The following is a 57,671-nucleotide window of genomic DNA, read 5'->3' as shown; positions in this document are numbered from 1 at the left end:
GCTGTTCACCGCTTCGCAGCGTCTGGTGCAGTTGCAGAACCTCAAGCAGTACAGCCAGTACCGCATCAAGGCGGACATGGGCGTTCTGCTGAAAAGTCAGGGTGTTGTCGCGCCGATGGCATCGGTTGTGCAGAACGATTCGAAACCGACAGTGCAACTGCCGGGCATGAACTGATTTTTGACGCAATCAGGTTTTTAAACAGCTAGCAAAAAATAGAGAGTGTCAGCGTGGATTTGGAATTACCTTCGGTTCAACTGGGCCACGATCCTCGCGGCCAGCACGATGATCCGTTACTCGATGGCCTGCTGACACTCTGCGCCCTGCATCACAAGCCTGCCAGTCGGGCCATGCTGACCACCGGTCTGCCATTGCCCGATCAGCGCTTGAGCGCCGACTTACTGCCGCGTGCTGCGGCGCGAGCCGGTTTGCAGGGGCGTCTGCTGCAACGAAAACTCGAACACATTCCCTCGATTGCCCTGCCTGCGTTGTTGATGCTCAAGGACGGCCGAAGCGCCGTGCTGTTGGGCTGGGATAATGACAGCGCACGGTTGCTGCTGAGCGAAAGCGACGGCGGCGAAGTGGTGGTGGCCCGCGAAGTGCTGGCCAACGATTACAACGGACGGGTGTTCTTCGCCCAGCCGCAACATAAATTTGACGTGACCAAAGGCTCGCTGATTCCTCGCGCGAAGTCCTGGTTCAAAGACACCCTCAAACGCTCGCGCTGGCTGTACGCCGACGCGATCGCTGCAAGCCTGGTGATCAACCTGATTGCCCTGGCTGCGCCCCTGTTCGTCATGAACGTCTACGACCGCGTGGTACCCAATCAAGCCACTGCCACCTTGTGGGTGCTGGCGGCGGGCATCTGCGGCGCCTATTTGTTCGACCTCTTGCTCAAGGGCCTGCGCAGTCTGTGCCTGGACCTGGCGGGCAAGAAAACCGACCTGATCATTTCCGCGACCCTGTTTGAACGCATCGTCGGCATGGCCATGAAATACCGGCCGGCGCGGGTGGGCAGCTTCGCGCAGAACATCCACGAGTTTCAGGGCATGCGCGACTTTTTGACGTCGCTCACCCTGACCAGCCTGATCGATCTGCCGTTCACCCTGATCATTTTGCTGGTGATCGCGCTGTTGGGCGGCCACCTGGTGTGGATTCCGATCATTGCCTTCCCGCTGGCGCTGGGCATCGGCCACTTCCTGCAGAAACCCCTGACCGCCACCCTTGAGCGCACCATGGCCCTCGGCGCCGAGCGTCAGTCCAGCCTGATCGAAACCCTCGCCGGGCTCGATGCCGTGAAGGTCAACAACGCCGAGAGCGAGCGTCAGTACCAGTGGGAACAGACCATCGGTACGCTTAGCCGTCTGGAGCTGCGGGTCAAAATTCTGTCTGGCCTGGCGATGAACATCACGTTGCTCATCCAGCAACTGGCTGGCGTGGCGATGATCTGTTTCGGCGTTTACCAAATCATCGACGGCAACCTGAGCATGGGCGGCCTGGTCGCGTGTTACATGCTCAGCGGTCGTGCGTTGGGCCCGTTGGCTCAGCTGTCCGGTCTGCTGACCCGTTATCAGCAAGCCAAAGTGACCATGGTGTCCGTGGATCAGATGATGGAGCTGCCCCAGGAGCGCAATTTCGACGAGCGCCCCCTGAGCCGTCAGGTCCTGCAAGGCGCCATGGAATTTCGCGGCCTTGATTTCACCTATCCCAACCAGCAGACACTGGCGCTCAAGGGCATCAGCCTGGTGGTTCGTCCCGGCGAGAAGATCGGCATCATCGGTCGCAGTGGTTCGGGCAAGAGTTCGTTGGCCAAATTGCTGGTGGGTCTGTATCAGCCGGACGCCGGTTCGTTGCTGGTGGACGGCGTGGACATCCGCCAGATCGATGTGAGCGAGCTGCGCCATAACATTGGCTACGTCGCCCAGGACATTCAGTTGCTGGCCGGCACCTTGCGCGACAACCTGGTCTCCGGCGCGCGCTACGTGGACGATGAAATGGTCCTGCAAGCCGCCGAACTGGCGGGCGTCCACGAGTTCGCCCGGCTGCACCCCCAGGGCTACGAGCTGCAAGTGGGCGAGCGGGGGCAGAACCTGTCCGGCGGCCAGCGGCAGAACGTCGCCCTGGCGCGTGCATTGCTGCTCGATCCTCCCATTCTCCTGCTGGACGAACCGACCAGCGCCATGGACAACACCGGTGAAGAACGCCTCAAGCAGCGCCTGCAAGCGGTCATCGAGACCAAGACAGTGATCCTTGTCACTCACCGGGCATCGCTGCTCAGTCTGGTTGATCGTTTGATCGTGATCGACCGTGGTCAGATTCTCGCCGACGGCCCGAAAGCCGCCGTCATGGAAGCGTTGAAGAAGGGGCAGATCAGTGTTGCTTAAGTCAGGTCAAGGGCAGTCCGGCGGCGGGATTCTTCGCTACTTTCGCGGCACCTCGTCCCTCGAAGGGCCACCGATGCCCGAAGTCGAGAAGGCATTGGTGGATGACGCTCCGCGTATCGTGCGGCTGACCATCTGGGCCGTGATTCTGTTTTTTGCCTTTTTGATCATCTGGGCCAACTACGCCGTCATCGACGAAGTGACCAAGGGTGAGGGCAAGGCGATTCCGTCGACCAAGATCCAGAAAATCCAGAACCTTGAGGGCGGTATCGTCGCTGAGATCTACGTCCACGACGGGCAGATCGTCGAAGCCGGTGCGCCGCTGATTCGCCTGGATGACACGCGTTTTGCCTCCAACGTCGGTGAGACCGAGGCCGACCGGGTGTCGATGGAACTGCGCGTTGAGCGCCTGAGCGCCGAAGTGGATAACCGTCCGCTGAACATCTCGGCCGAAGCCCGCAAGAGCGCGCCGAACCAGGCGGCCAACGAAGAATCGCTGTATCAGAGCCGTCGTCAGCAACTGGCCGATGAACTGGGTGGTTTGCAGCAGCAACTGATCCAGCGTCAACAGGAACTGCGCGAGTTTGCCTCCAAGCAGGAGCAATACCGCAACAGCCTGGGCCTGCTGCGCCAGGAAATCGGCATGTCCGAGCCGCTGGTCAAGCAGGGCGCGGTGTCGCCGGTCGAAGTGCTGCGCCTGAAACGTTCGGAAGTGGAAACACGCGGTCAGCTCGACGGTACTACGTTGGCCATTCCGCGTGCCCAGGCCGCGATCAATGAAGTGCAACGCAAAGTCGACGAGACACGCGGCAAGTTCCGCAGTGACGCCCTTACTCAGCTGAACGAAGCCCGGACCAACCTGAGCAAGGCCCAGTCCACCGCCAAGGGTCTGGAAGACCGGGTCAACCGCACCATGGTGACCTCGCCGGTACGGGGTATCGTCAAGCAGATGCTGGTCAATACTGTCGGCGGCGTCATCCAGCCGGGCAGCGACATCGCGGAAATCGTGCCGCTGGACGACACGTTGCTGGTGGAAGCGCGCATTCGGCCGCAGGACATTGCGTTTCTGCACCCGGGCCAGGAGGCGATGATCAAATTCTCTGCCTACGACTACACCATCTACGGTGGCCTCAAAGGCAAGCTGGAACAGATCGGCGCTGACACCATCCAGGACGAAGAAAAGAAGAACACTTTCTACGTGATCAAACTGCGCACCGACCGCAGCCACCTGGGCACCGACGAGCACCCGCTGCTGATCATCCCCGGCATGGTCGCCACCGTCGACATCATCACCGGCAAGAAAAGCGTGTTGAGCTACTTGCTCAAACCCGTGCTCAAAGCCCGGGCCGAGGCGCTGCACGAGCGTTGATGGTTGTAGCTGTAAGGTTGACCGAATACTTGTGGCGGCCTGTTTCAGCTCAAGTTGGGGGCAAGCGCAAAATCCCATGGGAGCGGACCGGGCGGCGCTCCGTCTGTCCGCGAAGACTGAGTATTAGGTGACAGAGATGCATCCACTGTACCGACCTCTTCGCGGTCAGGTCCGCTCCCACAGGGTAGGCGTTAGCAAGCTCACACCCAAATGGCATCCCACAGTGAGTAATCACCGACCCGCCGCACCAAACCCGCCCGCACCGGGTTATTGACGGTGTACCTGGCGAGTTTCACTAAATCATCTTCTGCTCTGAGCGCCTTATCGTGATAGCCGGATTGCCACACCGGCTCAGTGATTGATCGGTGGCGGTTGATAGTTCTTGAACTGCAAGCTTTGACTCGCTGAATCAAGCCATCAAGTGTCCCTGCCTTTAACTCAAACAGCCAATGCAAGTGGTCCGGCATCACCACCCAAGCCAGCGAGTTCGCAAACCCCTGCTCCTCCGCGCGCCGCAATTCACGTACGAGCAATCGACCTGCTGTGAAGTCACGAAAAATCGGGGTCCGGTTTCGTGTGTTTGAAGTCACCAGATAGGTCTGCCCCAAACAGGAATACCGCCCGGTGCGCAATCGACATGATGCGGCGTAATCAGACATCCTTGTTCTCCGTGTCTACGTAAGCAATGACGCTAGCCACGCAAGGGCAACAGCGCATGCCAGAAAAGCCTCAACATATTTCCTGGCTCATAGACCTTCAGCGCAAACCCAAGACCATGGGAGCGGACCTGTCCGCGAAAACTGAGTCATGAGCGACAGGGATTGACTGGCTGCATCGGTCTCTTCGCGGACAGGTCCGCTCCCACCGGGGAAATATGTTTCAGCCAGGATTTGGGACTGAGCAGGAAGTATGCGGACTGTGTTTCAGCTTGAATTTTCAGGTCGGTCACATAACCCGTGGGAGCGGACCTGTCCGCGAAGGCTGAGTCATGGGCGACAGAGATGGACTGGCTGCATCGGCCTCTTCGCGGACAGGTCCGCTCCCACGGGGAAAGTGTTCCAGCTCTAGTTCCGGGTCCAGTAGCGAGGCTGTGGTGGCCGCCGCTCAGCCGAGTGTTTGGATCTGACACCGAACCTGTGGGAGCGGACCTGTCCGCGAAGGCTGAGTCATGGGCGATAGAGATGCATCGGCTGTACCAACCATTTCGCGGACAAACCCGCTGCCACAAAGGCGTGTCACCCGACAGTTCGGGTGTTCAGGCAGCGTGCGGTTTCGCTAGCTCGACACAGCGCGCAGGGCGGCTGGCTTGACGTGTGATTCAGCGGGCTCGAGGCGTCGATGCAGTGTTTCGGGAACGAATTCGTGCACTGGGCGCCCCATCAAGGCGTCGACGATTCGCGCACAGGCGCGGCCGTCGCCATAGGGGTTGGCCGCGCGGGAAGCGCTGCGGTACAGGTGTTCGTCGTCAAACAGGGCGCAGACCCCGCGCACGATTGCGTTCGAATCAGTACCGACCAGCCGCACCGTGCCCGCCGCCACAGCCTCAGGCCGCTCGGTGACATCACGCGTCACCAGCACCGGTTTGCCCAGCGATGGCGCTTGTTCCTGTACGCCGCCGGAGTCGGTGAGGATCACGTGGGCCCGCTGCATCAAGCGCACGAAGGACAGGTAATCCAGCGGTTTGATCAGGTGCACGTTGGGCAAATCACCCAGCAGTTCAGCGACGGGACTTGGCACATCGGGATTCACAGGCACCGGGTAGGCAATCTGCATGTCGTTACGCTGAGCCAGCAGGCGCAAGGCCTTGCAGATATTCAGGAAGCCATCGCCGATATGTTCCCGGCGATGCCCGGTGACCAGCAGCGTCTTGCGCTCAGGCACCAGAAAGCTGAACTGACGGTCCAGGGCCACACGCAGCGTTTGATTGCTGTCGATGCGTTGCGCCGTCATCTGCAGCGCATCGATCACGGTATTGCCGGTGACGAATGACACGCCCTGCAGGCGTTCGCCGAGCACGTTGCGTCGGGACTCGGCCGTGGGCGTGAACAGCTGGTCCGACACCAGATCGATGCTGCGGCGGTTCATTTCTTCCGGCCACGGCTGATGGATGTCACCGGTGCGCAGGCCCGCTTCCACATGCCCGATCGGGATTCGACGGTGAAACGCCGACATGGCCGCAACCATCGCCGAGGTGGTGTCGCCGTGGACCAGCACTTTGTCGGGTTGCATCTCTTCCAGGACCGGGTCGATGGCGGCGTACAACGCAGCCGTCAGCGAGTTCAGGGTTTGCCCTGGGCGCATGACATCCAGGCTGTAGTCCGCCTTCAGATCGAACATGTCCAGCACCTGTTGCAGCATGCTTTGCTGGGGGCCGGTTATGCAGATACGCGAGTCGATGCCCGGCTCCTGCGCCAGCGCTTTGACCAGCGGCGCCATCTTGATCGCTTCCGGTGCGGTACCAAAAATTGACAGGATCTTGATGCTGGCGTCGCGTTCGATCATTGATTTCCTCCCGCGCTAACAAGCGCCGCACAGCAGATCACATGAGGGCTCAATACCTTCAGATGACTAATGAGTTTGGTGTGTATATCGGGCGGGGAAAATCGGAATGGAGATTCGATGTTCACTTCACTGTGAGATGGCACTGTGCCCAAGCGTCCAAGTATTAACGCAATGAAGTTTCAATGCAAAAGGTTTTTACATGGCTTTTTGCTAGCGATGGCTGGCGAAACTTTAAAGTAGGAATGGGGTCGGTCACGTTAATGAGAATAACGTCACACTTTGCCGGTGCAGGAAAGTGTCGGGCAGGGGGTAAGGTCGATTTTATCCATTTAATTCAATGGCTTACCGCTCTCAGGCACGCAGAAAACGACCGCTGGGAATGGATAAAAGTTCTTTTATTGACGTTAATAAGTTGTCGTTTATGTCGGGACACTGACGCTGCTTAAATGACGAAATGGCCAACTAGAAGTGCTGCAGCCCTATTTCTTTTAACAACAGGTCAGGGGAATGGGGCAAACATACATTGTTCAGACTTTCGACAGTTCCTCGATTGATATGAATGACCGGGCGACGTTCACACCAGTCATTTATCGCCTCTTAACAGCGAGCTACGACAACTCCGCAAAGTCACTCAGCACGTCATCGCGCAGGGCGATGAAGCGCGCGTCGCTGCGGTTGCGGGGGCGGGGCAGGTTGATGTCGACGATACGGCGGATGCGTCCCGGGTTGGGTTGCATCACCACCACGCGATCACCCAGGTACACCGCCTCGTCGACGTCATGGGTCACGTGCACCATGGTGATCTTTTCGTGCTGCCAGATGTGCTGCAACTCGCGTTGCAACCGGGTGCGGGTCAGCGCATCGAGGGCGCCGAAAGGCTCATCGAGCAGCAACACGCTGGGCCGATTGACCAGACCGCGGGCGATGGCCACGCGTTGCGCCATGCCGCCGGAAATCTGATGCGGGTACGACGCGGTAAAGTCCTGCAACCCCACCAGCGTGATGTGCTCGGACACTGCCTCGCGTTTTTGCGCCGCGCTCAGGGGAGCGTTTTTCAGGCCGACGGCGATGTTCTGCTCCACCGTCAGCCAAGGGAACAAGCGGTGGTCCTGAAACACGATGCCGCGCTCAAGCCCGGTCCCGCGAATCGGTGTTTCGCCCAGCAGGATACGGCCGTCGTAGTCCTCGTCCAGGCCCAGAATCAACCGCAGCAAGGTGGATTTCCCGCAGCCGCTGGCGCCAACGATGGTGATGAATTCGCCGGGCTCGATGTCCAGCTGAACGTTGTCCAGCACCTGCAATTGCGTGTCGTCACCTGCGGCCGATTGAAAGCGCTTGCTGATGTTCTCCAGGCGCAAGCCGTTGGCATGGGGAGTATCTCCGGGCGAGTGATTGAGTGCGTTGACCATGGTTGTCGATCCTGTCTGTCAAACCTGAAAAGAGTTAGCGCGGCGTAATGCCGTAAAGGCGCTGAATGCGGCGTTCGACCCGGCGCGCCAGCGTGTTCAACGCCCAGCCCACCAGGCCGATGACCACCATCCCGAACAGCACCAGGTCCATCATGAAATGTTCGCTGCCATCGATCAGCGTGTTGCCGATGCCGTCGCCGGAGACCAACAGGTATTCAGCGCCAATGGTGGCCAGCCACGAATACACCAGCCCCAGGTAAATCCCGGTGAAGATCGAGGGCAGTGCGGCGGGCAGCATCACGCCGGTCACGGTCTGCCAGCGGCTGAAGCGGTAGACCCGGGCCACTTCCAGCAAATTGCGCGGCACGTTGCGGATGCCGTCGCAGGTGTTGACCACCACCGGCACCAGCGCCGCCAATGACAGAAACACCACCTTGGCCACGTCACCGAGGCCGAACCACACAGAGATCAGCGGAATCCAGGCGAACAGCGAAATCTGCTTGAAGGTATTGAAGCTCGGTCCGACCAGACGCTCGAACAGCTGCGAGAACCCCAGCAGGCAGCCCAGCATCAGGCCCAACCCGGTGCCAATGAAAAAACCGCTGAGATTACGCACCAGACTGGACGATATCGCCCGCCAGAACTGGCCCGACGTCACCTGCTCCCACGCCGTTTCAGCGACCTTCTGCGGCGAAACCAGCAGCCCCGAGGTGCTCCAGCCCTGATTCGCCGCCAGCCACCAGACAGCCACGGCGACCATCGGCAGCACCCAGCCGCGATAACGTTTGCTGCTTCTTTTATAGGGCACGGCCAGGGTGCTCATTGCAGCCTCCCCAGCGTCAGCGGACGGCCCTTGTGCAAGCGCCGTTCGACCGCGTCAAACCCGCGATCAATCAGCAAACCCACCGCCCCGACCACCACCACGGCGGCCATCACCAGATCCAGCTGGAACAGCTGACGCCCGTAGGCAATCAGGTAACCCAGGCCTTCGCTCGACGCCAGCAGCTCGACCACCACCAGCGACAACCAGGCCTTGGTGAAGCCCAGGCGCAAGCCGGTGAATATCGGCGCGATGGCGGACGGGATCACGATGTCGGTGACCACCTGGCGGCGGCTGAACCCGTACGCGCTGCCCACTTCGAGCAAGCCTTTTGGCGTCTGGCGGAAGGCTTGCAGCGTGCACAACGTGACCGGGATCAACGCTGAGTGGGCAATCAACACGTACTTCAGTGGTTCGCCGATACCAAACAGCAGCAGCGCAAACGGCAGCCAGCCCAGCACCGGAATCTGGACCAGCGCGTTGAACGTCGGCAGCACGTAGTCCTCGACGGTTTTCGACAGCCCCATCGCCAAGCCCAGGGTCATGCCCAGACCGGCACCGAGCACGAAACCGATCAGCACCCGTTGCAGGCTGGCCGAGGCGTTCAGCCACAGGTCGCCGCTGGTGATCAGGTCGGTCAGTGTCTGGTAGACGAATGCGGGCGGCGGCAGCACTTGTTCCGAGAGCCAGCCACGCTCGGTGCCCAGATACCACAAGCCGAGCAGCGTCAGTGGCAGCAGCCATGGCAGCGCGCGATTGCCCAGTCGCGCGGTCCAACCGCCAGCGGGTTTCGGCCTGGCGGTAACCCGGCGTGCAGGTCGGGCGGGGAAGGCCGGCAGGCGCTCGATTGATGCGCTGGGGGGCGTGGCATCCAACGGCTGTTGGCGTATGGCGGCATGGGCTCGGGCCATGAGGTCAGCCTCCGCTTTTAAGTGATGTCGCCGACGCGGTGGCCGTACTCGCTGGCTGCTTGCCGTCCGGGCCGTACGGGGTCCAGTAATGCTCCAGCCCTTTGGCTTTAAGCGCGGTTTCCAGATAGCGGGTCTCGAACCAGCCGTCCACCATCACCGGGCGACGGATCATTTTTTCTTCCTTGGCCTGATCGGCCACCGCCTGATACCGCGAGCGCAGGAACTCATCCACCAGCGGCGACGCACTGTCGCGCAGGGTCAGGTTGGCGAAGTCGGCTTTCAGTGAGGCCAGCGGTTCGTTGGTCTTGGCCCATTCGTTGAGCACGGCGTCGCGGTTGTGTTCATCGGACTCCCACTTCGCTGCATCGACCAGGGTATCGACCACCTTTTGCACGTTGTCCGGGTGTTCCTTCTCATACGGGCCGCGCACCACCAGCGCCAATTGCCGTGTGTAGCGCACGTCGTTGGTCGGGTTGTCGAAGATGATGTCGATCAGGCCTTGATCGCGCAGTTTGAACAACTCGCGGCCACCAAACGCTGCATCGACGCCCTTGGACGCCAGCGCCGCCTGACTGCTGCCGCTGTCCAGATTGATCACTTTCAGATCGCGCTCGGTCAGGCCGTGGTCGGCCAGCAGATTGATCGACACCAGATGCGCGTTGGTGCCCCGGAAGACCGCCACTTTCTTGCCCTTCAAATCCTCGATGCGTTTGATGTCCGAGCCCTTGGGCACGGCCAGGTAAACGTTGGCCCGCACGCCGATGGCGGCCAGCAGTTTGGTGTCCAGCCCATTGGCCCGGGCGACCACCTGTGGCAGGTCGCCTTCGTAGGCGAAGTCCAGTTGTTGATTGGACAGCGCCTCGTTGACCGCAGGCCCCGCGCCTTTGAAGAAGAACCACTGCACCTCGGTGCCGGTGCCGGCAAAAGCTTTTTCCAGCAGTTGCTGGTTGCGCACGATGCTCAGGGGCGAACCGCTGAACGTCACGGGATCACCGCCGCCCGCGTTTGCCACGCCGATGCGCAAGACGTCGGCCTCGGCCATGGGAATCATCAGCAGCGCCGCCAGTGCGGTAGCCACGCGTTGTGTGCTGAATAACGAGTTTCGCTTGGCCTGTGCCATGACGGTTCCATCCTGTGCGAGTTGAAAGAGGGTTCAGGCAGCCAAGTGTTTTTTGTCGGCCTCAGTCTTCGGCGAGAGGGTGTCCGGGGTGGGTTTGATGGCCTGACTCACATGCCCGTCGACGCCATACGGCACGTCACCGGCCACGGTGGTGCGGCGCACGATGCGTTCGGCATCGCCGTAGTCGTTGATCGCAATATGCTGGGTGGCGCGGTTGTCCCAGATCACCACGTCACCGGCCTGCCAGCGCCAGCGCACGGTGTTGTCCACGTGGGTGATGCGGTCGTGAAACAGGCGGATCAGCTGTTTCGAGTCATTGCTGCTCACGCCTTGAATCTGTTTGACGAAGTGCCCGAGCAACAGGCTGCGCTCGCTGGTTTCAGGGTGAACGCGCACCAGGGGATGTTCGGTTTCGTAGATTTCTGCGGTGAATTGCTCGCGGTATCGTTTCAGGCCTGCATCGCTGGTGTTGCGCGGGGCGGCGTAGTCATAAAGATTGGTGTGCAGGGCGCGCAGCGTGTCGGCCAGCCGTTTGAGCGGCTCCGGCAGATCAGCGTAAGCGGTGGCGGTGTTGGCCCAGACGGTGTCGCCACCGTAAGGCGGAATCACCACGCCGCGCAGGATGGACAGCTTGGGGTAATTGGCGACGAAGGTAACGTCCGTGTGCCACGAATTGGCGCGGGTTTCCTTGGCGTCCAGGTGCAGGATGGCGGTGCTTTGCTCGGCGGAACGCACCGTAGGGTGCGGCACTTGATCGCCGAATCGGCGAGAGAAGCTCTCGTGCTGCTCGTCACTGAGAAACTGCTCGCGGAAGAACAGCACTTTGTATTTCAGCAGCGCGGCGTTGATGACATCGAAGTCTTCACCGCAGATGTCGCCGGATAAAGAGACGCCACTCAGTTGAGCGCCAATTCTGCCGGCCACGGGATTGATCTGGATCGCCATGTCTGAACTCCTGTTTCAGATTGTTGTGGCTCAGATCATAAGGATATAAATCGGCACCCGGATAATCACTTTTTCTTCTAAATATAGAAGCGGATGTATGCGTGGATTTTATGAAGATAACTGCAGGATATAAGCTTATTCGCGCTCAATGATCCTGTAGGAACCAGCTTGTTGGCGAAAGGTATGATGCGACGCACCTGCCAGACCGCTTCGCGAATAAATTCGCTCCTACAGCGCCGCGGTTCTGTAGGAGCCAACTTGTTGGCGAAAACGGCTTCAGGGGTTGACCGCATCCACCGGCACCGATACCGGCTTGAGCCTGTTCACAGCGCTTCTGATCCGGTTGGCCAGCGAACTGCTGCCGTGCACGTTGTGATAATGGAACACCGCCGTGGCGCGCAAGGCGTCCTGGGCGACGGGCAGATTAGTGTGCAGCGATCGGTAGCCCCAGAAAAGATACAGGTTGCCGGGCAACATGCGGATCCGGGTGAACGTTTCGGCTTGCGTGGCATACCGCTTTGCCAGGCGACGCTGCATCCATCGGTTGTCCACCAGCAGTTTGTCCAGAAGATTCAGTGCGTAATGGCGACGCAGCGGGCGGCGGCTGGGCAACATCAACAGATCACCGCTTTCGCCATCGTCCGGCATGCACACCGGCATGATCGTCGTCAGCACAAACGAGTCGTAATGGAAAATCAGCGACTCCCGTCGTCCCCCATCTCCAGTGAGGCAACGCAGGGTCTGTTGCAAGCCAGGGTCCCTGGCCTCCTGGCCGGTCGCGCCGACCACGATCCGTCGGCATAAATCGATGAATGCCCGTGATGTGCCCCAATCCTGAAGGGGCGTGCCGGCGACGGCTTCGCTCCCGGTGAGGGCTACATAGTCATTGCCCGCTGCCGCCACGGCGCTGACGACAAGGGTCTTGAGCTGTTCCAGTTGTTCGCTGCTGGCCCAGTCGGGCAATACCGCATAACCCTGCTGGTTAATGGTTTGAATCAAGCGGGTGATCTGGGCATCGGAAAATGTCGTGTAAGGCATCGCGCCTCCTCGGTCAAAACCACTGGTAAAGCATCCGTGCGGTCACATGGGGTCAGCCCGGTACGACATTGCCCGCTGCGCCGCTTCCGTCGATGGATGCAGCGCACGCCAAATGCCGGGTGTAATCGTTGTCATCAAGACGGTTCAACGGGTCAATGGCTGTGATGTGGGCGCCCGTTATTCCAGGTATTCGCACAGTCGGTGATGGAAAATTACCGGACACCGGGTTACTGCTTTTTCGCAGCCATTCACAGGGTGTTGGTGATATTGGGTACGTTGATAACAGCCGGGAAACAGGGGTGTTACAGACTGTTTCAGCGGCGGCAAGGCCAGAGACTAGCAGCTAGCACAGGCTTCGCTTGCCGTTGAATGAAAATATTTCAAACTATTTCGTTTTCCGTTCAGAGATAAAGATTTCGTCCGTTTTTGCAACAGATCGCTGGTTTTTCGTGGCAAGTTGGCACCTGAAATATGTATCAAATCTGTGTCACATTTTGTTGCGCACGCATCTTCCGTTAACAAACGTGCGGACCGATCGATGGATTCGGCGCGAAAAAAAACCGCCCCGAAAGGCGGTTTGCATGACGAGCATTTTATCTTGGTTACAGCACCACGCTCGGCAACCAGAGCGAGATGGCCGGGATGTAGGTGACGGCCATCAACACGGCGAAAAGTGCGACATAAAACGGCAGCAGGGCTTTGACCGTGGCTTCGATCGACACCTTACCAACCGCCGCACCCACGAACAGCACAGCCCCCACCGGCGGCGTGATCAATCCGATGCCCAGGTTGACCAGCATGATCATGCCGAAGTGCACGGGATCGACGCCGATGCCGATGATCACTGGCAGCAGGATCGGCGTCAGGATCAGAATCAGCGGCGCCATGTCCATCACGGTCCCCAACAGCAGCAACATGACGTTGATGCACATCAGGATCACGTAGCGGTTGTCCGACAGGGTCAGGAACGCCGTAGTGATCTTCATCGGGATTTCCATCAGCGTCAGGATGTAGCCGAAGCTGGCGGCAAAACCGATCAGGATCATCACGATGGAAATAGTGCGCACGGCCCGGTGCATCAGTTTGGGCAGGTCGCGCCATTTGTAGTCGCGGTAGATGAACATCGTCACGAAGAACGACCACAGCACTGCAATGGCAGCCGACTCGGTGGCAGTGAAGATCCCCGACAGGATGCCCCCCAGGATGATGACCATCGCCATCAGGCCCCACAGCGCGTCGCCGGCAATCTTGAGCGCCTGACGCAGCGGGATGACTTCACCCTTGGGGTAGTTGCGGCGGCGGGCGAAGATCATGCACAGCCCCATCATCACCGCGCTGAGCAGCAGGCCGGGCAGGATGCCGGCCATGAACAGCGAGGCAATCGAGACGGTGCCGCCGGCAGCCAGCGAATAGAGCACTGAGTTGTGGCTGGGCGGTGTGAGCAACGCCTGCACCGAGCCGCTGACTGTGACGGCGGTGGAGAAGTCCCGGGGATAACCGTTGCGCTCCATTTCCGGAATCAGTACCGAACCCACCGACGCGGTGTCGGCCACCGATGACCCGGAGATGGCGCCAAAGAAGGTCGAGGCCACGATGTTCACCAGCGACAGCCCGCCGCGCACGAACCCCACCAGCACCCCGGCAAACGCCACCAGCCTGCGGGACATGCCGCCCTCGGCCATGATCGCGCCCGCCAGCACGAAGAAAGGAATCGCCAGCAGCGAGAACTTGTTCACGCCCCCTGCCACTTGAATCATCAGCGCGTCGAACGGGATTTCAATCCACCACGCGCCCACCAGCGCCGACAACCCCAAGGCGTAGGCCACCGGCATGCCTAGCAGGATCAGTGCGATAAAGCTGCCCAACAAGATAAATGCGTCCATTCATGCGGCTCCTTCGCTTTCTTCGATCACATCAAACCGCAGCACGCGGCGGTGGCTTTGATCGCCCAGAAACATTTTTTCCAGCACGAAAATCAGCGTCAGCACACCGCCGATGGGGATCGGCAGGTACGAGATGCCGACCCGCAGGCCGGGCATTTCACCGAGAAACTGATTCCAGGTGTTGGCGCTGAGTTTGAAACCCTTGGTGATCATGAACACGCACACCACCGCCATCAGCACCTGAACCAGGATTGCCGCTGCCTTGCGCGCCTGATCCGGCATGCGATCCACCGCCATCGCGACGGCCATGTGTGCGCCGGCCCGGTAGCTGGCGGCGGCACCGAAGAACGTGAACACCACCATCAGCAGAATGGCGGTAGGTTCCGGCCAGCTTGAGCCGCTGCCCAGTACGTAGCGGGCGAAGATGCCCCACGGGATGATCAGGGTCATGGTCAGCACGGACAGGCCCGCGATGCCGATGCACAGCTGATAGATCCGGTCGTTGATGCGCAGAACGGTGTTTTTCATGGGAATCACCACGACGGCGGCGGCGAGCAGGCATGCACCTGTCACCGCGGCGTTATCAGAACAAAGGGGCTTACTGAACGGCTTCGATGCGGCTGATCAGGTCTTTGTAGAGCGCGCCGTATTGGTCGCGCACCGGCTGGGTGGCGTCGAAGAAGGCTTTTTTCTGCTCAGGCGTAAGCGTGATGAACTCGACGCCTGCGGCCTTGAGCTTGGTCTCGGCTTCGGCAGATTTCTTGTCCCACAGCACGCGTTCTTCCATCTGTGCTTCTCGCGCCAGGGTCTTCACCAGCGTTTGCTGCTCAGGCGTGAGTTTGTTCCAGGTGGCCTTGGACATGACCACCGGCTCCGGCAGGATCAGGTGCTCGGTCAGGGTGTAGAACTTGGCGCTTTGGTAGTGGTTGTGCTCAAGCAGCGTCGGCGGATTGTTCTCCGCGCCGTCGATCACGCCGGTCTGCAGCGCACTGAAGATTTCGCCGGTGGCCATGGCAATGCCGTTGCCGCCCATGTCGTTGATGGTGTCGATGAACACCGGATTGCCCTGCACGCGGATCTTCATGCCTTTGAGGTCGCCGATCTGGCGCACCGGTTTCTTGGTGTACAGGTTGCGCGTGCCACCATCCATCCAGGCCAGGGCGACCAGATTGAATTCAGAGTTGGTGATCTTATCGAGGATTTCCTGGCCGATGTCGCCATCGATGATCTTGCGCATGTGCGCCTGATCACGAAACACGAACGGCAGGTTAAAGACATTCACATCCGGCACTACCGGCCCGACGATGCCGAGGCTGACCCGGGTCATTTGCACGGCATTGGTCTGCACCTGCTCGACCACTTCCTTTTCCGAGCCCAGCACGCCCCCGGCGAACATCTTGAACGTGATCTCGCCTTTGCTCTGCTCTTCGAGCTTCTTGCCCATCTGCTGTTCAGCCACTACCGGGGGATAACCCGCCGGGTGAACTTCCGCGAACTTGATCTTGATCTCAGCCTGAGCGAGGCCTGCAAAACCGAAGGCCAGGGGGAGGGCGAGGGCGAGCACTGTGCGTTTGAAATCCATGGAGTTCTCCAGTTTGTTGTTTTTATAGGTGCCAGCGTGGGTGACTTACGGGAGCGTTTCAGCCCTTGAATGCAGGTTCCTCCAGCCCCTTGACCCCGGGCTGCAGGGCGAACACGCCGCCGGCCATGGGTTGGTCGCTGATGTCGCCGCCGGGGCGGATGGAGGTGACGAACAGCGTGTCCAGGTCCTTGCCGCCGAACGCGCACATGGCCGGTTTCTTCACCGGTACGGCCAGGGAGCGGTCCAGTTTGCCGGCGGGCGTGAAGCGGTGGATCAGCCCGGCGTCGTTGCCGCAAATCCAGTAGCAGCCGTCGGCATCCACCGCGCCGCCATCCGGACGGCCGGGGAACTGATTCATGTCCACGAACAGACGACGGTTATGCGGCGTGCCGCTGTCTGTGTCGTAGTCGAACGCCCAGATTTTCTGCACGGTGGGGTGGGAATCGGAGAGGTACATCGTGGTGCCGTCGGGGCTGAACCCCAGGCCGTTGGGCACGATGAAACCGGTGAGCTGTGGCTCCAGCGGCGTGCTTTGTCCGGCGCTGTAGCGGTACATTGAGCCCGCGACCGCGTTGGCGGCCATGTCCATCACCATGGTGCCGGCCCAGAAACGACCTTGTCGGTCGCAACGGCCATCATTGAAGCGCATGTCGCCCTGGGGGTGATCGACGCTGATCAGGGATGTGCTCGCCAGTGTTCCGTCACTGCTTGGCCGGACGCGAAACAGGCCGCGCTCCATGCCGGCGATCCAGCTGCCGTCACCGTAGCGCGCGATGCAGGCGATCATTTCCGGGGCTTCCCAGCTCTGGGCCCGGTCATCCTGCGGGCTCCACCGATGCAGGCGCCGAGCGGGAATGTCGACCCAATACAGCGCCTGTTCCTGCGGGTCCCACACCGGGCTTTCGCCGGTGGCATTGCGTGCGTCGAGTATCAGTTGAGCGTGCATGGCGGATCCTTCCGTGAACGGTTTCATGTCGTCAGCCGCCAGCGCTTTGGCGGCGACTGCGCCTGACTCATTCGTCGCCGAAGGGGCCCGCCTCAGCAAATGCACCGCCTTGATACACCATCGCCGGATCATTGGCGGCGGGCATCGGTTGGGCTTCAACCTTGGCGCGGAACACTTCGGAGCTGTCTTTGGGCTCGTAACCCAAATGGCTGGCGAGGCGGTTGTCCCACCACACGTCGCGGTTGGCGGACACGCCGTAGACCACGGTGTGACCGACGTTCGGCGTGGTCAACCCTTTGTAGATCAACTGGGTGAGGTCGTCGTAGCTGAGCCAGGTGCTCATCATTCGACGGTTCTGCGGTTCCGGGAACGAGGAGCCGATGCGGATGCTGACGGTTTCGATGCCGTAACGATCGAAGTAGAAGCTGGCCATGTCTTCGCCGTAGGACTTGGACAGCCCGTAGTAACTGTCCGGGCGGCGGATGGCACTGGCGTCGATGGTTTCATCCTGGCGGTAGAAACCGATGACGTGATTGGAGCTGGCGAAGATCACCCGCTTCACGCCATGCCGGCGCGCCGCCTCGTAGATGTGAAAGATGCCGCTGATGTTGGCGCCGAGAATCTCTTCAAACGGACGCTCGACCGACACGCCGCCAAAATGCAGGATCGCGTCGACGCCTTCGACCAGTTGATGAACGGCTTGCTTGTCGGAAAGGTCGCACTGCTGGACTTCTTCATGGCTGCCGGCGGGCGGGGCCATTTCCGAAATGTCGGACAGTCGCAGAATGTGGGTGTACGGGCGCAGAGACTCGCGCAAGACTTTGCCCAACCCGCCCGCGGCGCCTGTGAGCAGCAGCCGATTGAAGGGAGTCTGGCCAGGTGTGCTAGTGGTCATAGGAAGCCCTGATTCAGGTGTTGTTGTTATTGGCGTCATCTGTCGTCGTATGACATGCGCGGAATTATCGGCAGGGCGTGTGGGAAATGTCAACGCGACCATGGTGGACAACGCTGCATCCATACGCTTCCAGACGGCGTTTACGGTCCCGAAGGCATATTGAAGAAAGGGAGGTGCAGATTCTTATGAATCTTGCGCCCAGTCCTCCACACGAAGCCCAGCCACACGATCAAATTCCTTTAGGTTGTTCGTGACAACAACCAGCCCTTCCGATCGCGCATGGCCGGCGATCATCTGATCGTAGGGTCCGATAGGCGTACCGGCTCGGGCTAGTTCGGCTCTGATCATGCCCGTATGTGCCGCGGCTTTAACGCTGTAAGGGAGCACATCAAGCCTTGCGGCGAATCCTTCGACAACGGCAAGATTTTTCTCAGGGGCCAATGACTTTTCCGCCCCGTAGATCAACTCCATCAGCGTGACAGTGCTGATGCACAGCTGCCCGTGATGGAGGTTAAAGGCCTCACGAACCCGCGCAGGTTTATTTTTGATCGTGAAAATACAAATGTTGGTATCCAGCATGAATCGCAGCATCAGAAAGACTCGCGGTGCTGGTCTGCGGGTTGATTTCTGTCAGTCATGAAATCTTCACTGACACCAGCGCCTTCAAACCAGCTATCCCACGATTCGCCCGCTGGAGTGATTATGCGTGTACGACCTATTGCTATGACATCAACTCGCTTGATGTCCTCTGGCAACGCCACAGCCTTTGGCAATCGCACAGCCTGACTCCGGTTGCTTTTAAATAGTGTTGATTGCTCCATTTCTGTCTCCCCTGATTCACGAACCGGTTAAGCACGCAAGTTTAGTAATGCACGGGTATATGTCAACGGGATATACGTTGATGCACCGACAGTCCGGTAGTTCGCATCGTTATGACACCAGTTGCACACCCCAATCTTCTCTGCTAGCTTCCAAAATGTTAACGATGACATCTCCGCTTTAAAAATAAAAACAACGGGATTTTTCGCCATGACAATTCGCCCCAAGAAAGGCTTCTCCACGGTTGTGTGCTCGCTCGCTTTTGCCATCGCGTGCGGCGGCGCCATGACGGTTCAGGCGGCTGACGCTGCCAAGACAGGCCCGATGAAAATCGGCGCCTCGTTCCAGGAAATCAACAACCCCTACTTCGTGACCATGAAAGCCGCCCTTGAGGACGCTACCAAAAGTATTGGCGCCGAATTGCTGGTGACCGATGCGCGGCACGATGTCTCCAAGCAGCTCAGTGACATCGAAGACATGCTGCAGAAGGGCATCGATATCCTGATCATCAACCCGACCGATTCCGTGGGCGTGCAGTCCGCCGTCAAACAGGCTCATGACAAGGGCGTGGTGGTCGTGGCCGTGGACGCCCAGGCCGACGGCCCGCTGGACTCCTTCGTCGGCTCGAAAAACTACGACGCCGGCGTGCAGGCCTGTGAATACCTGGCCAAAAACATCGGCGGCAAGGGCGACGTCGGCATTCTCGACGGCATCGCCGTGGTGCCCATCCTGGAGCGGGTCCGTGGTTGCAAAGACGCACTGGCCAAGCACCCCGACATCAAGATCGTCAGCATCCAGAACGGCAAGCAAGAACGGGATCAGGCGCTGAGCGTGACGGAAAACATGCTCCAGGCGCAGCCCAACCTCAAAGGCCTGTTCAGCGTCAACGACAACGGCTCGCTGGGTGCCCTCGCCGCCATCGACTCAAGCGGCATGGACGTCAAGCTGACCAGCGTCGACGGCTCGCCGGACGCCATCAAGGAAATCCAGAAACCGGGCAGCAAGTTCATCGCCACCTCCGCGCAATACCCGCGCGACCAGGTGCGTCTGGCGCTGGGCATCGCGCTGGCCAGGAAGTGGGGCTCGCAAGTGCCCAAGGCCATCCCCGTCGACATCCTGCTGGTGGATCAGGCCAAGGCCAAAACCTTCTCCTGGTGAAACGCCGGTGAGGGACCGTCGGGCAGCTATTCTGCTCTACGGGCCTTCACTGTCCGAGCGAGTTCTGGTGTCACGAGGTGCGCATGAGCAGCCTTCTGCAATTGGAAAACATCTGTAAAAGCTACCCCGGCGTGCATGCGCTCAAATCGATCAATCTGCAGGTCGAGCACGGGGAGATTCACGCGTTGCTGGGTGAAAACGGCGCGGGCAAATCGACGCTGATGAAGATCCTGGCCGGGGTCGAGCATCAGGATCAGGGCAGCATTCTGATCGATGGCGCGGTGCAGCATTTCGCAACGTACAACGAAGCCATCGCCGCCGGCATCGGCATCGTCTTTCAGGAATTCAGCCTGATCCCGTACCTCAACGCCGTGGAGAATATTTTCCTCGGCCACGAGATCGTCAACGGCTTCGGCCTGCTGCGCAAAAACGAGATGCGGGATAAGGCCATCGCGCTGTTTGACCGCCTGGGCGTGCGCATCAATCTGGATTGCTCGGTGCAGCATTTGAGTGTGGCCGAGCAGCAGTTCGTCGAGATCGCCAAGGCCCTGGCCCTGGAAGCGCGCCTGCTGATTCTGGATGAGCCCACCGCCACCCTGACGCCGTCCGAAGCCGAGCTGCTGTTCGGCATCATGCGCGAGCTGAAAAGCCAGGGCGTGGCGGTGATCTTCATTTCCCATCACCTGGAGGAGATCTTTCAGGTCTGTGACCGCATTAGCGTGTTGCGCGACGGCAGCAATGTCGGCGCATTGACCGTGGCTGACAGCGATATCGACACGCTGGTGGAAATGATGGTCGGGCGACGGCTGGAAGCCAGTTTCCCGCCGAAAACCACGACCCCCGGCAGCGAAGTGCTGCTGGAAGTCCGCGACATCCAGATCATCAAGAACGGCCCGCACAACAGCTTCAAACTGCACAAGGGTGAGATCCTTGGCTTCGCCGGGCTGGTGGGGTCGGGGCGCACGGAGCTGGCGCTCGGGGTCATGGGCGCGTTGTCGGTGGTCAGCAAGGACGTGTTGCTGCGCGGCCAGTCGGTGAATCTCAGTGATCCCGCTGACGCGCTGGCCAACGGCATCGGCTTGCTGCCGGAAAGCCGCAAGAGCGAAGGCCTGATCGTGGAGTTCAGCATTCGCGAAAACATTTCCCTGAACAATCTGGGCAAGTACGAAGGCCACAGCCATCTGCTGGACCGGCGCAAGGAAAACGACACCACGGCTGATCTGATGAAACAACTGTCGATCAAGGCGCCGACCTGCGAAAGCCGGGTGTTGAACCTCAGCGGCGGCAACCAGCAAAAGGTGGTGATCGCACGCTGGATCAACCACCACTGCGACATCCTCATTTTCGACGAACCGACCCGCGGCATCGACGTCGGTGCCAAGGCCGAAATCTATGCCCTCATGCGCAAGCTCACCGAGCGGGGCTTCGCGATCATCATGATTTCCTCGGAGCTTCCGGAAATCATCGGCATGTGCGATCGCGTCGCGGTGTTCCACAAGGGCGCCATCGTCAACGTGCTGGAGGCGGCCAACGTCAACCCGCAAGAGGTGATGCGCCACGCCACCGGGAGTCTGAACAGTGAACACCTCCATTAAAGCCATGAACACTCAACCCAGCCGGATGAAGCTCAACTTCGCCCAACTGATCCGCTCACCGGCGTTCTACCCGTTCGTGGGGCTGGTGGTGGTGACGATCTTCATGATCTTCGCCAGCGACAAATTCCTCACCGGCGCCAACCTGGAAAACATCGCCCGGCAGGTGTCCATCAACGCGATCATCGCGGTGGGCATGACCTGCGTGATTCTCACGGGCGGCATCGATCTGTCGGTGGGCCCGGTGATGGCGCTGTCCGGGACGCTGACCACCGGCCTGATGGTGGCGGGTGTGCCGCCGCCGATTGCGATCCTGATCGGGTTGCTGATCGGCGTGGGCTTTGGCGTCGGCAACGGCATCTTCGTGGCGTACCTGAAAATGCCGCCGATCATCGTCACGCTGGCAACCATGGGCATCGCCCGCGGCCTGGGCCTGATGTACACCGACGGCTACCCGATTTCCGGCATGCCGGACTGGTTCTCCTGGTTTGGTCGCGGGACGCTGTTCGGCGTTCAGGTGCCGATTCTGATCATGCTGCTGACCTACTTCGTCGCTTGGGTCCTGCTGCAGCACACCCGTGTCGGGCGTTACGTGTACGCCATCGGCGGCAACGAAGAGGCGGTCCGTCTGTCCGGCGTTCGCGCCTCGCGCTACAAGCTGCTGGTGTATTCCATCAGCGGCCTGACCGCGGCGATTGCCGGGCTTGTGCTGTCCTCGCGCCTGATGAGCGGCCAGCCTAACGCCGGTGTCGGCTTCGAGCTGGACGCCATTGCGGCGGTGGTGCTGGGCGGTGCGTCGATTGCCGGTGGTCGCGGGGTGATTGTCGGCACGCTGGTGGGTGCCATGCTGCTGGGGGTACTCAACAACGGCCTGAACATGCTCGGCGTCTCGCCGTATGTGCAGAGCGTGATCAAGGGCGCAATCATTCTGCTGGCGATCTTTATCAGCCGGCAGCGGCATAAATAGGGAATGAACAACACCCAGCAGGCGCGCGCTTGCCCGCGATAGCAGTGGGTCAGACGCCCTCGCATCGCCGGGTTTATCGCATCGCGGGCAAGCGCGCTCCTACAGGTCATATCGGCTGAACTCTTCAGCGGTCTCGAAAGGTGAATCGTCATGGAACAAAACACACAAAACACCATGCAAGCCGTCGTCTGCCATGCGCCAAAAGACTACCGTCTGGAGCGTGTCGGCATGCCCCAGGCGCGTGCCAATGAGCTGGTCATCCGCATCGGTGCCTGCGGCATCTGCGCCAGTGACTGCAAGTGCCACTCGGGCGCGGCTATGTTCTGGGGCGGCGAAAGCCCGTGGGTCAAGGCGCCGGTGATTCCGGGGCACGAGTTCTTCGGTTATGTCGAGCAGGTGGGCGAGGGCGGTGAAGAGCACTTCGGCGTCAAGGTCGGTGACAAAGTCATCGCCGAGCAGATCGTGCCCTGCGAGAAGTGCAAGTTCTGCAAATCCGGCAAGTACTGGATGTGCGAAGTGCACAACATCTTCGGCTTCCAGAAAGACGTCGCCGAAGGCGGCATGGCGCAGTACATGCGCATCCCGAAAACCGCCATCGTGCACAAGATTCCTGAATCCGTTTCGCTGGAAGACTCGGCGCTGATCGAGCCGATGGCCTGCTCGATTCACACCGTCAACCGCGGCGACGTGCAACTGGACGACGTGTTGGTGATTGCCGGTGCGGGCACGTTGGGCTTATGCATGGTGCAGGTCGCTGCGCTGAAAACCCCGAAGAAGCTGGTGGTCATCGACATGGTCGACGAGCGCCTGGAGCTGGCGAAAAAGTACGGTGCCGACGTGGTGATCAATCCGAGCCGCGACGACGCCAAGGCCATTATCAACAGCCTGACCGACGGCTACGGTTGCGATGTGTACATCGAAACCACGGGCGTGCCGATTGGCGTGACCCAGGGGCTGGACCTGATCCGCAAACTGGGCCGTTTCGTCGAGTTCAGCGTGTTCGGTGCCGAGACCAGCGCCGACTGGTCGATCATCGGCGACCGCAAGGAGCTGGACGTTCGCGGCGCGCACTTGGGGCCATATTGCTACCCGGTTGCCATCGACCTGTTCGAGCGCGGGCTGGTGACCTCCAAAGGCATCGTCACCCACGATTTCGGCCTGGACGACTACGCCGAAGCCTTCGCGTTGGCGGACTCGACCAAATCGATCAAGGTCTTGTTGAAGCCCGTTTAAGTTGATCTGCGGATGGGCCTTCGCGAATGAATTCGCTCCTACAGATTTGGCACAGTTCTCTGTAGGAGCGAACGTGTTCGCGAAGGCGTCAGCTCAGGCACCGCACGCCCACTGCAAAACCCCATAACAAGAGAGAACCCCAAATGGACTACGTCATCGGCGTCGACATCGGCACCCAGAGCACCAAAGCCCTGCTGGTGGACGCCGAGGGGCGGATCGTCGCGCAGCACAGTCACGGCTACAAAGTCGACACACCCAAACCCCGCTGGGCCGAGCAATGGCCGCAGGTCTGGCTGGACGCCGTGGAGACCTGCATCGCCCAGTGCATGCGCAAATCCGCCGTGCCCAGGGACAGCGTCAAATCCCTGTGCGTGAGCAGTCTGTATGGCGGTTCCGGGATTGCTGTCGACGCGCAGATAAAACCGCTCTATCCGTGCCTGATCTGGATGGACCGGCGCGCGGGTGAACAGGTGGAATGGGTCAATCAACACATCGACCTTGAACGCCTGTACGACATCACCGGCAATTCGGTGGACAGCTATTACGGCTTCACCAAAATGCTCTGGCTCAAGCAAAAGCAGCCACAGGTCTGGGAGCAGACCCGCTACCTGCTGCCGCCCAACAGCTACATCAACTACTGCCTGACGGGCGAAGTGGCGGTGGACCACAGCTCGGCGGGCAATATCGGCGGCGTCTATGACGTGGCCAAACGGCAATGGTCGGTGGAAATGCTCGATGCGCTGGGCATCCCGCTGTCGATGATGCCCGAGCGTCTGGTGCATTCGGGCGACGTGGTGGGCGGCCTGCACGCAGAGTGGGCCGACCGGCTTGGCCTGGAGGCGGGCATTCCGTTGCTCGGTGGCGGCGTCGATGCGGCCATGGCGACCTTTGCCGCAGGGGTCACCCAGGCCGGTAACCACGTGGCCATGATCGGCACCAGCATGTGCTGGGGCTATCTCAATCAACAGGTGGACGCGCGCCACGGGCTGGTTAGCTTCCCCCATGTCTACAACGGCGCCAAAGACCTCTACATCTTCGGCGGCGCGATCACGGCGGGCGCTTCGGTCAGCTGGTTTCGCGAGCAGTTCTGTCAGGGCGAAGAACAGCAAGCCCGCGAGACGGGCGAAGACAGCCACGCGATTCTCGAGCGCGCTGCCAGCAAGGTGCCGGCCGGCAGCGACGGGCTGGTGTTTCTGCCGTACCTGATGGGCGAACGCAGCCCTGTCTGGGACGCCAAGGCCAGCGGCAGTTTCGTCGGCCTGAACCTCTATCACACCCGCACCCACCTCTATCGCGCGGTGCTGGAAGGCGTGACCTTTGCCCTGCGCCACAACATAGAAGCGGGCACGCGGGGTGCACAGTCGCTGGATCCACGGCTGATCGTGGTGGGCGGCGCCAGCCATTCCGACCTGTGGATGCAGATCATCGCCGACGTCACCGGCTACCCGGTCTACACCATCGTTCAGGACGTGGAAGCCGCGCTGGGCGCAGCCTTGTTAGCGGCTCACGCGGTGGGTCTGGTGGACGAGGAACAAGTGCGCAAAGGCTGGGTCGAGCTGGAACTGCGCGCCGAGCCCACGCCTGAAAACGTTGAGCTGTACACAGCGGTATTCGCCGATTACGTCGCGTTGTACCCGGCACTGAAACCGATCATGCATCGCCTGCAAGGAGCGTCATCATGACTGTTCACCCACAGCCAAACGCAACGTTCGATTTCAGCGGTCAGCGGGTGCTGGTGACCGGCGCCAGCAGCGGCATCGGTTGGGAAGTGACGCAGCAACTGCTGAGCAATGGCGCCGAGGTGTACGCCATGGGCCGTGATGAGTCGGCGCTGGAAAAACTCGCGGCCAAGGGCTGCAACGTGCTGCAGGTGGACATGGCCGATAACGCGCAGTTGGCAGCGGCGCTACAGGCGCTGCCGGTGATGCACGGTCTGGTCAACTGCGCGGGCGTGTCGGTGCTGGAGGCGGCCACCGAGGTCAGCCCCCAGGCATTCGATCACGTTATGGGCGTCAACGTGCGCGCCGCAGCGTTAGTGGCCGGGTCAGTCGCTAAAGCCATGATCGAGGCGGGCGTGGCGGGCAGCATCGTCAATGTGTCGAGCCAGGCGTCGCTGGTGGCGCTGGACGATCACTTGAGTTACTGCGCCTCGAAGGGCGCGATGGACGCCATGACCCGCGTGCAATGCGCGGAATGGGGCAAGTTCGGGATTCGGGTCAACAGCGTGAACCCAACCGTGACGCTTACGCCCATGGCGATCATGGCCTGGAGTGAGCCGAGCAAGCGCGACCCGGCGTTGGCGGCGATTCCACTAGGGCGATTTGCGGAGACCTCCGAGGTGGCCGCGCCGATCCTGTTTCTGCTGAGCAGCGCGGCGTCGATGATCAGCGGCGTGTCGTTGCCGATTGATGGGGGGTATACCAGCCGGTAGCCATCGTAAGCCTGTTGGAGCGAGGCTTGCCCGCGAAGAGGCAGTCAGCTTCGATACATCTCATTGGCCTGAAAAGCTTCGCGGGCAAGCCTCGCTCCAACAGTTGCTGCTCGTGTCAAACCGCTCGCCCGGCCGGGCAGCAACTCAATGCCAGCCTGCATATCAATCGGAATGTACGAATAGGCGCGCGCTCCTGCAGGTGGGGTAGGCGTTTCGGTTCACCGATTCAGCCGTTTCTCGATCAACCCCTCCACCACGCTGGAATCCGCCAGCGTCGAAATATCCCCCAGGCTGTCCAGCTCGTTGCAGGCGATCTTGCGCAGGATGCGGCGCATGATCTTGCCCGAACGGGTCTTGGGCAGGGCAGGGGCCCACTGGATCAGCTCAGGCCGGGCAAAACTGCCAATCTCCTTGCTTACGTGGGCGAGCAGTTCCTTTTTCAGCTCATCACTGGGCTCAACCCCGTCCATGACCGTCACGAACGCATAGATGCCCATGCCCTTCACCTCATGGGGGTAACCGACCACAGCGGCTTCGGCGATGCTGTCGTGCAACACCAGCGCGCTTTCCACCTCCGCCGTGCCGATCCGGTGACCGGACACATTGATCACGTCGTCCACGCGCCCGGTGATCCAGTAGTGTCCGTCCTCGTCGCGCCGAGCGCCGTCGCCGGTGAAGTAATAACCGGGATAGGGCTTGAAGTAGGTATCGACCATGCGCTGCGGATCGCCATACACGCTGCGAATCTGCCCCGGCCAACTGGCCTTGATCGCCAGCAACCCGCGGGTGGCGCCTTCGAGCTCCTGACCTTTGTCGTCCAGCAGCACCGGCTGTACACCGAACATCGGCTGGGTCGCGCAGCCGGGTTTCAGCGGTTGGGTGCTGATCAGAGGGGTCAGCATGATGCCGCCGGTTTCGGTCTGCCACCACGTGTCGATGATGGGGCAACGCTCTTTTCCGACTTTATGGAAATACCATTCCCACGCTTCAGGGTTAATTGGCTCGCCGACAGAACCGAGCAACCGCAGGCTTTCTCGCGAGGTGTCCTGCAACGGCTTGCTTCCCTCGCGCATCAGCGCGCGCAACGCGGTCGGCGCGGTGTAGAAAATGTTCACGTGGTGCTTGTCGATCACCTTCCAGAACCGCGAGCTGTCCGGGTAGTTGGGCACCCCTTCGAAAATCAGGGTGGTGGCGCCGTTGGCCAGCGGACCGTAGACGATGTAGCTGTGACCCGTGACCCAGCCCACATCGGCGGTGCACCAGAAGATCTCCCCATCACGGTAGTCGAACACGTATTTGTGGGTCATCGCCGCTTGCAACAGGTAGCCCCCGGTGGTGTGCAGCACGCCTTTGGGTTTGCCCGTGCTGCCGGAGGTGTAGAGGATGAACAGCGGATCCTCAGCGTCCATCGGCTCCGGCGGGCAATCGGCGCTGACGCTGTGTACCGCCTCGTGGTACCAGAGGTCGCGGCCGTCCACCCAGTCAACCTCTCCCTGCGTGCGCTGCACGACCACCACGGTGCTGACCTCGGGGCAACTCTGCAGCGCCTTGTCGACGTTCTGCTTGAGCGGTACGTATTTGCCGCCACGCACGCCTTCGTCAGCGGTGATGACGGTACGACAGCCGGCGTCGAGGATCCGGTCGCGCAGTGAATCCGGCGAAAACCCGCCGAAGACCACCGAATGCACCGCGCCGATTCGCGCGCAGGCCAGCATCGCGTACGCCGCCTCCGGCACCATCGGCATGTAAATGCACACGCGATCACCTTTCTTAACACCGCGGTCTTTCAGCACATTGGCCAGGCGTGAGACATGGTGATGAAGTTTTTTGTAGGAGATTTCAGCGGATTCGGCAGGATTGTCGCCCTCCCAGATAATCGCCACGTCATCGCCGTGGTCTTTCAGATGGCGGTCGATGCAGTTGTAACTGACGTTGAGCGTGCCGCCTTTGAACCACTGCGCCTGCCCAGTGTTGATGTCCGAACGCTGCACCTCGTCCCAGGGTGAATACCAGTCCAGAAAAGTCTTGGCCTGCTCAGCCCAGAACACATCAGGTTGTTCGACCGATTGCCGGTACAGGCGCGCGTAATCGTCCGCGCTCAAGTTGACCGCCTTGCGTACGGCATCGGCCTGAGGGTAATCGCTGAGATTGAACATGGCATCTCCTTATTCTTGTGGGTAACACGTGCCATGAGCGTAGTAGGAAATCCTGAGGTTCAGACGCACAAAACCCGCCGCCTCTTGCGGGGCGGCGGGTTTCGAGGATGACGCCTGGCCTGTATCAGCCGCGGTGACGACCACGGAAATAATTGATCAGCCCTTGAGTCGACTGGTCTTCGGCCGCCTCTTCGTTTTCACCGGTGAGGCGCGAGTAGACGCCCTTGCCCAGTTCCTTCCCCAGCTCCACGCCCCATTGATCGAAGGCGTTGGTGCCCCAGACGACGCTCTGTACAAACACTTTGTGCTCATACATGGCCACCAGTGCGCCGAGACGACGCGGGCTGATGCGCTCAACCACAATCGTGTTGCTCGGACGGTTGCCCGGAATCACCTTGTGCGGCGCAACACGCTGCACTTCTTCCTCGGCGACGCCCTTGGCACGCAATTCGGCTTCGGCTTCGGCGCGGGTTTTACCCAGCATCAACGCCTGGCTTTGCGAGAGGCAGTTGGCGAAGAGCCACTGATGGTGATCGGAGACCGGATTGAAACTGACGATTGGCACGATGAAATCCGCCGGAATCAGCTGGGTGCCCTGGTGCAGCAACTGGTGGTACGCGTGCTGGCCGTTGGCGCCGACGCCGCCCCAGATGACCGGGCCGGTGTCGGTGTTGACCGGCGTGCCGTCCTGACGGACGCTCTTGCCGTTGGATTCCATGTCCAGCTGCTGCAAATGCTTGGTGATATTGCGCAGGTAGTGGTCGTACGGCAGGATCGCGTGGCTTTGCGCGCCCCAGAAGTTGCCGTACCAGACGCCGAGCAATGCCAGCAGGACCGGCATGTTCTGTTCGAACGAAGCGTTCTGGAAATGCTGGTCCATGGTGTAGGCGCCGGACAGCAGTTCCTTGAAGTTGGACATACCGATGGCCAGCGCAATCGGCAGGCCGATGGCCGACCACAGCGAGTAACGACCGCCAACCCAGTCCCACATTGGGAAGATGTTTTCTTCACGGATGCCGAATGCCACGGCGGCGGCGTTGTTGCTCGACACCGCGATGAAGTGACGATACAGCTCGGCCTCGGAACCGCCTTGCGCAAGGTACCAGGCACGTGCAGCGGTGGCGTTCTTGAGGGTTTCCAGGGTGGTGAAGGTCTTCGACGAGACGATGAACAGCGTGGTCTCGGCGCGCAACTTCATCGTCAGCTCGTGAAACTCACTGCCGTCGATGTTCGCCAGATAGTGACAGCGCACGCCTTTCTGCGCGTAGGACAACAGCGCTTCGGAAACCAGCTCGGGGCCGAGGAATGAGCCGCCGATGCCGATATTGACGACGTCGGTAATCGGTTTCTCGGTGTAGCCGCGCCATAGACCGTCGTGGATGCGTCCGACCAGGTCAGTGATCTGGTTCAGCACTTTATGCACTTCCGGCATCACGTTGGTGCCGTTGACTAGCAGCTTGTCACCGACCGGGCGACGCAGCGCGGTATGCAACGCCGGGCGACCTTCGGACGCGTTCACCAACTCGCCGTCGTACTGCGCCTTGATGGCTTCCTTCAAACCCACTTCATTGGCCAGATTGACCAGCAACGTGCGGGTTTCTTTGGTGATCAGGTTTTTTGAATAGTCGAGAAACAGGCCGGCGCTGCTGAGGGTGAATTCGTCGAAACGCTGCGGGTCTGCATTGAACGCATCGCGCATGCTGAAATCCTGCATGGCTTCGCGGTGTTGTTTGAGCCCCTGCCAGGCGGGCAGGGTAGTCACGTCATGAGGAGTGCGGTAGTACGCCATCGCTGCGGGTTTCCTTGTACTTGAACTGCCTTTTGGACACAAAAGCCAGGTTGAACACAGACTCGAATACTTGGAACGGAGGTTACGCCCCGGACGCACGGCTGTCTGCGCCTCGCTTTACCTTTACTCGGTACTTTTTCCTACCGGAACTGTAGCCGTTTCATTGAACTGTACCGATATGGCATTTCCGGTGTGGCTAAGTTCATTGCCGGCGCGCTTTTGCACCGGCGCGATCCCGGGCTACGAACCCGGTACCGAACCACGGGCCCCTGCGCTCATTGACGACTGAAATGCAGATTGTCGATCAGGCGGGTTGTCCCCAGATAGGCCGCACCGAGAATCACCAGATCGTCATCTTCCGGCGTGGCCGGGCGAAGCGTGACGGCCTGACGGATTTCCAGATAGTCCGGCCGAAATCCGACGGCTTCCAGATCGCGTTTGGCGCTGCTCAGTAATTGCTCAAGATTCTGTTGCCCGCTGCGCACAGCCTCGGCGATCCCTTTGAGCACCTGATACAGCGTCGGGGCGGCGGCGCGCTGGGACTCGTTCAAATAACCGTTGCGCGAGGACAGCGCAAGACCGTCCGCCGCGCGCACGGTGGGCTCGCCAATAATCTGGATCGGCATGTTCAGGTCACGCACCAGTGCGTTGACCACCGCCAACTGCTGGAAGTCTTTCTGACCGAACACTGCGATGTCAGGCTGGACCATGTTGAACAGCTTGCTGACCACCGTAGAAACACCGTCGAAATGCCCCGGCCGACTGCCGCCGCACAGGCCTTCGGACACCACCGGCACCCGAACAATAGTCTGGTCTGCCATGCCATGGGGGTACATCTCTTCCACGGTCGGGGTGAAAAGCAGGTGGCAACCGGCCTGCAGGAGTTTTTCCTGATCGGCGGCCAGCGTGCGCGGATAGCTGGCCAGGTCCTCGTTAGGACCGAACTGCAGCGGATTGACGAAGATACTCGCCACCACGAAATCGGCGCGCTGGGCGGCCTTGGTCACCAGGGCAACATGGCCGCTGTGCAGGTTGCCCATGGTTGGGACGAGCGCAATGCGTTTGCCTTCGGAGCGGGCCCGGGCCACGGCCGCGCGTACATCGCGGACGGATTTGACTGTGTTCATGCCGAAAACCCATGTTCGGGAGCCGGGAAGCTGACGTCTTTGACGGCGGCGACATAAGCCCGGATCGCTGATTGAATATCAGGCTGGCCGGCCATGAAGTTCTTCACGAACTTGGGCACGCGGCCAGTGATCGACAGGCCGAGCATGTCGTGCAACACCAACACCTGACCATCCGTGCCGCTGCCGGCACCAATCCCGATGACCGGGATTTTCACCGCGTGGGTGATCTCGACGGCCAGTTCACTGGGCACGCACTCCAGCAGAATCATCGCCGCGCCCGCCTGCTCCAGCGCAATCGCATCGGCCCGCATTTGTCGCGCCTGCTCTTCGAGCCGACCCTGAACCTTGTAGCCGCCGAGGACGTTGACCGACTGAGGCGTCAGCCCCATGTGCGCGCACACCGGGATGCCGCGTTGGGCCAGCAAACGGATGGGCTCAGCCAGCCATGCCGCACCTTCTACCTTGATCATGTGCGCGCCCGCCTGCATCAGCGCTGCGCTGTTGGCAAACGTCTGCTCAAGGGTGGCATAGGCCATGAAGGGAAGGTCGGCGAGGATCAGCGCGCCCTGATTGCCGCGTTTGACGCACGCCACGTGGTAAGCCATCTCGGCGTTGGTCACCGGCAGTGTGCTGTCGTGACCCTGCAGGACCATGCCCAGCGAGTCGCCGATCAGTAACACTTCAACACCGGCCTGACTGGCAGCATGGGCGAAGGTCGCGTCGTAGCAGGTCAGCATGGTGATTTTTTCACCTTTTTGCTTCAAGGCCTGCAGGAACGTAACGGTGATATCTGGCATCAAAAAGTCCTCATTCAGGCGCTATGAATCCGACGGCGAGCCACGCGTGATTCATTCTGAAAAGCAGGCACATCGTCGTTTCGCGATGTTTGCAAAGGCCTGTTTCGCGCCTTTTGGCCGGTACGCCGGCTTTGGGTCGCTTATCTTCGTGAGGAGGGGGCGGGAAGTCAATTCCGGGTGTTACCGGTTTTGACGGGATGTTACCGGGAGGGTGGTACTGAGCTGGACTGGCCTGACGCTTGTAGGCGCGCGCTTGCCGGCGATTGCGGAGTCAGCCACGGCACACGTGTTGGATGCACGCAGCGTATCGCGGGCAAGCGCGCTCCTACACCTTTAGCCGTGGATCCGCTCCAGCCCTTCGAAAGGACACTCGGCCAGCAGCTGATTCAGCATTCGCCCATCGGCCAGTACCAACCCTGGCGCCAGTTCGGCCAGCGGGTAGAGCACAAACGCACGCGCCTGCATGTGGTAATGGGGGACTTTGAGCCGGGGTTCGTCGATCAGGCGGTCACCAAACACCAGAATGTCGAGGTCCAGCGTGCGAGGCCCCCAGCGTTCATGGCGCTCTCGTCCCTGATCGATCTCGATGGCTTGCAGCGCGTCCAGCAACGCCAGAGGCTCCAACGAAGTGTCGAGTGCGGCAACGGCGTTGGTGTAACGCGGCTGCCCGGGGAGCAGCGAGTCGCTGACATAAAAAGAAGACACGACCGACAGCTCGGTTGAGGGCAGTTGCGCCAACGCGGTGATCGCAGCGCGCAACTGTTCGGCCGGGTCAGCCAGATTACTGCCCAGGCCGATGTACACACGTTCCATGCCCAACGATCCTTCGATCATTCGCCCGACGCGCTGGAGGCATCGGCGCCGGTACGTTTGCGTTTGCTGCCACCCGTGCGGCGACGCTTGCGCGGGCCCTGACCGGTCTCGGACTTGCTGCCCAGATCGCGAATCATGTCGCGACGGCCGCTGTCATTGGCTTCCTGATACTCAGTCCACCAGTCGCCCAGGCCGTCAGTCTCTTCACCGGCCATTTCGCGCAACAGCAGGAAGTCGTAGCCGGCGCGGAACCGCGGGTTGTCGAGGAGCAGATCGGCACGTTTGCCGGAACGGCGGGGCAGGCGCTCCTGCATGTCCCATATCTCACGGATGGGCATGGTGAAGCGCTTTGGGATCGCGATGCGCTGGCATTGCTCGGCGATCAGTTCGTGCGCTGCTTCCTGCATCGCCGGAATCGCTGGCATGCCGCGCTCTTGCAAGCGCAGCACGCGAGCGGGCAGGGCGGGCCACAGCAGCGCGGCAAACAGGAACGCAGGCGTTACCGGCTTGTTCTGCTTGATCCGCAGGTCGGTATTGGCCAGCGCATCGCTGATCAGCGTGTGGGTGTAGGTCGGGTTGTATTCCAGGGCCTTGTTGCTGGCCGGGAACAGCGGTTCGAACAGCTCGAGGTCTACCAGCATTTCGAAGGTGGACTCGGCGTAGCCGGAGAGGAACAGCTTGAGGACTTCCTCGAACAGACGTGCGGAGGGAATATCCCGCAGCATCGGTGCCAGCTGACGAATTGGCGCGGCACTGTGTTTTTCGATGCCGAAATCCAGCTTGGCGGCAAAGCGCACGGCGCGCAGCATGCGCACCGGGTCTTCCTTGTAGCGCTGCTGGGGATCACCGATCAGGCGGATCAGGCGATTGCGGATGTCGTGCACACCGTTGGCGAAGTCCAGCACACGCTCGGTGACCGGATCGTAATACAGCGCGTTGATCGTGAAGTCGCGGCGTTGTGCGTCTTCTTCCAGCGTGCCGTAGACGTTGTCACGCAGAATGCGCCCGCTCTCGTTGCGTGAGGACTGATTGCTGTCCTCGTCTTCGTCATCCTGGGGATGATTGGCGCGGAAAGTGGCAACTTCTATGATTTCACGACCGAAATGGATGTGGACCAGTTTGAAACGGCGGCCGATGATCCGCGCATTCCGGAATTCGGCGCGGACCTGCTCCGGCGTGGCGCTGGTGGCGACGTCGTAGTCCTTGGGCTCGATATTGAGCATCAGGTCGCGTACGCAGCCGCCGACCAGATAGGCCTGGTAACCGGCGGTTTGCAAACGCTCGACGATGTTCACGGCGTAGCGGCTGAATTGATTGCGCTTCAACGAGTGTTGGCTGCCGCTGAGCACTTCAGGCGTCGTACGCACGTGTTGCTGCGGCTTGCGCAGAGGGGAACGGAATGACTGGAACAGCTTCTTCAGCATGGGATGCACTGTTTGAAGGGATATTCGGCCAAATTCAGAAATGGCCGCAGGATGGGCGGGGATTCTAGCATTTAGTCGGGGGATGGTGTAGGACGCAGCGCAAAGCAGCTGGCAGGTCGATAAAACGGGGAAGTGATGCGGTGTGCTCTGAAAGCTACTGGGGGAGCCGAAGCTCCCCCAAGTTATCTGCTCTTATTTTTATTGTCTGTTGGGCTTTTTGTTTTTGTTGAGTGCCCAATTCACGGCTTTCGCCTGTGAAACCTCCCAATCGGGAGTCAAGAGCAAACGGATTGCTTTGGTCGCTGTGCAGCAATGATCAATCGATCCAACCAGTTCAGGCTCTACCTTCGGGTAGTTTTTGTTGTTCTCGGCCTGGTCGCGGGACATGTCCCAAATGCAACGCCTCTCCAAAAGAATCAGTTAGCTACGCCTCCGCCGTGTTGTATTTGTTATGCGTGAGTCGGTTCATATTGTTTTTATTGTGGTGTGCTGCGGTTACTGGTTTTTGTTGTTCTTGTACCAGTGATATAGCAGGAGCTGTGCCAACTTCCATTGATCGCGCTGACGTCCTTTAAAACCGGGGGTGTGGCTAAATGCCGCAGTTTTCGACAGGCGAAAAAAACCGGGGCTTCGTTACCGTACGCCCCGGCTTTTGTTACGTCGTCCTGTCGCGGTAACAGTTTCTTACATCGCCCGGCATGCCGCGTGCCAGAGCCTTGCATGAAAACCGCACCTCACGTTTCGCTGGCAACCCCAGTTTTGCGGCGAGGGATACCCAGGCGTTGGCGGCGTTCCCACAGGCATTTACGGCTGACCCCGAGTTTGCGAGCGAGCTCGGTTTCCGTCATGTGGTCCTGATGCTCCAGGACGAAATGCTGAAAGTAGTCTTCCAGAGACAAATCTTCAGTCGGCTCATGGGCCGTGGAACTGGCGGACGTCTGCTGTGGCGCGAGACCGATGAATTCATCCACATCGATGTCGCTCAGTTCGATGTCGATCCCCAGCAGATCGGCTGAGATTTCCGGGCTCTCGCACAGGATCACCGCACGCTCGACGGCGTTTTCCAGCTCGCGCACGTTGCCCGGCCAGGAGTAATGACGAATGGCTTGTTCAGCATCCGGCGCAAATTTCAGATCGGTACGACCGACTTTGGCGCTTTGTCTGGCAAGAAACGCGTGGGCGATCTCGTTGACGTCCGGGCCTCGCTCACGCAGGGCGGGTAGCTTGAGGGCGATTACGTGCAAGCGGTAATAAAGGTCTTCGCGGAACTGGCCGATCTTGGCCAGGCCCTTGAGGTCGCGGTGGGTCGCAGCGATCAGTCGCACGTCCACTTTCTGCGACTGGACCGAACCTACACGACGGATTTCGCCTTCCTGCAGCACCCGCAGCAAACGCGCCTGGGCCTCGAGGGGCAGTTCGCCAATCTCGTCAAGGAACAACGTACCGCCGTCAGCCGCTTCGACCAACCCGGCACGGCCGGCGCTGGCACCGGTGAACGCGCCTTTTTCGTGGCCGAACAGTTCGGATTCGATCAGGGTCTCGGGAATCGCTGCGCAGTTGACCGAGATCATCGGCGCTTTCGCCCGGCGGGAGAGATTGTGCAGCGCGCGGGCAACCAGCTCTTTGCCGGTCCCGGATTCGCCTTGAATGAGCACGTTGGAGTCGGTCGGCGCGACTTTGCGGATCTTGCTGTAAAGATCCTGCATCGGCGGGCATGAGCCGATGATGCCGATTTCGCCGTTACTGTTGTCCGCGCCTGACTTGTCACCGCCAGGCAGCTTCGCCGTTGCGGCGCGTTCGGCCTGCATGCTGACCACGGTCTGCCGGTCACGCAAGATGCGGGAGACTGCTTGCAGCATTTCGTCGTGGTCAAAGGGCTTGGCGATGTAATCCACCGCGCCCATCTTCATGGAATCCACGGCTGACCGCAGGCTGGCATAGCTGGTCATGATCAGCACCGGCTTGCCCTGGCCCAGCTTGATCAGCTCGGTACCCGGTGCGCCCGGCAGACGCAGATCGCTGACGATCAGGTCGAACGAGGGGATGCTGAACCGCTCCTGGGCCTCCTGCACCGAGCCAGCTTCGCTGACCTCGTACTGGTTACGTTCCAGCAGGCGACGCAAGGCAGAGCGGATGATGGTTTCATCTTCGACGATCAAAATGTGAGGCATTGATTCGATTCTCTCGACGGTCTCAGTTCACGGCGGACGTCGCTTCGACATGTCGCGGTAGTGTCACCCGAATCCGGGTTCCGCGTTGGTGCTCGGGGTCAGCCGGGCTGTCGATGGTGATTTGTCCATAATGCTCTTCAACGATGGAATAGACCAGTGCAAGGCCCAGCCCTGTCCCTTCGCCCGGATCCTTGGTGGTGAAGAACGGTTCGAACAAGCGGTCCATGATTGCTTTCGGAATTCCGGTGCCTTCGTCTTCGACGATCAGATCGACCGTGTGTTCGGACGCTTCGCTCTTGACCCGCACCGCGCTGCCCGCAGGGGAAGCGTCGCGGGCGTTGGAGAGCAGGTTGATCAACACCTGGGCCAGACGTTGTGGATCGCCATCGACCCAATGCTCGGGGTTGCACAGGTTATAGAACTGCACCTCGAAATTGCGCCGATTGAGCGCGAGCAGACCAATGGCATCCTGAGCGACTTCGGCCAGGCACACCGCTTCATCACTGTGCTGGTGCCCGCCGGCATGGGCGAAACTCATCAACGACTGAACAATGCGCGACACGCGCTTGGTTTGCTCGATGATCTGGCTGCTGATCTCGGTCAGTTCGCTGTCGTCTTCACGCTCTTCGCGCAGGTTCTGCGCCAGACAGGCGATGCCGGTGATCGGGTTGCCGATCTCATGGGCGACGCCCGCGGCCAGGCGCCCAATGCTGGCCAGACGCTCGGAGTGGACCAGTTTGTCTTCGAGCATCTGAGTGTCGGTCAGATCTTCGACCAGCAACACAAGGCCGCTGTTACCGGGGGCGAGGGGTTCATCGATCGCCGCCTTGTGCAGGTTCAGCCAGCGGGTCTGGCCATCGAGCCCGAGACGTTGCTTGTGCAAATGCTCGTCCGGCAGATGGATGAAGCCCATCAGCAGCTCTTTCCAGGGATCGGCGATGGTCGACAGCCGGGACCCCACCACGCGTTGCGCACCAATGCCGGTGAGTTCTTCCATGGCCTTGTTCCACATCAGGATCTCTTGGTCCTTGGCCAGGGAGCACACGCCCATCGGCAGCTCCTGCAGGGTCTGGCGGTGATAGCGGCGCAGGGCGTCGAGCTCGGCGGCCAGCCCCGTGAGGCGCGAGTGGTAGTCCTCTAAACGGCTTTCGATGAAGTGGATGTCTTCGGTGACGTAGTTCTCGCTGCCTGATTTGTAGGGCAGGAAGGTTTCGACCATGTCTTGGGCGACGCTGGGGCCCATCAGGCCGGACAGATTGGCTTCGATCCTGTCGCGCAGGCGACGCAGCGCATATGGCCTGCGTTCGTCGAATGGCAGGTACAAATCACGCAGGGCCTGCTCGACTTCCTTCTGCGCGGCCTTGGCGCCCAACGGCTTGGCCAGTTGGGTGGCAAACTCCTGCGGAGACACAGCGTGCAATTCCCGACGTTGCGGGCGACGCACGTTGTCCACCGCGCACGCTTCGGCAGCGCTGGCTTCTTCCGGGCTGGGGTTGCTGAACAACGAGATCAGGGTGAACACCAATACGTTGGCCGCCAGCGAAGCAATCGCCGCCATGTGCCAACTGGTGTCATCCAGCACGTAAATCATGTTCAGTAACGGGATGTAGTAACCCTGCAGATTGCCGATCAGGGGTAGGAGCATGCTGACCAGCCAGACCGCCATCCCGGCCAGAAGCCCGGCCATGAACCCACGACGATTGGCTGCGGGCCAGTATAGCACTGACAATACACCGGGCAGGAATTGCAGCGTGGCGACGAAGGCGACGATGCCCAGGCTGGCGAGATTCTGCTGCGCGCCCAGCAAGAGATAGAAGCCATAGCCGGCCATGATGATCGCCACGATCAGCCCGCGACGTGTCCATTTCAGCCAGCGGTAGATGTTGCCTTCGGCGGGCGGCTGATAAAGCGGCAGCACCAGATGGTTAAGTGCCATGCCGGAGAGGGCGAGGGTGGTCACGATGATCAGACCGCTGGCCGCAGACAGACCGCCGACATAGGCCAGCAGTGCCAACGCTTTGTTGTTGGCTGCAATGCCGATGCCAAGCGTGAAGTATTCCGGGCTGGTGGTGGCGCCGAGTTTCAGGCCTGCCCACAGCACCAGCGGAACGGCCAGGCTCATCAGCAGCAGAAACAGCGGCAAACCCCAGCTGGCGCTGACCAGCGAGCGCGGGTTGAGGTTTTCAGTGAACGTCATGTGATACATGTGCGGCATGACGATGGCCGAGGCGAAAAACACCAGCAGCAGCGTGCGCCACGGGCCTTCCTGCAGCGGGGTGTGCAACGCGGCCAGTGCGCTCTGGTTCTGCAGCAGCCAGAGCTCCAGCTGCTGCGGGCCATCGAATACGCCGTACAGCGCGTAGAGGCCGATGCCGCCCATGGCCACCAGCTTGATCACCGATTCAAAGGCGATGGCGAAGACCAGCCCTTCGTGCTTCTCGCGTGTGGCAATGTGGCGCGATCCGAAGAAGATGGTGAACAGCGTGATCAGCGCGCAGAAGGCCAGGGCAACGCGGTTCTGCACCGGCTCACGGGTCAGGATCCCGATGGAATCGGCAACCGCTTGAATCTGCAGCGCCAGAAGCGGCAACACGCCAATGAGCATGAAGATTGTCGTGAGCGCGCCGGCCCAGGTGCTACGAAAACGAAAGGCGAACAGGTCGGCCAGCGACGACAGTTGATAGGTGCGGGTGATTTTCAGGATCGGGTAAAGCAGCACTGGTGCGAGCAGGAAAGCGCCGGAAACCCCGAGGTAGCTGGACAGAAAACCGTACCCGTATTCATACGCCAGGCCGACCGTCCCGTAGAACGCCCATGCGCTGGCATAAACGCCCAGCGACAGCGTGTACGTCAGCGGATGGCGAATGATCCAGCGAGGGATCACGCCGCGTTCGCTGATCCACGCCACGCCGAACAGCACCGACAGGTACGCGGCACTGACCAGGATCATCTGGGTCAGGCTAAAGCTCATCGGCATCTCGTTGGCTCTGCAGGATAAACGTCACCACAATGAGAATCAGCCACAGCATGTAGGGCCTGTACCAGGCGCCCGTCGCGTCGATCCACCAGTCCATGATGGCTGGGGAAAAGAGGTAGATGCCTACCACCAGAAGCAGGACCAATCGGTATATGTACATTTGGCCTCCCACCGTGAATAACCAGACAAGACAGCCCGAAGGTGCGGCATGGTAACGGATGCCGATCAGGCTGCAAGTGGCGTTTCGGCCACCGTTGCAGCGCAGTGTGGGGCAAGCGCTCTGGCTCAGTCTATTCGAGCTTCTTCAAGGGCGGTCACGTGGGGAATCAAAACGGCATTCCAGTGCGCGATGCCCCAGTCCAGCACGTCACGCGCGGTGGCCGATGTCAGCGTCTGGGGAGGTATTTGCCCCAACGCACGCAATGCCCGCAGCAACAAAGGCGTTGCCTGATCCGTGGGCAGCGGGGGCGAGCGATAGGATTTACCCAGCTTGTGGCCGTCCGGCTGCGTGATCAGCGGCACGTGCAGGTAACGCGGTTGCGGCAGGCCGAGCAGTTCCTGCAGGTAGAGCTGGCGCGGCGTGGAGTCGAGCAGGTCGGCGCCGCGGACGATATCGGTCACCCCTTGCCAGCCGTCGTCGAGCACAACCGCCAACTGATAGGCGTACAGGCCGTCGCGCCGGCGAATCACGAAGTCCCCGACGTCGCGGCCCAGGTGTTGGCGAAACTCACCCTGCACGCGATCAGTGAAGCGGTATTCCACCTCCGGAACGCGAATCCGGATCGCCGCATTGTCCGGGGAGTGGCCGGCGTCACGACAGAAGCCGGGATAGACACCCTTGAAACCTTCGAGCTGTTTGCGCGAACAGGTGCACGCGTAGGCCAGGCCTTGGCTGAACCAGCGGTTGATGATGGTTTGGTAGGCCTCGTGACGTTCGCTTTGCCGGACCAACTCGCCGTCCCATTCGAATCCGTAGCTTTCCAGGGTATCGAGAATGGCGGATTGGGCGCCGGCCACTTCACGGGGAGGGTCGAGGTCCTCCATGCGCATCAGCCATTTTCCACCGACTGAGCGTGCGTCGAGATAAGACGCCAGCGCCGCGACCAACGAGCCGAAGTGCAGATAACCGCTGGGGGTTGGCGCGAAGCGCCCTATATAAGAAGAAGGTTTCATGGCGGCGATGGTACGGGGCAAACCAAAACAACAAAAGGCGCCTAAGCGCCTTTTGTATCATCGAGAAATCAGATCACTTGCCGACCTGTTTTTCCTTGATCTCAGCCAATGTCTTGCAGTCGATGCACAGATCAGCCGTTGGACGTGCTTCCAGACGGCGAACACCGATTTCGATGCCGCAGGATTCGCACCAGCCATATTCTTCGTCAGTGATCAGCTGCAGGGTCTTGTCGATCTTCTTGATCAGCTTGCGCTCGCGATCTCGTGCGCGCAGTTCGAGGCTGAATTCTTCTTCCTGGCTGGCGCGATCCGCCGGATCAGGGAAGTTGGCGGCTTCGTCCTGCATGTGATGCATGGTCCGATCAACCTCTTGCATCAAGTCCTGCTTCCACTTGTTCAGGATTTTGACGAAGTGCTTACGCATGGGCTCGCCCATGTATTCCTCACCCTTAGTCGCAACGTAGGGTTCGAAACCACTGATCAGTTGACTGCTTTTTTGCTTTTCTGGGGTGGGCATGAAGGGACCGCCTCTCACTCATCTATCCATTGCGCAGGAATATAATCCATCGCCGACACCTGCCGGCCCTGCGGCTGCAAGCGGGCGAACTTACCAGATCAAATCGGAGCGCGCTACTCCCGGTTGTCGAGCATGACTCTGCGGCGCGCCTGTGGCTATGACCACAGCACGGGGGAGTTGGTTTGATATTTGTGAAGTGGGACACGTTTAGTCCTGCCGCGGTCGGCGTTGCGTTATTAACACGGCGGCACCTGGGGGCTGAGTGTGTTTTAAGCCTGTGTCGAGGTCATCGGTTGGGTAGAATCTCGCCATAGCGCCAACGTCTCTTAAAGGAAGAACAATGCCTCAGCCCTACAGTGCGCGCAGCCGCGCAATCGAGCCTTTTCATGTCATGGCGCTGCTGGCGCGGGCCAATGAACTGCAGGCGTCGGGGCACGACGTCATTCATCTGGAGATTGGCGAGCCTGATTTCACCACGGCCGAGCCCATCATCAAGGCCGGACAGGCCGCGCTGGCCGCCGGCAAAACCCGCTACACCGCCGCTCGGGGTCTGCCCCAGCTGCGCGAAGCCATTGCGGGCTTTTATGGGCAGCGCTACGGCGTCAACGTTGATCCCGAGCGGATTTTGATCACACCAGGCGGTTCCGGCGCATTGCTGCTGGCCGCAAGCTTGTTGGTTGATCCCGGCAAACACTGGCTGCTCGCCGATCCCGGCTATCCCTGCAATCGCCACTTCTTACGACTGGTTGAGGGGGCCGCGCAGTTGGTGCCGGTGGGTCCGGACGTACGCTATCAATTGACGGCGGACCTGGTGGCGCAGCACTGGAATGAAGACAGCGTCGGCGCCCTGGTGGCTTCGCCTGCCAACCCCACCGGTACGCTGCTGCACCGGGACGAACTGGCGGCATTGTCCGCAGCGCTCAAGGCTCGCAACGGTCATTTGGTGGTGGACGAGATCTATCACGGCCTGACCTATGGCAACGACGCCGCCAGCGTGCTGGAAGTGGACGACGACGCGTTCGTGCTCAACAGTTTTTCGAAATATTTCGGCATGACCGGCTGGCGTCTCGGCTGGCTGGTGGCACCCGCAGACGCCATCGGTGATCTCGAGAAGCTGGCGCAAAACCTCTACATCAGCGCACCGAGTATGGCGCAAAGTGCCGCACTGGCCTGTTTTGAGCCTGAAACGCTGGCCATTCTCGAGGAGCGTCGCGTCGAGTTTGGTCGCCGCCGTGACTTCCTGCTGCCAGCGCTGCGCGAACTGGGCTTCACCATCGCCGTGGAGCCCGAAGGGGCCTTCTACTTATATGCGGACATCAGTGCTTTCGGCGGCGATGCCTTTGCGTTCTGCCGACATTTCCTTGAGACCGAGCATGTGGCCTTCACCCCGGGACTTGATTTCGGCCGTTACCAGTCCGGGCATCATGTGCGCTTCGCCTATACGCAGAGCCTGCCGCGCCTGCAGGAGGCGGTCGAGCGCATTGGCCGTGGCTTGCGGAGCTGGCAAGGCTGATGCGGTTTTCTCCAGAGCTCGAAGAAGGTCGCCTGATTGTCCGCTACAAACGCTTTCTGGCCGACATCGAAACGGCCAGCGGCGAGCGCCTGACCATTCATTGCCCCAACACCGGCTCGATGTTCAATTGCATGGCGCCGGGGGGGCGGGTGTGGTTCAGCCGCTCCAACGACCCTAAGCGCAAGCTGCCCGGTACGTGGGAAATCAGTGAGACACCGCAAGGACGTTTCGCCTGCGTCAACACCGGACGGGCCAACAAGCTGGTCGAGGAAGCGTTGCTGGCGGGTGTCATCACCGAGTTGAACGGCTTCACCGCACTCAAGCGCGAAGTGGCGTACGGCGTTGAAAACAGCCGTGTCGACTTCCGCCTGGATTACCCCGCCGGCCCGCTGTTTCTTGAGGTCAAGAGCGTGACCCTGGGCTTTGACGGTTCGGCGGTTGCGGCGTTTCCGGATGCCGTCACCCAGCGTGGCGCGCGGCATTTGCGTGAATTGGCGGCGCTGGCGAGGGATGGCGTACGGGCAGTCTTGCTTTATTGCGTCAATCTCACGGGCATCGAAGCGGTGCGTCCTGCAGAAGAAATAGACGCCGCTTACGCCAGTGCGCTGCGTGAGGCTGTCGCTGCCGGCGTTGAAGTGTTGGCCTACGGGGTGCAATTGACGCCGGATGAGGTGCGCATCGACCGCCGGCTGGAGGTGCATCTGGACGCTGCACCGGTTACTCCGCTGCCGGTGGCGTGACCCAGATGCCCTGACCGTCCTCGCGACACTCGAGGGCGGTCAGGGATTTGCCCTCGCAGGGGCCGGCGATGCATTCACCGTCTTCGATCAAGAACAGTGCGCCGTGGGTCGCGCACTGGATCAGGCTGGCGCTGCTGTCGAGAAACTGGTCGGGCAACCATTCCAGCCCGACTCCGCGATGGGGGCAGCGATTCTTGTAGACATAGACCTGCCCGGCCCTTCGCACGGCAAGGATCGGCACCCCGGCCAATTCGAAGCCGCGGCTTTGACCGTCTGGAACGTGGTTTCCTTCACACAGGAATTTCAGGGGGAGTCTCCTTGAAGCGCGTATTTTCATAGTGGATCAGCTAGCGGCTCGTACTCAGTCTGGCAGCTGTTACCGGCTAATTGTGTTCATTATCTTGCATTCGTCCATTGCGCGGCGTTGCAGGACTTTGCCTAAAGACATTTCCTGCAATGCTGTCGTCCACTTCCTTTGTGGTCGCCTGCCGGGTCATGCAGCTCCGCGCTCGTTTATGGTTCGCCCTTGAAAGCCTTGAGGGGGATGCGATGAGCGGCAGTAACGATGAACTGGCTCAGCAAATGATTGGGCTGCTTGAATTGACGTCGATGCACAGAGACGACACGCCGGAACGGATCATTGCCCTTTGCCAGCGAGGGCTCACACCCTTCGGACCTGTCGCGGCGGTCTGCGTTTTGCCGCAGTTTGTCGGGCTGGCGCGGCGGACATTGGACCGGGAGCAGGCACACGGCATCAGCGTTGTGGCGGCGGTTAACTTTCCGGGAGGGACGGGGAGTGCTCGGTCGGTTGAGTCCGAAACCCGGTCGGCACTGATGGCGGGCGCCGACGAGATCGATCTGGTGTACCCCTTTCGCATGCAAATGGCCGGCGGCGAATGCGTGGGTACCGAGGTGATAGTGGCTTGCAGGGATGCCTGCCACGGGCATGCCCGGCTGACTGTGACGCTGGAGACAGGCGTGTTGAGCGATCCGCAGGTGATCCATGATGTCTGCCGGCACGTCATTGCGTTCGGCCCTGCGTTCATCAAGACCAGCACCGGAAAGGCTATCGTCAATGCGACCCCGCAAGCTTCGCGCATCATGATCGAAGCCATTGCCGAGGCGGGCGGACAGGTCGGGCTCAAGCCGTTCGGTGGCATTCGGACGCTGGCAGAGGCAAACGTCTATCTGGAGATGGCGCGTACACGCTTCGGCGCGCTTTGGCTGCAACCTGACAGGCTGCGCATCGGCGCCACCAGTTTGCTGGATGACGTGCTGCTGCATTTGGGGCTGTGGGAATGAGGATGGACCTGCCCCTGCGCGCCTGCTCTGCGGCTTGCCTGAACGGTAAAAAAAGCGCAAAAAAAGACCCGGCAAAGAGCCGGGTCAAAAACCGTGATTAGCCTGATGAGGAGATAATCTGAAAGTCCGAACCAAGGAGCCTTTCAAGTTACCGTCCAGTCTCGCGACCGGATGTGATAATCATAGTGATTCTCATTTGTAAGTCAACAGGGAGCAGCAAACTATTTTCAGACGATGCTGATTCAAGGGTCGACTTGGAGTTTAAGGGCTTCTTTACGCTCAACCGACAGTGCGCTCCAGTGCTGGTCCTCAAGCGCGCCTTCAAGGGCATACAGCAACGTTTTCGAAACGTTGAAGCCTCGGGTCTTGACGGCCCGATAGGCATTGACGGCCCCAAGGCGGCGCAGATCGGCGGTGCTGTGAATGCCGGAGGCGTGCAGCCATTGAGCAGAGGTCTTGCCGAGGTTTTTCAATTGCCGCAGTTCATCATCCATGTTGCCTCCTTGGCGTGGTGCTGCTCCGTTAACGCAATGACAAATGACTAAACCCAGATCCGTCTGAATAAAGTGTAGGAAATCTGTGGTGCATGGCTAACGCGGGAGCCTGTTCAGGCGCCAGACGGTCGATGATCGAGAGGAAATAACGCCAGCCGGTAGCGTCCCCCGGTCTTCAAATACCGGATGGGAGGGACATCGAATATCAACGCGTGCGATAGCGCAGGCGAGTGCCGAAATTCATCGACATCAGAATTTCATCGGCGCTGAGTTCCGGCGGGAAGTAGGTTCCCGATATCTGCGCATGGGCGATACTCGCGCCTTCCAGCGACGATGTGCGCAGATCAACACCACGGAGGTCGGCCGAGCGGAAGTAGGCATCCGTGAAATCGATGCCCTCCGCATCCAGTTCGCGCAGATCCAGGCCGCGGAAGTCGCCTCCCGACAGGTCTATAGGTCCGGTTCGCGGACGCTGGAGATTGAAGGCTGCAACGTCGTCTTTATGCAGTAACGAATAAAGCGCGGAATCGAGGCGTTTTGGCTGGCTCATGGGGCGTCTCCACTGTTCGTATTTTGACGCCAGTATAGTGCCACCACCGACGAGCCGTGAAGGGAGATCGATCACGACTCGACTGCCGGTGTGTCCGGGGTTTACAACCCTGGCAGGCACTCCCGAATGTGCGCGACCAGCCCATCCAGATCGGAGCTGATGTGGGTTTCGACGTGGGTGCTGCTCAGGATTTCCAATGCAGTCAACGGCTCTCGAGAGGCCTGCTGTGCCTGGATAACGGAGATTGTTGCGTCAGACGGATCCTCATTTTTCGCCTGACGCTGCTGCAGCCAGCCCTCGATCACGGCCTGCGGGGCTGTGCAATCGATGATCAGCAGCGGGGCGCCGGTCGCTTCGGCGACTTTGGCGGCGCTTTCACGTTGCGCTTGCTTGAGGTAAGTGGCATCGATCACGACCGGGAAACCCGCGCGCAGGACGACTGCTGCCAGCTGATGCAGGCGCTCGTAAGTCGCCGCGCTCACATCGTCGGCATAAAGGTCTTCTTTATCAGCAAACAGACGCTTGCGCTCGACGTCCGAACGCAGGCGAACCGCGCCCAACGCTTCCACCAGGCGCATGGCGACGTGGCTCTTGCCCACCGCTGAAACGCCATGGGTAATCGCCAGAAAGTGTGAAGGAATGGCGCTGTAACTCTCGGCCAGATTGGCGTAGTTGCGGTATTGGCGCAGGATCGTACCGCGTTGGACGGCGTCGGCGTCCGCCGGCAGACCGAACAACGCGACTTTTGCCCGAACCAGTGCGCGATAGGCCTTGTAGAAATTCAGCAGTTCAAGCCCCGCATAATCGCCGGTCTTTTCCAGGTACTGAGTGATCAGGCGGCGCGAGTGAGCCTTCATGCCACGATCTTCAAGGTCCATCGCAAGGAATCCGATGTCCGCGTAGACATCAGTCATCCGAAACGGCTCGTTGAACTCGATGCAGTCAAAAATCACGACCTTGCCATCGATCAGCGTGGCGTTGCCCAGGTGGATATCGCCATGGCATTCCCGGATGAAGCCGTCAGTCTTGCGCTGATCGAGCAGTGGCTTGAGGCGTTCGAAGCTTGCATCGGCCCAGCCCTGCAGAGCCTGCAGTTGAGTGAGATCGGCTTTTTCTGTCAGGAACGGACGAATCTGCTCGAAGTTCTGGGTCACCGGTGCCATTACCGCTTCCGGGGTGCCCAGTGGATGATCGACCGGAACGCGAGGTGCGTTGAGGTGGAAGTCCGCAATCTGCGTGGCCAGTTCATCGATCTGTGCCGTGGTCAGTTCGCCGTTGGCCTGGAGAGTGCTGAGCAACCCTTCCTGCGGGAACTGGCGCATTTTCAGCACGTATTCGATGGCTTCACCGGAGCCGCCCAGTGTCGGCTGGTCAACGGTGCCTGTTACAGGCAGCACTTCCAGATACAAATCCTGGGTCAGACGCTGGTTCAACCGCAGCTCTTCGTTGCAGAAGTGCTGGCGCGCCGAAAGCTCGGTGAAATCCAGAAAACCGAAATTAACCGGTTTCTTCATTTTGTAAACGTAGGGGCCAGTGAGCAGAACCCATGAGATATGCGTCTCGATGACTTGAAAACGCTCGATCGGATGAGAGAACAGGGCAGGGTTCTGCAGGGCGGCGATCAGTGACTGGCTCACGGGCGATCCTTCAAGGGGGTAATAGGCGGTAATAACGGCTAAAAAAGAGGGCCATTATGGCCGCTCGGCGCATCGCTGCAAACCGCCGTGAGGGTGGTCTGCCGATCACCCGGAAAATGCGTATAATCCGCCGCCATGACCCGTACCCGCACCCCCAAGAAATCCCCCAAACCCGCCAACAGCCGCCTTCGCTCGCTATTAGGCTGGGCGTTGAAGCTCAGTCTTGTTGGCCTGGTGATCCTCGCCTGCTTTGCCGTTTACCTTGATTCGATCGTCCAGGAAAAATTTTCCGGCAAGCGCTGGACTATTCCGGCCAAGGTCTACGCCCGACCGCTCGAGTTGTTCGTAGGGCAAAAACTGTCCCGTGATGACTTCCTGATTGAGCTCGATGCACTCGGCTATCGCCGTGAAAGCGTGGCCAACGGCCCGGGCGCTGCTGCGGTCAGCGGTAACACGGTCGATCTCAATACGCGGGGATTCCAGTTCTACGAAGGGGCAGACCCGGCACAGCAGATTCGCGTCCGCTTCTCCGGGGACTACGTCGCCGACCTGACGTCCGCCAACGGCGCAAAGCTTGCTGTGGCGCGCCTTGAACCGCTGATGATTGGCGGTCTGTACCCGAAAAACCTGGAAGACCGCATTCTGATCAAGCTCGATCAGGCACCGCCCTACCTGCTTGACACGCTGGTGACGGTCGAAGACCGCGATTTCTACCACCACTTTGGTGTGTCGCCCAAATCCATTGCCCGTGCGTTCTGGGTCAATGCGTCGGCCGGGCAGATGCGTCAGGGCGGCAGCACCTTGACCCAACAGCTGGTCAAGAACTTCTACCTGACCAACGAACGCAGCATCACGCGCAAGCTGACCGAGGCCATGATGGCCATCTTGCTGGAGATTCATTACAGCAAACAGGAAATCCTGGAGGCGTACCTCAACGAGGTGTTCGTGGGCCAGGATGGGCAGCGTGCGGTCCATGGCTTCGGGCTGGCCAGTCAGTATTTCTTTAGCCAGCCGTTGTCCGAGCTCAAGCTTCATCAAGTGGCGCTGTTGGTCGGGCTGGTCAAAGGGCCTTCCTATTACAACCCGCGTCGCAACCCGGAGCGCTCCCTTGAGCGACGCAACCTGGTGCTGGATCTACTTGAACAGCAGGGCGTAGCAACACCGGAAGCGGTTGCGGCAGCGAAGAAGATGCCGCTGGGCGTGACCAAGACCGGTTCGCTGGCGGACAGTTCGTTCCCCGGGTTCCTCGATCTGGTCAAACGCCAGTTGCGCGAAGACTATCGCGACGAAGACTTGACCGAGGAAGGCCTGCGAATCTTCACCAGCTTCGACCCGATCCTGCAGATGAAGTCCGAGTCGGCGATGAAGGAAACCTTCGCTCGCCTCGCCGGGCGCAAGGGCTCGGATGAAATGGAAGGGGCCATGGTCGTGACCAACCCTGAAACCGGTGAAGTCCAGGCGCTGATCGGCAGCCGTCAGGCGGGGTTTGCCGGCTTCAACCGCGCTATCGATGCCGTCCGGCCCATTGGCTCTCTGGTTAAACCGGCGATCTACCTGACTGCGCTGGAGCAACCGTCCAAGTACACGCTGACCAGCTGGATCCCGGACGAACCATTCTCGGTCAAGGGCGCCGATGGCCAGGTCTGGAAACCGCAGAATTTCGATCACAAGGCCCACGGCAATATTTTCCTGTACCAGGGGCTGGCGCATTCCTACAACCTGTCCAGCGCCAAGCTGGGCCTGGATCTGGGTGTGCCGACCGTGTTCAAGACACTGAACAAGCTGGGTATCACCCGCGAATGGCCGACCTATCCGTCGATGCTGTTGGGGGCGGGGGCGTTGAGCCCGATGGAAGTCGCCGTCATGTACCAGACCATCGCCAACGGCGGCTTCAACACGCCGATGCGCGGGATTCGCAGCGTGTTGACGGCCGAGGGCGAACCGCTCAAGCGCTATCCATTCCAGATTCAACAGCGCTTCGATCCGGGCTCCATCTATTTGCTGCAGAACGCCATGCAGCGCGTGATGCGTGAAGGTACGGGCCGGTCGGTCTACAACACGCTGTCGGCTAATCTCAATCTGGCGGGCAAGTCCGGGACCACCAATGACTCGCGCGACAGCTGGTTTGCCGGCTTCAGTCAGGATTTACTGGCGGTGGTGTGGCTTGGGCGCGACGATAACGGGAAGACCCCGTTCACCGGCGCCACCGGGGCGTTGCAGGTCTGGACCAGCTTCATGAAAAAAGCCGATCCATTGCCGCTGGACATGGCGCTGCCCGGTAACGTCGTGCAGGCCTGGGTCGATGCCAGCACCGGACAGGGCAGCGATGCCGGGTGCCCGAATGCCGTACAGATGCCGTATATTCGCGGCAGTGAGCCTCAGCCCGGTCCTGCGTGCGGTGGCAACTCCGCACCCGCCGAGGTGATGGATTGGGTCAAAGGCTGGTTGAACTAAGCGAAGAGGGTGTGAAGTGAACAAGTGGTGGATTCCAGCTTTAACGGCTCTGGCTTTGCTCAATGGTTGTGCCAGTCAAACGCGCAGCGCGATTCCGGTGGTTGATTCCGGTTCCCGCATCTCCAATGGCGAGCGCGTATCTGCAACCCGTAACAATACCTATCCAGCGGCGGCCCCGACCCGTGCGCAGCCGCAGTCGATCACTGAGGATTCAGGCGTCGTTGTGATGGTGCCGGGCGGTGGTGCAACGACGTCCGCTGCGCCGATCCAAGCGTTTACCCCGCCGATCGATACGGCTCCGGTCAATACCGCGCCGATCAATACATCGCCGGTCAGTCAGGCGCCAGCCGGCACGACCTACAACATGCCGGCTCCCGCGAGCAATACCTACACCGCTCCGGCCCCGACCGCACCGAGCGGTATCCCGTCGTCGGGTGGCCTGTCGGCCGACGAGCAACTTGATGGGCCGGTGCTGGCACTTCTGACCACCGCTCAAAAACAACAGAGCAGTGGCGACCTCAATGGTGCTTCGTCGAGCCTGGAGCGCGCTCAGCGTGTTGCGCCTCGGGAGCCGCAGGTGCTTTATCGTCTGGCGCAAGTGCGTCTGGCCCAAGGTGATGCCTCGCAGGCCGAGCAGTTGGCGCAGCGCGGTCTTACCTACGCGAACGGGCGTGCCAGTCTGCAGGCCAGTTTGTGGAACCTCATCGCCCAGGCTCGCGAAAAACAGGGTGATGCCTCCGGCGCTGCGCTCGCGCGCCAGAAAGCCAAGGTCAGCCTCTGATGGATAAACGTTTTCCGCAGATTGCCGACCACTTGCTGCTGATCGAGCGAGAGCTGCGTGTGCTCGGCCTGTGGAAAGACATCCCGCCCAATGACGAAGCACTCGCCAGTCGTGAGCCGTTTTGTGTGGACACACTGGACTTCGATCAGTGGTTGCAGTGGATTTTCCTGCCGCGCATGAAGACCATTCTTGAGCAGGACCTGCCGCTGCCCAACGCGTCAGGCATTCTGGAGATGGCCCAGATGGTCTACTCCGGTCGCGCCGTGGAGACGCGGGCCCTGCAAGGTCTGTTGGCGCAGTTTGATCGGCTGATCACCGAGGCGACCTGAGGATCAAAGGCAATTAGCGGAGATGGCCTGCTTGAGGTCCGTGATGCGGGCCTGACGCTCTTCCTCCGTAAAGCGCTTGATCTCACCGTCGACCTCCTCGCGAACCCGTGGATTGTTCTGAAACTGCGACAGATTGGTCCGGGCGGCGTTGCAATACACGGCGCGTTTGGCTTCCTGGTCAGCCACCTGTTTTTTCACCTTGGCATCCACCGCCTCTTGTTCGCCTTTCGGGTCCGGCAACGGCGCTGGCTGGGAGGCGGGGGGAGGGGCCGACACTGCTTTCTGGGTATGAATTTCCTGAGCCTGCTGGCCGGCTGGCGGCTGGGCGTCGAAATGTGTGACACCCTGGGCATCGACCCATTTGTAAATCTGGGCGGCCTGGGCGAGAGGACCGATAGCCAGCGCCAACGCGGCCGTGAAAATCTTCCAGCGCATACTGCTCCCTTGGCGTCGATTTTGATAAATAGTGCCTTGGCACGCTATCACACGCCGGCCTGATCGACTGCCTCTTGGTGCTTATTCATGCGCTTGCACTGAAGAAAGGTAACGGATGACTTGACTTGGCGGGGTCGAATCACAACAATCCAAAGTTCGCTGTAGAAGGACTGCCAGAAGCAGGCCATCTCGGTAGATCATGAGGCGCACACCCGCGCCGACCTGTAACACCCGCAACGCGTTACCTCGCGCTGGGTGGGAAAGCCCCGAAACACTTAAGGGGGGACCCCAATACTTGCTCAGTCAGTGCTGACGTAGTCGGCGACCACCGTCGCTCATGCTCTGCTTTGCAGTAAACCTATTAGACCCGTCTGCCAACGAGTGGACGGTATTCTGGCGTTTTAGAGGTGAACAACGTGGAGCTTTTATCTGGCGCTGAAATGGTCGTCCGCTTTTTGCGTGACGAAGGCGTTGAGCACATCTATGGGTACCCAGGCGGTGCCCTCCTGCATATTTACGATGCCCTGTACAAAGAACCGTCTGTGAGCCACATCCTTGTTCGTCACGAACAGGCGGCTACACATATGGCCGACGGTTACGCTCGCGCCACGGGTAAAGCCGGCGTGGTGCTGGTGACGTCCGGCCCGGGTGCAACCAACGCCATCACAGGTATTGCCACCGCCTACATGGACTCCATTCCGATGGTGGTCTTGTCAGGTCAGGTTGCCAGCACCCTGGTCGGCACCGACGCATTCCAGGAAACCGACATGATCGGTATCTCCCGCCCGATCGTGAAGCACAGCTTCATGATCAAGCACCCGTCGGAAATTCCGGAAGTGCTTAAAAAGGCGTTTTACCTGGCGCAGTCCGGTCGTCCTGGTCCCGTTGTCGTCGACATCCCCAAAGACATGACCAACCCGGCCGAGAAGTTCGAGTACGTTTTCCCGAAGAAAGCCAAGCTGCGTTCGTATAGCCCGGCAGTCCGTGGTCATTCGGGACAGATCCGCAAGGCTGTGGAAATGCTCCTGGCGGCCAAGCGTCCGGTGATTTATGCCGGCGGCGGCGTGATCATGGGTAACGGCTCCGCGCCGTTGACCGAGTTGGCTCAAGCGCTGAACGCTCCCGTCACCAACACGTTGATGGGCCTGGGTTGCTATCCGGGCAGCGATCGCCAGTTCGTCGGCATGCTCGGCATGCATGGCAGCTACACCGCCAACCTGACGATGCACCACGCCGATGTGATCCTGGCGGTGGGCGCACGTTTCGATGACCGCGTGATCAATGGTGCGGCGAAGTTCTGCCCGAACGCCAAGGTGATCCATATCGACATCGATCCGGCATCCATCTCCAAGACCATCAAAGCCGACGTCCCCATCGTCGGGCCGGTCGAAAGCGTACTGACCGAAATGGTTGCTACCTTCAAAGAGATTGGCGAGGCCCCGAACAAGGAGTCCGTTGCCAGTTGGTGGAAGCAGATCGAGGAATGGCGCGGTGATCGGGAGATGTTCCCGTATAACCACGGCGACGGCAGTGTCATCAAGCCGCAGACGGTTATCGAGACCTTGTGTGAAGTGACCAAGGGCGATGCCTACGTCACCTCCGACGTTGGCCAGCATCAGATGTTCGCCGCTCAGTACTATCGCTTTAACAAGCCTAACCGGTGGATCAACTCTGGCGGCCTGGGCACCATGGGCTTCGGTTTCCCGGCGGCGATGGGCGTCAAGCTGAGCTTCCCGGAAGCCGATGTAGCGTGTGTCACCGGCGAAGGCAGCATCCAGATGAACATCCAGGAGCTGTCGACCTGCCTGCAGTACGGGCTGCCGGTCAAAATCATCCTGCTCAACAACGGTGTGCTGGGGATGGTCCGCCAATGGCAGGACATGAGCTACAGCGGTCGCCACTCGCATTCCTACATGGAGTCGCTGCCTGACTTCGTGAAGCTGGTGGAAGCTTATGGCCACGTCGGCATGAAGATCACCGATCTGAAAGACCTGAAGCCCAAGATGGAAGAGGCGTTTGCCATGACCGATCGACTGGTGTTCATGGATATTCAGGTTGATGTTTCCGAGCACGTTTATCCGATGCAGATCAAAGACGGCTCCATGCGCGATATGTGGCTGAGCAAGACGGAGCGGACTTAATCATGCGCCACATTATTTCGCTATTGCTGGAAAACGAACCGGGCGCCTTGTCTCGCGTCGTCGGCCTGTTCTCGCAGCGCAACTACAACATCGAAAGCCTGACAGTGGCACCGACCGAAGACCCGACGTTGTCGCGTCTGACGTTGACCACGGTGGGTCACGATGAGGTGATCGAGCAAATCACCAAGAACCTCAACAAACTGGTTGAAGTGGTCAAGCTGGTCGATTTGTCGGAAAGCGCGCACATCGAGCGTGAGCTGATGCTGATCAAGGTGAAAGCCATGGGTGCTCAACGCGCTGAAATCAAGCGCACCACCGATATATTCCGTGGCCAGATCGTTGACGTTTCCGCCAGCGTGTACACCGTGCAGCTCACCGGCACGAGCGACAAACTCGATAGCTTCATTCAGGCCATTGGCACTGCTGCCATCCTGGAAACAGTACGCAGCGGCGTTACGGGTATTGCCCGCGGCGACAAAGTGCTGAGCATCTAACTCAATTTAGCGAATGGCCTGAACGGCCAAGATAACAGGGGTATTTCATGAAAGTTTATTACGACAAAGACTGCGACCTTTCCATCATCCAGGGTAAGAAAGTCGCCATCATCGGTTACGGTTCCCAAGGCCACGCTCAGGCGTGCAACCTGAAAGACTCCGGCGTTGATGTCACTGTCGGACTGCGCAAGGGTTCTGCCACTGTCGCCAAGGCTGAAGCCCATGGCCTGAAAGTGACTGATGTTGCTTCTGCCGTTGCTGCTGCTGATCTGGTCATGATCCTGACCCCGGACGAATTCCAGTCCGCGTTGTACAAGAACGAAGTCGAGCCGAACCTCAAGAAGGGCGCCACCCTGGCTTTCTCCCATGGCTTCGCGATCCACTACAACCAGGTTGTGCCGCGCGCTGACCTGGACGTGATCATGATTGCGCCAAAAGCACCGGGTCACACCGTGCGTACCGAGTTCGTCAAAGGCGGCGGTATCCCTGACCTGATCGCGATCTATCAGGATGCCTCAGGCAACGCGAAAAACGTTGCGCTGTCTTACGCTTCGGGTGTGGGTGGCGGCCGTACCGGTATCATTGAAACCACGTTCAAGGACGAAACCGAAACCGACCTGTTTGGCGAACAAGCCGTACTGTGCGGCGGTACCGTCGAGCTGGTCAAAGCCGGTTTCGAAACCCTGGTTGAAGCAGGCTATGCGCCAGAAATGGCTTATTTCGAATGCCTGCACGAACTGAAGTTGATCGTTGACCTCATGTACGAAGGCGGTATCGCCAACATGAACTACTCGATCTCCAACAACGCCGAGTACGGCGAATACGTGACCGGCCCTGAAGTCATCAACGCTGAATCCCGCCAGGCCATGCGCAACGCGCTGAAGCGCATCCAGGACGGTGAGTACGCCAAGATGTTCATCAGCGAAGGCGCAACCGGCTATCCGTCGATGACCGCCAAGCGTCGCAACAACGCCAACCACGGCATTGAAATCATCGGCGAGCAATTGCGCTCGATGATGCCTTGGATCGCGGCGAACAAGATCGTCGATAAAGCCAAGAACTGAGTTCGGTTCTTGTAGAGGGGGTCTTCAAATCCCCTGAAAAAACGCGGCCTGAGGGTCGCGTTTTTTCGTTATGGGGGCTCATCTGGTATAAAGCTGCATCGTTTGCCGACGTAGCGTCGCAAGCACCAGTCGAAATTTCACAGCTGCAAGGTATTGTTTATGAGCGAACGTTCCGAAGAGCCGAACACGGCCTCTGACGCCGAAAGCCTGTTACCGATCGACGAGCATATTGAAGAAGGTCACGATGATGAGGGCCGCAAGGTGCGTCATCGCGGGATCTATCTGCTGCCCAATCTATTTACCACCGCCAACCTGTTTGCCGGTTTCTACTCCATCATCAGCTCCATGAGCGCCCAGAGTGCGATGAGCGCCGGAGATCCGGTAGGCGCGAGCAAGTACTTCGCGTTCGCGGCCATAGCGATTTTTGTCGCCATGGTGCTGGACGGGCTGGACGGCCGCGTCGCTCGCATGACCAATACCCAAAGTGCGTTTGGCGCCGAGTACGACTCGCTGTCCGACATGGTCGCTTTCGGTGTCGCGCCTGCATTACTGGCTTTTGGTTGGGCGTTGGGCGACATGGGCAAGGTGGGCTGGATGGTCGCCTTTATCTACGTGGCGGGTGCTGCGTTGCGTCTGGCGCGGTTCAACACTCAGGTGGGCAAGGCCGACAAGCGCTACTTCATCGGCTTGGCCAGTCCTGCGGCAGCGGGTGTCGTCGCAGGTACAGTATGGGCATTCAGTGACTTCGGCATCCAAGGCTCGAAAATGTCGTTCCTGGTGGCGCTGCTGGTGGCGGCTGCCGGCATGCTGATGGTCAGCAACATCAAGTACAACAGCTTCAAGGAATTCGACCTGAAGGGGCGCGTGCCATTTGTCGCCATTCTTGCAGTAGTTTTAGTGTTTGCTGTGGTGTTTAGCGATCCACCTCGCATTTTGCTGCTAATTTTTCTCGCTTATGCCGCTTCGGGTCCAGTCCAGTACCTGCTGCGCTTACGTCGGCATAAATAGAACCCACGCTTCAATTTCCCGCATACTCCGCAGTCTATAGGTGCATCAGTTCCCCATAGTTGCGGAGTCATTATGCTGATCAAGTTGCCGTCTGCGTCCGATTGCAAAGAGTCGGATGTCACGCCTGAATCCATTTACCTCTCTCGCCGTACTCTGCTCGGAGCATCCGCAGCGGGGCTGGCCATGAGCGCGCTGCCGCGGTGGGCTTCCGCGGCTGATGTCTCTCACTATTCGGACGTCGAACCTGGCGCTGCGCCCCAATGGTTCAAGGACAAGCTGCCTGATACCAAATGGCAAGCTGTTAACGTCAAAGACGAAGCGATCACGCCCTTCAAAGATGCCACGCACTACAACAACTTCTACGAGTTCGGCACCGACAAGGGTGATCCGGCCCAAAATGCTGGCTCGCTTAAACCCGAGCCGTGGAGCGTTGTCATTGATGGGGAGGTGGGCAAGCCCGGGCGCTATGCGCTTGAGGACTTCATGAAGCCCTATCAACTGGAAGAACGGATCTACCGGCTGCGTTGCGTAGAAGCCTGGTCGATGGTGATTCCCTGGATCGGTTTTCCCATTTCTGAACTGCTCAAGCAGGTCGAGCCCACCTCGAACGCCAAATACATCCGCTTCGAGACGCTTCAGGATCCCAAGGTCATGCCGGGGCAGCGCTCAGGTTTTGCGCTTATCGACTGGCCTTATGTAGAAGGGCTGCGACTGGATGAAGCGATGAACCCGCTGGCGATACTTGCCGTGGGAATGTACGGACGTGAGTTACCTAATCAGAACGGTGCGCCGTTAAGGTTGATCGTGCCCTGGAAGTACGGCTTCAAGAGCGTGAAGTCGATCGTTCGTATCAGTCTGGTGAGCGAGCAGCCCAAGACCACTTGGCAAAGTATCGCTGCGAATGAGTACGGCTTTTACGCGAACGTGAATCCCACGGTCGATCATCCGCGTTGGACACAAGCGCGTGAGCGTCGTCTGCCCAGCGGGCTGTTCAGTCCGAATGTACGACAGACCGAAATGTTTAATGGCTATGGCGAGCAGGTTGCCGCGCTTTATACGGGCCTGGATCTGCGGAAAAATTATTGATGCGTTTTCTGTACTGGCGGTTAGGCGTGTTCGTGGCGTGCTGTATTGCGCCAGTATTGTGGTTGTACCAGGCCTGGATCTTTGCGCTGGGGCCTGATCCTGGAAAAGTCTTGGTAGATCGTCTGGGGTTGGGGACGCTGATCTTGCTGCTGATCACCTTAGCGATGACTCCCTTGCAGCGTATGACCGGCTGGCCGGGCTGGATCGTCGTGCGACGTCAGTTGGGGTTGTGGTGCTTTGCTTATGTGGTGATGCATATGACGGGCTATGCGTTTTTCATCCTGGGCCTGGATTGGGGTCAGTTGGGCGTGGAATTGGTCAAGCGGCCCTACGTCATTGTCGGAAGTATCGCGTTCTTGTGCCTGCTTGCGCTGGCAGTCACCTCCAATCGATACAGCCAGCGACGTCTCGGAGCTCGCTGGAAAAAGCTGCACCGGCTTATTTATGTGATTTTGGGGCTCGGCTTGCTCCATTTCCTGTGGATTGTCAGGGCGGATCTAAAAGAATGGTCCTTGTATGCAGGTATTGGGGCATTGTTGATTTTGCTTCGAGTGCCCGTCATTGCTCGGCGAATCCCCCGTTTTAATGCTCGTAAGTCAGCAGTTGGAACCAAAGCATAAATAAAGGGTTGACGGCCCTCAGTATCTGTCTATAATTCGCCCCACTTCCGGCGCAGACGAAACGGAAAACTTCTTGTTAA

General features: G+C 59.9%; 52 protein-coding genes (1 of these 52 running past the window's edge). 21 read left to right on the top strand and 31 right to left on the bottom strand.

Going from position 1 to position 57,671, the window contains the following annotated elements; translation table 11 throughout:
- The 3 genes in view from ABQX22_RS14855 to ABQX22_RS14845 are tightly spaced (at most 53 nt apart) and all read left to right on the top strand, a layout consistent with a single transcriptional unit that may run on beyond the window.
- Positions 1-175: the end of a TolC family outer membrane protein gene (locus ABQX22_RS14855; RefSeq protein WP_349800619.1), read on the top strand. 1,178 nt of this gene lie to the left of the window's left edge; 175 of the gene's 1,353 nt are visible here — the last part of the coding sequence; its start codon lies beyond the left edge, outside the window; it ends in the stop codon at positions 173-175.
- A 53-nt stretch (positions 176-228) separates the two neighbouring features.
- A complete protein-coding gene (locus ABQX22_RS14850) occupies positions 229-2,382 on the top strand; it encodes a type I secretion system permease/ATPase (protein WP_349800618.1) in 2,154 nt (717 codons plus the stop codon).
- Entirely contained in the window at positions 2,372-3,748 is a 1,377-nt protein-coding gene (locus tag ABQX22_RS14845; RefSeq protein ID WP_349800617.1) for an HlyD family type I secretion periplasmic adaptor subunit, read from the top strand. Before ABQX22_RS14850 ends, ABQX22_RS14845 begins: the two co-directional genes overlap by 11 nt.
- 200 nt (positions 3,749-3,948) lie before the next feature.
- On the opposite strand, the gene ABQX22_RS14840 is transcribed toward ABQX22_RS14845, so the two are convergent.
- The 15 genes from ABQX22_RS14840 to vapB form a co-directional block, all read right to left on the bottom strand.
- The gene (locus ABQX22_RS14840) at positions 3,949-4,407 is read right to left on the bottom strand and encodes an REP-associated tyrosine transposase (protein ID WP_349800616.1); all 459 of its coding nucleotides are present in this window, start codon (positions 4,405-4,407) and stop codon (positions 3,949-3,951) included.
- A 616-nt stretch (positions 4,408-5,023) separates the two neighbouring features.
- The gene (gene wecB / locus ABQX22_RS14835; protein WP_349800771.1) at positions 5,024-6,229 is read right to left on the bottom strand and encodes a non-hydrolyzing UDP-N-acetylglucosamine 2-epimerase; all 1,206 of its coding nucleotides are present in this window, start codon (positions 6,227-6,229) and stop codon (positions 5,024-5,026) included.
- 629 nt (positions 6,230-6,858) lie between these two features.
- Positions 6,859-7,659, bottom strand: a complete 801-nt coding sequence (locus ABQX22_RS14830; protein ID WP_349800615.1) for an ABC transporter ATP-binding protein — start codon at positions 7,657-7,659, stop codon at positions 6,859-6,861.
- 34 nt (positions 7,660-7,693) lie between these two features.
- Positions 7,694-8,482, bottom strand: coding sequence for an ABC transporter permease (locus tag ABQX22_RS14825; RefSeq protein WP_349800614.1), 789 nt, complete (start codon positions 8,480-8,482; stop codon positions 7,694-7,696).
- Complete coding sequence (locus tag ABQX22_RS14820; RefSeq protein WP_349800613.1) at positions 8,479-9,390, bottom strand: ABC transporter permease; 912 nt, start codon at positions 9,388-9,390, stop codon at positions 8,479-8,481. Before ABQX22_RS14820 ends, ABQX22_RS14825 begins: the two co-directional genes overlap by 4 nt.
- Positions 9,391-9,394: 4 nt before the next feature.
- Positions 9,395-10,510 carry an ABC transporter substrate-binding protein gene (locus ABQX22_RS14815; protein ID WP_349800612.1) on the bottom strand — a complete coding sequence of 372 codons (1,116 nt, stop codon included), beginning with the start codon at positions 10,508-10,510 and terminating at the stop codon, positions 9,395-9,397.
- 33 nt (positions 10,511-10,543) lie between these two features.
- Positions 10,544-11,455 carry a TauD/TfdA dioxygenase family protein gene (locus tag ABQX22_RS14810; RefSeq protein WP_349800611.1) on the bottom strand — a complete coding sequence of 304 codons (912 nt, stop codon included), beginning with the start codon at positions 11,453-11,455 and terminating at the stop codon, positions 10,544-10,546.
- A 276-nt stretch (positions 11,456-11,731) separates the two neighbouring features.
- Positions 11,732-12,493 (bottom strand): hypothetical protein, encoded by a 762-nt coding sequence (locus tag ABQX22_RS14805; RefSeq protein WP_349800610.1) that lies wholly within the window; start codon positions 12,491-12,493, stop codon positions 11,732-11,734.
- Between the two features lie 602 nt (positions 12,494-13,095).
- The gene (locus ABQX22_RS14800; RefSeq protein ID WP_349800609.1) at positions 13,096-14,376 is read right to left on the bottom strand and encodes a TRAP transporter large permease; all 1,281 of its coding nucleotides are present in this window, start codon (positions 14,374-14,376) and stop codon (positions 13,096-13,098) included.
- The gene (locus tag ABQX22_RS14795) at positions 14,377-14,904 is read right to left on the bottom strand and encodes a TRAP transporter small permease (protein ID WP_349800608.1); all 528 of its coding nucleotides are present in this window, start codon (positions 14,902-14,904) and stop codon (positions 14,377-14,379) included.
- Between the two features lie 70 nt (positions 14,905-14,974).
- Positions 14,975-15,958: a TRAP transporter substrate-binding protein gene (locus tag ABQX22_RS14790; protein WP_349800607.1), complete on the bottom strand. Its 984-nt coding sequence runs from the start codon at positions 15,956-15,958 to the stop codon at positions 14,975-14,977.
- Positions 15,959-16,016: 58 nt separating this feature from the next.
- On the bottom strand, positions 16,017-16,904 hold the full coding sequence (locus tag ABQX22_RS14785) for a glucurono-1,5-lactonase (protein WP_349800606.1): 888 nt from the start codon (positions 16,902-16,904) through the stop codon (positions 16,017-16,019).
- Between the two features lie 67 nt (positions 16,905-16,971).
- Complete coding sequence (locus ABQX22_RS14780) at positions 16,972-17,799, bottom strand: NAD-dependent epimerase/dehydratase family protein (RefSeq protein WP_349800605.1); 828 nt, start codon at positions 17,797-17,799, stop codon at positions 16,972-16,974.
- A gap of 183 nt (positions 17,800-17,982) precedes the next feature.
- Complete coding sequence (gene vapC / locus ABQX22_RS14775; RefSeq protein WP_349800604.1) at positions 17,983-18,390, bottom strand: type II toxin-antitoxin system tRNA(fMet)-specific endonuclease VapC; 408 nt, start codon at positions 18,388-18,390, stop codon at positions 17,983-17,985.
- Positions 18,390-18,620, bottom strand: a complete 231-nt coding sequence (gene vapB, locus ABQX22_RS14770) for a type II toxin-antitoxin system VapB family antitoxin (RefSeq protein ID WP_349800603.1) — start codon at positions 18,618-18,620, stop codon at positions 18,390-18,392. The genes vapC and vapB overlap by 1 nt, the downstream gene beginning before the upstream one ends.
- 208 nt (positions 18,621-18,828) lie before the next feature.
- On the opposite strand from vapB, the gene ABQX22_RS14765 reads away from it, so the two are divergent.
- From ABQX22_RS14765 to ABQX22_RS14740, 6 genes are all read left to right on the top strand, one after another.
- Complete coding sequence (locus tag ABQX22_RS14765) at positions 18,829-19,776, top strand: substrate-binding domain-containing protein (RefSeq protein WP_349800602.1); 948 nt, start codon at positions 18,829-18,831, stop codon at positions 19,774-19,776.
- Between the two features lie 83 nt (positions 19,777-19,859).
- Positions 19,860-21,371 carry a sugar ABC transporter ATP-binding protein gene (locus ABQX22_RS14760; protein WP_349800601.1) on the top strand — a complete coding sequence of 504 codons (1,512 nt, stop codon included), beginning with the start codon at positions 19,860-19,862 and terminating at the stop codon, positions 21,369-21,371.
- Positions 21,355-22,335 (top strand): ABC transporter permease, encoded by a 981-nt coding sequence (locus ABQX22_RS14755; protein ID WP_349800600.1) that lies wholly within the window; start codon positions 21,355-21,357, stop codon positions 22,333-22,335. The genes ABQX22_RS14760 and ABQX22_RS14755 overlap by 17 nt, the downstream gene beginning before the upstream one ends.
- Positions 22,336-22,485: 150 nt before the next feature.
- Positions 22,486-23,568, top strand: a complete 1,083-nt coding sequence (locus tag ABQX22_RS14750) for an alcohol dehydrogenase catalytic domain-containing protein (protein WP_349800599.1) — start codon at positions 22,486-22,488, stop codon at positions 23,566-23,568.
- 143 nt (positions 23,569-23,711) lie between these two features.
- Complete coding sequence (locus ABQX22_RS14745) at positions 23,712-25,250, top strand: FGGY-family carbohydrate kinase (RefSeq protein WP_349800598.1); 1,539 nt, start codon at positions 23,712-23,714, stop codon at positions 25,248-25,250.
- A complete protein-coding gene (locus ABQX22_RS14740) occupies positions 25,247-25,999 on the top strand; it encodes an SDR family oxidoreductase (RefSeq protein WP_349800597.1) in 753 nt (250 codons plus the stop codon). The genes ABQX22_RS14745 and ABQX22_RS14740 overlap by 4 nt, the downstream gene beginning before the upstream one ends.
- 218 nt (positions 26,000-26,217) lie before the next feature.
- Here ABQX22_RS14740 and acs read toward each other — a convergent pair whose 3' ends face one another.
- From acs to dksA, 11 genes are all read right to left on the bottom strand, one after another.
- Positions 26,218-28,155 (bottom strand): acetate--CoA ligase, encoded by a 1,938-nt coding sequence (gene acs / locus ABQX22_RS14735; RefSeq protein ID WP_349800596.1) that lies wholly within the window; start codon positions 28,153-28,155, stop codon positions 26,218-26,220.
- A 124-nt stretch (positions 28,156-28,279) separates the two neighbouring features.
- Entirely contained in the window at positions 28,280-29,944 is a 1,665-nt protein-coding gene (pgi, locus tag ABQX22_RS14730) for a glucose-6-phosphate isomerase (protein WP_349800595.1), read from the bottom strand.
- Positions 29,945-30,219: 275 nt separating this feature from the next.
- Entirely contained in the window at positions 30,220-31,071 is an 852-nt protein-coding gene (gene panC, locus ABQX22_RS14725; RefSeq protein WP_349800594.1) for a pantoate--beta-alanine ligase, read from the bottom strand.
- Positions 31,068-31,868: a 3-methyl-2-oxobutanoate hydroxymethyltransferase gene (gene panB / locus ABQX22_RS14720; protein ID WP_349800593.1), complete on the bottom strand. Its 801-nt coding sequence runs from the start codon at positions 31,866-31,868 to the stop codon at positions 31,068-31,070. The genes panC and panB overlap by 4 nt, the downstream gene beginning before the upstream one ends.
- Before the next feature lie 333 nt (positions 31,869-32,201).
- On the bottom strand, positions 32,202-32,681 hold the full coding sequence (gene folK, locus ABQX22_RS14715; protein WP_349800592.1) for a 2-amino-4-hydroxy-6-hydroxymethyldihydropteridine diphosphokinase: 480 nt from the start codon (positions 32,679-32,681) through the stop codon (positions 32,202-32,204).
- A gap of 17 nt (positions 32,682-32,698) precedes the next feature.
- Positions 32,699-34,105 carry a polynucleotide adenylyltransferase PcnB gene (locus ABQX22_RS14710; RefSeq protein WP_349800591.1) on the bottom strand — a complete coding sequence of 469 codons (1,407 nt, stop codon included), beginning with the start codon at positions 34,103-34,105 and terminating at the stop codon, positions 32,699-32,701.
- 734 nt (positions 34,106-34,839) lie between these two features.
- Positions 34,840-36,276: a sigma-54-dependent transcriptional regulator gene (locus ABQX22_RS14705; RefSeq protein WP_349800590.1), complete on the bottom strand. Its 1,437-nt coding sequence runs from the start codon at positions 36,274-36,276 to the stop codon at positions 34,840-34,842.
- Positions 36,277-36,298: 22 nt separating this feature from the next.
- Positions 36,299-39,247, bottom strand: coding sequence for a sensor histidine kinase (locus ABQX22_RS14700; RefSeq protein WP_349800589.1), 2,949 nt, complete (start codon positions 39,245-39,247; stop codon positions 36,299-36,301).
- Positions 39,237-39,413, bottom strand: coding sequence for a hypothetical protein (locus tag ABQX22_RS14695; RefSeq protein ID WP_002552060.1), 177 nt, complete (start codon positions 39,411-39,413; stop codon positions 39,237-39,239). The genes ABQX22_RS14700 and ABQX22_RS14695 overlap by 11 nt, the downstream gene beginning before the upstream one ends.
- A gap of 125 nt (positions 39,414-39,538) precedes the next feature.
- On the bottom strand, positions 39,539-40,426 hold the full coding sequence (gene gluQRS / locus ABQX22_RS14690) for a tRNA glutamyl-Q(34) synthetase GluQRS (protein WP_349800588.1): 888 nt from the start codon (positions 40,424-40,426) through the stop codon (positions 39,539-39,541).
- 73 nt (positions 40,427-40,499) lie between these two features.
- A complete protein-coding gene (gene dksA, locus ABQX22_RS14685) occupies positions 40,500-40,943 on the bottom strand; it encodes an RNA polymerase-binding protein DksA (protein ID WP_349800587.1) in 444 nt (147 codons plus the stop codon).
- A gap of 340 nt (positions 40,944-41,283) precedes the next feature.
- On the opposite strand from dksA, the gene ABQX22_RS14680 reads away from it, so the two are divergent.
- Positions 41,284-42,456 carry a pyridoxal phosphate-dependent aminotransferase gene (locus ABQX22_RS14680; protein WP_349800586.1) on the top strand — a complete coding sequence of 391 codons (1,173 nt, stop codon included), beginning with the start codon at positions 41,284-41,286 and terminating at the stop codon, positions 42,454-42,456.
- Positions 42,456-43,196, top strand: coding sequence for a DNA/RNA nuclease SfsA (gene sfsA / locus ABQX22_RS14675; protein WP_349800585.1), 741 nt, complete (start codon positions 42,456-42,458; stop codon positions 43,194-43,196). The genes ABQX22_RS14680 and sfsA overlap by 1 nt, the downstream gene beginning before the upstream one ends.
- On the opposite strand, the gene ABQX22_RS14670 is transcribed toward sfsA, so the two are convergent.
- Entirely contained in the window at positions 43,174-43,533 is a 360-nt protein-coding gene (locus ABQX22_RS14670) for a Rieske (2Fe-2S) protein (protein WP_349800584.1), read from the bottom strand. The two genes, sfsA and ABQX22_RS14670, sit on opposite strands and share 23 nt — an antisense overlap.
- A 119-nt stretch (positions 43,534-43,652) precedes the next feature.
- On the opposite strand from ABQX22_RS14670, the gene deoC reads away from it, so the two are divergent.
- Positions 43,653-44,498 (top strand): deoxyribose-phosphate aldolase, encoded by an 846-nt coding sequence (gene deoC, locus ABQX22_RS14665; protein ID WP_349800583.1) that lies wholly within the window; start codon positions 43,653-43,655, stop codon positions 44,496-44,498.
- Between the two features lie 242 nt (positions 44,499-44,740).
- On the opposite strand, the gene ABQX22_RS14660 is transcribed toward deoC, so the two are convergent.
- From ABQX22_RS14660 to ABQX22_RS14650, 3 genes are all read right to left on the bottom strand, one after another.
- Positions 44,741-44,992: a TfoX/Sxy family protein gene (locus ABQX22_RS14660; protein ID WP_349800582.1), complete on the bottom strand. Its 252-nt coding sequence runs from the start codon at positions 44,990-44,992 to the stop codon at positions 44,741-44,743.
- A 205-nt stretch (positions 44,993-45,197) separates the two neighbouring features.
- Positions 45,198-45,542, bottom strand: a complete 345-nt coding sequence (locus ABQX22_RS14655; protein ID WP_349800581.1) for a pentapeptide repeat-containing protein — start codon at positions 45,540-45,542, stop codon at positions 45,198-45,200.
- A 101-nt stretch (positions 45,543-45,643) separates the two neighbouring features.
- The gene (locus tag ABQX22_RS14650) at positions 45,644-47,179 is read right to left on the bottom strand and encodes an AAA family ATPase (RefSeq protein ID WP_349800580.1); all 1,536 of its coding nucleotides are present in this window, start codon (positions 47,177-47,179) and stop codon (positions 45,644-45,646) included.
- A gap of 135 nt (positions 47,180-47,314) precedes the next feature.
- Here ABQX22_RS14650 and mrcB point away from each other — a divergent pair, with 135 nt between their 5' ends.
- The 3 genes from mrcB to ABQX22_RS14635 are packed head-to-tail and all read left to right on the top strand — an operon-like array spanning position 47,315 to position 50,743.
- Positions 47,315-49,633, top strand: coding sequence for a penicillin-binding protein 1B (gene mrcB, locus ABQX22_RS14645; protein WP_349800579.1), 2,319 nt, complete (start codon positions 47,315-47,317; stop codon positions 49,631-49,633).
- Between the two features lie 16 nt (positions 49,634-49,649).
- Positions 49,650-50,414, top strand: coding sequence for a tetratricopeptide repeat protein (locus ABQX22_RS14640; RefSeq protein WP_349800578.1), 765 nt, complete (start codon positions 49,650-49,652; stop codon positions 50,412-50,414).
- Positions 50,414-50,743 (top strand): YqcC family protein, encoded by a 330-nt coding sequence (locus ABQX22_RS14635; protein ID WP_349800577.1) that lies wholly within the window; start codon positions 50,414-50,416, stop codon positions 50,741-50,743. The genes ABQX22_RS14640 and ABQX22_RS14635 overlap by 1 nt, the downstream gene beginning before the upstream one ends.
- 3 nt (positions 50,744-50,746) lie before the next feature.
- Here the strand turns inward: ABQX22_RS14635 and ABQX22_RS14630 are convergent, their stop codons facing one another.
- Entirely contained in the window at positions 50,747-51,178 is a 432-nt protein-coding gene (locus ABQX22_RS14630) for a DUF4124 domain-containing protein (protein ID WP_349800576.1), read from the bottom strand.
- Positions 51,179-51,585: 407 nt separating this feature from the next.
- Here ABQX22_RS14630 and ABQX22_RS14625 point away from each other — a divergent pair, with 407 nt between their 5' ends.
- From ABQX22_RS14625 to msrQ, 6 genes are all read left to right on the top strand, one after another.
- Complete coding sequence (locus ABQX22_RS14625) at positions 51,586-53,319, top strand: acetolactate synthase 3 large subunit (RefSeq protein ID WP_349800575.1); 1,734 nt, start codon at positions 51,586-51,588, stop codon at positions 53,317-53,319.
- A gap of 2 nt (positions 53,320-53,321) precedes the next feature.
- Entirely contained in the window at positions 53,322-53,813 is a 492-nt protein-coding gene (gene ilvN / locus ABQX22_RS14620; RefSeq protein ID WP_349800574.1) for an acetolactate synthase small subunit, read from the top strand.
- A gap of 47 nt (positions 53,814-53,860) precedes the next feature.
- Positions 53,861-54,877, top strand: a complete 1,017-nt coding sequence (ilvC, locus tag ABQX22_RS14615; protein ID WP_349800573.1) for a ketol-acid reductoisomerase — start codon at positions 53,861-53,863, stop codon at positions 54,875-54,877.
- Positions 54,878-55,036: 159 nt separating this feature from the next.
- Positions 55,037-55,885: a CDP-diacylglycerol--serine O-phosphatidyltransferase gene (gene pssA, locus ABQX22_RS14610; RefSeq protein WP_349800572.1), complete on the top strand. Its 849-nt coding sequence runs from the start codon at positions 55,037-55,039 to the stop codon at positions 55,883-55,885.
- A 78-nt stretch (positions 55,886-55,963) separates the two neighbouring features.
- Complete coding sequence (gene msrP / locus ABQX22_RS14605) at positions 55,964-56,971, top strand: protein-methionine-sulfoxide reductase catalytic subunit MsrP (RefSeq protein WP_441005297.1); 1,008 nt, start codon at positions 55,964-55,966, stop codon at positions 56,969-56,971.
- Entirely contained in the window at positions 56,971-57,591 is a 621-nt protein-coding gene (msrQ, locus tag ABQX22_RS14600; protein WP_349800570.1) for a protein-methionine-sulfoxide reductase heme-binding subunit MsrQ, read from the top strand. Before msrP ends, msrQ begins: the two co-directional genes overlap by 1 nt.
- Positions 57,592-57,671 lie beyond the last annotated feature (80 nt).

The sequence above is a fragment of the Xanthomonas sp. WHRI 1810A genome (genome assembly GCF_040202885.1).
Lineage (GTDB): Bacteria > Pseudomonadota > Gammaproteobacteria > Pseudomonadales > Pseudomonadaceae > Aquipseudomonas.
The sequence above is the reverse complement of the archived record's forward strand: the minus strand, read 5'-3'. Positions and strand labels throughout refer to the sequence as shown.

Coding starts and splice junctions, on each gene's coding strand:
- ABQX22_RS14840 (WP_349800616.1), bottom strand. CDS start 4,407: ATGTCTGATTACGCCGCATCATGTCGATTGCGCACCGGGCGGTATTCC.
- ABQX22_RS14830 (WP_349800615.1), bottom strand. CDS start 7,659: ATGGTCAACGCACTCAATCACTCGCCCGGAGATACTCCCCATGCCAAC.
- ABQX22_RS14825 (WP_349800614.1), bottom strand. CDS start 8,482: ATGAGCACCCTGGCCGTGCCCTATAAAAGAAGCAGCAAACGTTATCGC.
- ABQX22_RS14820 (WP_349800613.1), bottom strand. CDS start 9,390: ATGGCCCGAGCCCATGCCGCCATACGCCAACAGCCGTTGGATGCCACG.
- ABQX22_RS14815 (WP_349800612.1), bottom strand. CDS start 10,510: ATGGCACAGGCCAAGCGAAACTCGTTATTCAGCACACAACGCGTGGCT.
- ABQX22_RS14810 (WP_349800611.1), bottom strand. CDS start 11,455: ATGGCGATCCAGATCAATCCCGTGGCCGGCAGAATTGGCGCTCAACTG.
- ABQX22_RS14805 (WP_349800610.1), bottom strand. CDS start 12,493: ATGCCTTACACGACATTTTCCGATGCCCAGATCACCCGCTTGATTCAA.
- ABQX22_RS14800 (WP_349800609.1), bottom strand. CDS start 14,376: ATGGACGCATTTATCTTGTTGGGCAGCTTTATCGCACTGATCCTGCTA.
- ABQX22_RS14795 (WP_349800608.1), bottom strand. CDS start 14,904: ATGAAAAACACCGTTCTGCGCATCAACGACCGGATCTATCAGCTGTGC.
- ABQX22_RS14790 (WP_349800607.1), bottom strand. CDS start 15,958: ATGGATTTCAAACGCACAGTGCTCGCCCTCGCCCTCCCCCTGGCCTTC.
- ABQX22_RS14785 (WP_349800606.1), bottom strand. CDS start 16,904: ATGCACGCTCAACTGATACTCGACGCACGCAATGCCACCGGCGAAAGC.
- ABQX22_RS14780 (WP_349800605.1), bottom strand. CDS start 17,799: ATGACCACTAGCACACCTGGCCAGACTCCCTTCAATCGGCTGCTGCTC.
- vapC (WP_349800604.1), bottom strand. CDS start 18,390: ATGCTGCGATTCATGCTGGATACCAACATTTGTATTTTCACGATCAAA.
- vapB (WP_349800603.1), bottom strand. CDS start 18,620: ATGGAGCAATCAACACTATTTAAAAGCAACCGGAGTCAGGCTGTGCGA.
- ABQX22_RS14765 (WP_349800602.1), top strand. CDS start 18,829: ATGACAATTCGCCCCAAGAAAGGCTTCTCCACGGTTGTGTGCTCGCTC.
- ABQX22_RS14760 (WP_349800601.1), top strand. CDS start 19,860: ATGAGCAGCCTTCTGCAATTGGAAAACATCTGTAAAAGCTACCCCGGC.
- ABQX22_RS14750 (WP_349800599.1), top strand. CDS start 22,486: ATGGAACAAAACACACAAAACACCATGCAAGCCGTCGTCTGCCATGCG.
- ABQX22_RS14745 (WP_349800598.1), top strand. CDS start 23,712: ATGGACTACGTCATCGGCGTCGACATCGGCACCCAGAGCACCAAAGCC.
- ABQX22_RS14740 (WP_349800597.1), top strand. CDS start 25,247: ATGACTGTTCACCCACAGCCAAACGCAACGTTCGATTTCAGCGGTCAG.
- acs (WP_349800596.1), bottom strand. CDS start 28,155: ATGTTCAATCTCAGCGATTACCCTCAGGCCGATGCCGTACGCAAGGCG.
- pgi (WP_349800595.1), bottom strand. CDS start 29,944: ATGGCGTACTACCGCACTCCTCATGACGTGACTACCCTGCCCGCCTGG.
- panC (WP_349800594.1), bottom strand. CDS start 31,071: ATGAACACAGTCAAATCCGTCCGCGATGTACGCGCGGCCGTGGCCCGG.
- panB (WP_349800593.1), bottom strand. CDS start 31,868: ATGCCAGATATCACCGTTACGTTCCTGCAGGCCTTGAAGCAAAAAGGT.
- folK (WP_349800592.1), bottom strand. CDS start 32,681: ATGGAACGTGTGTACATCGGCCTGGGCAGTAATCTGGCTGACCCGGCC.
- ABQX22_RS14710 (WP_349800591.1), bottom strand. CDS start 34,105: ATGCTGAAGAAGCTGTTCCAGTCATTCCGTTCCCCTCTGCGCAAGCCG.
- ABQX22_RS14705 (WP_349800590.1), bottom strand. CDS start 36,276: ATGCCTCACATTTTGATCGTCGAAGATGAAACCATCATCCGCTCTGCC.
- ABQX22_RS14700 (WP_349800589.1), bottom strand. CDS start 39,247: ATGAGCTTTAGCCTGACCCAGATGATCCTGGTCAGTGCCGCGTACCTG.
- ABQX22_RS14695 (WP_002552060.1), bottom strand. CDS start 39,413: ATGTACATATACCGATTGGTCCTGCTTCTGGTGGTAGGCATCTACCTC.
- gluQRS (WP_349800588.1), bottom strand. CDS start 40,426: ATGAAACCTTCTTCTTATATAGGGCGCTTCGCGCCAACCCCCAGCGGT.
- dksA (WP_349800587.1), bottom strand. CDS start 40,943: ATGCCCACCCCAGAAAAGCAAAAAAGCAGTCAACTGATCAGTGGTTTC.
- ABQX22_RS14680 (WP_349800586.1), top strand. CDS start 41,284: ATGCCTCAGCCCTACAGTGCGCGCAGCCGCGCAATCGAGCCTTTTCAT.
- sfsA (WP_349800585.1), top strand. CDS start 42,456: ATGCGGTTTTCTCCAGAGCTCGAAGAAGGTCGCCTGATTGTCCGCTAC.
- ABQX22_RS14670 (WP_349800584.1), bottom strand. CDS start 43,533: ATGAAAATACGCGCTTCAAGGAGACTCCCCCTGAAATTCCTGTGTGAA.
- deoC (WP_349800583.1), top strand. CDS start 43,653: ATGCTGTCGTCCACTTCCTTTGTGGTCGCCTGCCGGGTCATGCAGCTC.
- ABQX22_RS14660 (WP_349800582.1), bottom strand. CDS start 44,992: ATGGATGATGAACTGCGGCAATTGAAAAACCTCGGCAAGACCTCTGCT.
- ABQX22_RS14655 (WP_349800581.1), bottom strand. CDS start 45,542: ATGAGCCAGCCAAAACGCCTCGATTCCGCGCTTTATTCGTTACTGCAT.
- mrcB (WP_349800579.1), top strand. CDS start 47,315: ATGACCCGTACCCGCACCCCCAAGAAATCCCCCAAACCCGCCAACAGC.
- ABQX22_RS14635 (WP_349800577.1), top strand. CDS start 50,414: ATGGATAAACGTTTTCCGCAGATTGCCGACCACTTGCTGCTGATCGAG.
- ABQX22_RS14630 (WP_349800576.1), bottom strand. CDS start 51,178: ATGCGCTGGAAGATTTTCACGGCCGCGTTGGCGCTGGCTATCGGTCCT.
- ilvN (WP_349800574.1), top strand. CDS start 53,322: ATGCGCCACATTATTTCGCTATTGCTGGAAAACGAACCGGGCGCCTTG.
- ilvC (WP_349800573.1), top strand. CDS start 53,861: ATGAAAGTTTATTACGACAAAGACTGCGACCTTTCCATCATCCAGGGT.
- pssA (WP_349800572.1), top strand. CDS start 55,037: ATGAGCGAACGTTCCGAAGAGCCGAACACGGCCTCTGACGCCGAAAGC.
- msrQ (WP_349800570.1), top strand. CDS start 56,971: ATGCGTTTTCTGTACTGGCGGTTAGGCGTGTTCGTGGCGTGCTGTATT.